54 protein-coding genes and 1 rRNA gene (1 of these 55 cut by a window edge) are annotated in these 55,516 nt (G+C 71.2%); 23 read left to right on the forward strand and 32 right to left on the reverse strand.

The features are described from left to right. Positions 1-82, forward strand: a 5S ribosomal RNA gene (rrf, locus tag ABZ490_RS37900); the annotation flags it as partial. A 68-nt stretch (positions 83-150) separates the two neighbouring features. Then, positions 151-711 carry a GNAT family N-acetyltransferase gene (locus ABZ490_RS37905; RefSeq protein ID WP_359001066.1) on the forward strand — a complete coding sequence of 187 codons (561 nt, stop codon included), beginning with the start codon at positions 151-153 and terminating at the stop codon, positions 709-711. Between the two features lie 7 nt (positions 712-718). On the opposite strand, the gene ABZ490_RS37910 is transcribed toward ABZ490_RS37905, so the two are convergent. From ABZ490_RS37910 to ABZ490_RS37945, 8 genes are all read right to left on the reverse strand, one after another. Beyond that, positions 719-2,197 carry a type VI secretion protein gene (locus ABZ490_RS37910; protein WP_359001068.1) on the reverse strand — a complete coding sequence of 493 codons (1,479 nt, stop codon included), beginning with the start codon at positions 2,195-2,197 and terminating at the stop codon, positions 719-721. A 15-nt stretch (positions 2,198-2,212) separates the two neighbouring features. After that, on the reverse strand, positions 2,213-3,640 hold the full coding sequence (locus ABZ490_RS37915; RefSeq protein ID WP_359001071.1) for an ATP-binding protein: 1,428 nt from the start codon (positions 3,638-3,640) through the stop codon (positions 2,213-2,215). A 9-nt stretch (positions 3,641-3,649) separates the two neighbouring features. Continuing rightward, positions 3,650-5,218: an SCO6880 family protein gene (locus ABZ490_RS37920; protein ID WP_359001074.1), complete on the reverse strand. Its 1,569-nt coding sequence runs from the start codon at positions 5,216-5,218 to the stop codon at positions 3,650-3,652. Beyond that, complete coding sequence (locus tag ABZ490_RS37925) at positions 5,215-6,567, reverse strand: hypothetical protein (protein WP_359001076.1); 1,353 nt, start codon at positions 6,565-6,567, stop codon at positions 5,215-5,217. Before ABZ490_RS37925 ends, ABZ490_RS37920 begins: the two co-directional genes overlap by 4 nt. Continuing rightward, positions 6,557-7,375: a hypothetical protein gene (locus ABZ490_RS37930; RefSeq protein WP_359001079.1), complete on the reverse strand. Its 819-nt coding sequence runs from the start codon at positions 7,373-7,375 to the stop codon at positions 6,557-6,559. Before ABZ490_RS37930 ends, ABZ490_RS37925 begins: the two co-directional genes overlap by 11 nt. Before the next feature lie 162 nt (positions 7,376-7,537). Continuing rightward, the gene (locus ABZ490_RS37935; protein ID WP_014673544.1) at positions 7,538-7,846 is read right to left on the reverse strand and encodes a hypothetical protein; all 309 of its coding nucleotides are present in this window, start codon (positions 7,844-7,846) and stop codon (positions 7,538-7,540) included. 395 nt (positions 7,847-8,241) lie between these two features. Continuing rightward, on the reverse strand, positions 8,242-9,582 hold the full coding sequence (locus ABZ490_RS37940; protein WP_359001082.1) for a S53 family peptidase: 1,341 nt from the start codon (positions 9,580-9,582) through the stop codon (positions 8,242-8,244). Positions 9,583-9,848: 266 nt separating this feature from the next. Then, the gene (locus tag ABZ490_RS37945; protein ID WP_359001085.1) at positions 9,849-10,472 is read right to left on the reverse strand and encodes a TetR/AcrR family transcriptional regulator; all 624 of its coding nucleotides are present in this window, start codon (positions 10,470-10,472) and stop codon (positions 9,849-9,851) included. 114 nt (positions 10,473-10,586) lie between these two features. On the opposite strand from ABZ490_RS37945, the gene ABZ490_RS37950 reads away from it, so the two are divergent. Next, the gene (locus ABZ490_RS37950) at positions 10,587-11,492 is read left to right on the forward strand and encodes an oxidoreductase (protein WP_359001088.1); all 906 of its coding nucleotides are present in this window, start codon (positions 10,587-10,589) and stop codon (positions 11,490-11,492) included. 45 nt (positions 11,493-11,537) lie between these two features. On the opposite strand, the gene ABZ490_RS37955 is transcribed toward ABZ490_RS37950, so the two are convergent. Next, the gene (locus ABZ490_RS37955) at positions 11,538-12,638 is read right to left on the reverse strand and encodes a hypothetical protein (RefSeq protein ID WP_359001091.1); all 1,101 of its coding nucleotides are present in this window, start codon (positions 12,636-12,638) and stop codon (positions 11,538-11,540) included. Between the two features lie 42 nt (positions 12,639-12,680). Continuing rightward, entirely contained in the window at positions 12,681-12,944 is a 264-nt protein-coding gene (locus tag ABZ490_RS37960) for a DUF397 domain-containing protein (protein WP_359001094.1), read from the reverse strand. A 119-nt stretch (positions 12,945-13,063) separates the two neighbouring features. Here ABZ490_RS37960 and ABZ490_RS37965 point away from each other — a divergent pair, with 119 nt between their 5' ends. The 3 genes from ABZ490_RS37965 to ABZ490_RS37975 all read left to right on the forward strand — a co-directional run bounded on the left by ABZ490_RS37965 (position 13,064) and on the right by ABZ490_RS37975 (position 15,806). Next, positions 13,064-13,810, forward strand: a complete 747-nt coding sequence (locus ABZ490_RS37965; RefSeq protein ID WP_359001097.1) for a trypsin-like peptidase domain-containing protein — start codon at positions 13,064-13,066, stop codon at positions 13,808-13,810. A 109-nt stretch (positions 13,811-13,919) separates the two neighbouring features. After that, the gene (locus ABZ490_RS37970; RefSeq protein WP_359001100.1) at positions 13,920-14,927 is read left to right on the forward strand and encodes an NlpC/P60 family protein; all 1,008 of its coding nucleotides are present in this window, start codon (positions 13,920-13,922) and stop codon (positions 14,925-14,927) included. Between the two features lie 168 nt (positions 14,928-15,095). Then, positions 15,096-15,806 carry a phosphatase PAP2 family protein gene (locus ABZ490_RS37975; protein ID WP_359001103.1) on the forward strand — a complete coding sequence of 237 codons (711 nt, stop codon included), beginning with the start codon at positions 15,096-15,098 and terminating at the stop codon, positions 15,804-15,806. A gap of 15 nt (positions 15,807-15,821) precedes the next feature. On the opposite strand, the gene ABZ490_RS37980 is transcribed toward ABZ490_RS37975, so the two are convergent. Together ABZ490_RS37980 and ABZ490_RS37985 are read right to left on the reverse strand one after the other, a co-directional pair. Continuing rightward, positions 15,822-17,381: an FAD-binding oxidoreductase gene (locus ABZ490_RS37980; RefSeq protein WP_359001105.1), complete on the reverse strand. Its 1,560-nt coding sequence runs from the start codon at positions 17,379-17,381 to the stop codon at positions 15,822-15,824. Positions 17,382-17,496: 115 nt separating this feature from the next. Continuing rightward, complete coding sequence (locus ABZ490_RS37985; RefSeq protein ID WP_340377897.1) at positions 17,497-17,667, reverse strand: hypothetical protein; 171 nt, start codon at positions 17,665-17,667, stop codon at positions 17,497-17,499. A 176-nt stretch (positions 17,668-17,843) separates the two neighbouring features. On the opposite strand from ABZ490_RS37985, the gene ABZ490_RS37990 reads away from it, so the two are divergent. After that, the gene (locus ABZ490_RS37990) at positions 17,844-18,731 is read left to right on the forward strand and encodes a hypothetical protein (RefSeq protein ID WP_359001109.1); all 888 of its coding nucleotides are present in this window, start codon (positions 17,844-17,846) and stop codon (positions 18,729-18,731) included. A 97-nt stretch (positions 18,732-18,828) separates the two neighbouring features. Beyond that, complete coding sequence (locus ABZ490_RS37995) at positions 18,829-19,020, forward strand: hypothetical protein (RefSeq protein WP_359001113.1); 192 nt, start codon at positions 18,829-18,831, stop codon at positions 19,018-19,020. On the opposite strand, the gene ABZ490_RS38000 is transcribed toward ABZ490_RS37995, so the two are convergent. Further along, positions 19,006-19,350, reverse strand: coding sequence for a metal-sensitive transcriptional regulator (locus ABZ490_RS38000; protein WP_359001116.1), 345 nt, complete (start codon positions 19,348-19,350; stop codon positions 19,006-19,008). The genes ABZ490_RS37995 and ABZ490_RS38000 overlap by 15 nt on opposite strands. 204 nt (positions 19,351-19,554) lie before the next feature. Between ABZ490_RS38000 and ABZ490_RS38005 the strand changes: the two genes are divergently transcribed. Together ABZ490_RS38005 and ABZ490_RS38010 are read left to right on the forward strand one after the other, a co-directional pair. Continuing rightward, the gene (locus ABZ490_RS38005) at positions 19,555-20,175 is read left to right on the forward strand and encodes a DUF47 family protein (RefSeq protein ID WP_055638981.1); all 621 of its coding nucleotides are present in this window, start codon (positions 19,555-19,557) and stop codon (positions 20,173-20,175) included. Positions 20,176-20,182: 7 nt separating this feature from the next. Further along, entirely contained in the window at positions 20,183-21,181 is a 999-nt protein-coding gene (locus ABZ490_RS38010; RefSeq protein WP_359001119.1) for an inorganic phosphate transporter, read from the forward strand. Positions 21,182-22,422: 1,241 nt separating this feature from the next. On the opposite strand, the gene pstB is transcribed toward ABZ490_RS38010, so the two are convergent. From pstB to ABZ490_RS38060, 10 genes are all read right to left on the reverse strand, one after another. Beyond that, positions 22,423-23,199 (reverse strand): phosphate ABC transporter ATP-binding protein PstB, encoded by a 777-nt coding sequence (gene pstB, locus ABZ490_RS38015; protein ID WP_359001123.1) that lies wholly within the window; start codon positions 23,197-23,199, stop codon positions 22,423-22,425. 46 nt (positions 23,200-23,245) lie between these two features. After that, on the reverse strand, positions 23,246-24,310 hold the full coding sequence (gene pstA / locus ABZ490_RS38020) for a phosphate ABC transporter permease PstA (RefSeq protein ID WP_359001126.1): 1,065 nt from the start codon (positions 24,308-24,310) through the stop codon (positions 23,246-23,248). After that, on the reverse strand, positions 24,307-25,338 hold the full coding sequence (gene pstC / locus ABZ490_RS38025) for a phosphate ABC transporter permease subunit PstC (protein WP_359001129.1): 1,032 nt from the start codon (positions 25,336-25,338) through the stop codon (positions 24,307-24,309). The genes pstA and pstC overlap by 4 nt, the downstream gene beginning before the upstream one ends. 137 nt (positions 25,339-25,475) lie before the next feature. Then, the gene (gene pstS, locus ABZ490_RS38030) at positions 25,476-26,609 is read right to left on the reverse strand and encodes a phosphate ABC transporter substrate-binding protein PstS (protein WP_359001132.1); all 1,134 of its coding nucleotides are present in this window, start codon (positions 26,607-26,609) and stop codon (positions 25,476-25,478) included. A 224-nt stretch (positions 26,610-26,833) separates the two neighbouring features. Beyond that, positions 26,834-27,271, reverse strand: a complete 438-nt coding sequence (locus tag ABZ490_RS38035; protein WP_359001135.1) for an NUDIX hydrolase — start codon at positions 27,269-27,271, stop codon at positions 26,834-26,836. Between the two features lie 150 nt (positions 27,272-27,421). After that, on the reverse strand, positions 27,422-28,597 hold the full coding sequence (locus ABZ490_RS38040; protein WP_359001138.1) for a CHAD domain-containing protein: 1,176 nt from the start codon (positions 28,595-28,597) through the stop codon (positions 27,422-27,424). Continuing rightward, the gene (locus tag ABZ490_RS38045) at positions 28,578-30,812 is read right to left on the reverse strand and encodes an RNA degradosome polyphosphate kinase (RefSeq protein WP_359001141.1); all 2,235 of its coding nucleotides are present in this window, start codon (positions 30,810-30,812) and stop codon (positions 28,578-28,580) included. The genes ABZ490_RS38040 and ABZ490_RS38045 overlap by 20 nt, the downstream gene beginning before the upstream one ends. Before the next feature lie 283 nt (positions 30,813-31,095). After that, entirely contained in the window at positions 31,096-32,097 is a 1,002-nt protein-coding gene (locus tag ABZ490_RS38050; RefSeq protein WP_359001144.1) for a hypothetical protein, read from the reverse strand. A gap of 73 nt (positions 32,098-32,170) precedes the next feature. Next, complete coding sequence (locus ABZ490_RS38055; protein WP_359001148.1) at positions 32,171-33,112, reverse strand: ABC transporter ATP-binding protein; 942 nt, start codon at positions 33,110-33,112, stop codon at positions 32,171-32,173. Next, positions 33,109-33,531, reverse strand: a complete 423-nt coding sequence (locus ABZ490_RS38060) for a GntR family transcriptional regulator (protein WP_359001151.1) — start codon at positions 33,529-33,531, stop codon at positions 33,109-33,111. The genes ABZ490_RS38055 and ABZ490_RS38060 overlap by 4 nt, the downstream gene beginning before the upstream one ends. 253 nt (positions 33,532-33,784) lie before the next feature. On the opposite strand from ABZ490_RS38060, the gene ABZ490_RS38065 reads away from it, so the two are divergent. From ABZ490_RS38065 to ABZ490_RS38085, 5 genes are all read left to right on the forward strand, one after another. Beyond that, the gene (locus ABZ490_RS38065; protein WP_059203033.1) at positions 33,785-34,327 is read left to right on the forward strand and encodes an RNA polymerase sigma factor; all 543 of its coding nucleotides are present in this window, start codon (positions 33,785-33,787) and stop codon (positions 34,325-34,327) included. A 103-nt stretch (positions 34,328-34,430) separates the two neighbouring features. After that, positions 34,431-35,273, forward strand: a complete 843-nt coding sequence (locus tag ABZ490_RS38070) for a zf-HC2 domain-containing protein (protein WP_359001156.1) — start codon at positions 34,431-34,433, stop codon at positions 35,271-35,273. A 97-nt stretch (positions 35,274-35,370) separates the two neighbouring features. Continuing rightward, a complete protein-coding gene (locus ABZ490_RS38075) occupies positions 35,371-36,252 on the forward strand; it encodes an ABC transporter ATP-binding protein (RefSeq protein WP_359001159.1) in 882 nt (293 codons plus the stop codon). Beyond that, complete coding sequence (locus ABZ490_RS38080) at positions 36,249-37,841, forward strand: ABC transporter permease (RefSeq protein ID WP_359001161.1); 1,593 nt, start codon at positions 36,249-36,251, stop codon at positions 37,839-37,841. Before ABZ490_RS38075 ends, ABZ490_RS38080 begins: the two co-directional genes overlap by 4 nt. Then, the gene (locus tag ABZ490_RS38085; protein WP_359001164.1) at positions 37,829-38,563 is read left to right on the forward strand and encodes an ABC transporter; all 735 of its coding nucleotides are present in this window, start codon (positions 37,829-37,831) and stop codon (positions 38,561-38,563) included. The genes ABZ490_RS38080 and ABZ490_RS38085 overlap by 13 nt, the downstream gene beginning before the upstream one ends. A gap of 20 nt (positions 38,564-38,583) precedes the next feature. On the opposite strand, the gene mshD is transcribed toward ABZ490_RS38085, so the two are convergent. After that, positions 38,584-39,510, reverse strand: a complete 927-nt coding sequence (mshD, locus tag ABZ490_RS38090) for a mycothiol synthase (RefSeq protein WP_359001167.1) — start codon at positions 39,508-39,510, stop codon at positions 38,584-38,586. 157 nt (positions 39,511-39,667) lie between these two features. Here mshD and ABZ490_RS38095 point away from each other — a divergent pair, with 157 nt between their 5' ends. From ABZ490_RS38095 to ABZ490_RS38110, 4 genes are all read left to right on the forward strand, one after another. Further along, on the forward strand, positions 39,668-41,470 hold the full coding sequence (locus ABZ490_RS38095; protein ID WP_359001170.1) for a bifunctional metallophosphatase/5'-nucleotidase: 1,803 nt from the start codon (positions 39,668-39,670) through the stop codon (positions 41,468-41,470). A 257-nt stretch (positions 41,471-41,727) separates the two neighbouring features. Further along, positions 41,728-41,862: a hypothetical protein gene (locus ABZ490_RS38100; RefSeq protein ID WP_359001173.1), complete on the forward strand. Its 135-nt coding sequence runs from the start codon at positions 41,728-41,730 to the stop codon at positions 41,860-41,862. Positions 41,863-41,941: 79 nt separating this feature from the next. Next, positions 41,942-42,082, forward strand: a complete 141-nt coding sequence (locus ABZ490_RS38105; RefSeq protein WP_359001176.1) for a hypothetical protein — start codon at positions 41,942-41,944, stop codon at positions 42,080-42,082. Between the two features lie 78 nt (positions 42,083-42,160). Then, positions 42,161-43,945 carry an ABC transporter ATP-binding protein gene (locus ABZ490_RS38110; protein WP_359001179.1) on the forward strand — a complete coding sequence of 595 codons (1,785 nt, stop codon included), beginning with the start codon at positions 42,161-42,163 and terminating at the stop codon, positions 43,943-43,945. Positions 43,946-43,984: 39 nt separating this feature from the next. Here the strand turns inward: ABZ490_RS38110 and ABZ490_RS38115 are convergent, their stop codons facing one another. The 8 genes from ABZ490_RS38115 to ABZ490_RS38150 all read right to left on the reverse strand — a co-directional run bounded on the left by ABZ490_RS38115 (position 43,985) and on the right by ABZ490_RS38150 (position 52,792). After that, positions 43,985-44,740: a response regulator transcription factor gene (locus ABZ490_RS38115; protein WP_359001182.1), complete on the reverse strand. Its 756-nt coding sequence runs from the start codon at positions 44,738-44,740 to the stop codon at positions 43,985-43,987. Positions 44,741-44,801: 61 nt separating this feature from the next. Further along, a complete protein-coding gene (locus ABZ490_RS38120) occupies positions 44,802-46,901 on the reverse strand; it encodes a pectinesterase family protein (protein ID WP_359001185.1) in 2,100 nt (699 codons plus the stop codon). A gap of 103 nt (positions 46,902-47,004) precedes the next feature. Next, entirely contained in the window at positions 47,005-48,465 is a 1,461-nt protein-coding gene (locus ABZ490_RS38125; protein ID WP_359001188.1) for a HAMP domain-containing sensor histidine kinase, read from the reverse strand. Further along, on the reverse strand, positions 48,462-49,199 hold the full coding sequence (locus ABZ490_RS38130) for a response regulator transcription factor (protein ID WP_359001191.1): 738 nt from the start codon (positions 49,197-49,199) through the stop codon (positions 48,462-48,464). The genes ABZ490_RS38125 and ABZ490_RS38130 overlap by 4 nt, the downstream gene beginning before the upstream one ends. Before the next feature lie 97 nt (positions 49,200-49,296). Then, positions 49,297-49,512, reverse strand: coding sequence for a hypothetical protein (locus ABZ490_RS38135; protein WP_359001194.1), 216 nt, complete (start codon positions 49,510-49,512; stop codon positions 49,297-49,299). A 32-nt stretch (positions 49,513-49,544) separates the two neighbouring features. Beyond that, the gene (locus ABZ490_RS38140; protein ID WP_359001197.1) at positions 49,545-50,720 is read right to left on the reverse strand and encodes a trypsin-like peptidase domain-containing protein; all 1,176 of its coding nucleotides are present in this window, start codon (positions 50,718-50,720) and stop codon (positions 49,545-49,547) included. 143 nt (positions 50,721-50,863) lie between these two features. Next, a complete protein-coding gene (locus tag ABZ490_RS38145; protein WP_359001200.1) occupies positions 50,864-51,886 on the reverse strand; it encodes a LacI family DNA-binding transcriptional regulator in 1,023 nt (340 codons plus the stop codon). Positions 51,887-52,012: 126 nt separating this feature from the next. Continuing rightward, positions 52,013-52,792 carry a response regulator transcription factor gene (locus ABZ490_RS38150; RefSeq protein ID WP_359001203.1) on the reverse strand — a complete coding sequence of 260 codons (780 nt, stop codon included), beginning with the start codon at positions 52,790-52,792 and terminating at the stop codon, positions 52,013-52,015. 194 nt (positions 52,793-52,986) lie between these two features. Between ABZ490_RS38150 and ABZ490_RS38155 the strand changes: the two genes are divergently transcribed. The 4 genes from ABZ490_RS38155 to ABZ490_RS38170 form a co-directional block, all read left to right on the forward strand. Then, positions 52,987-53,823, forward strand: coding sequence for an alpha/beta fold hydrolase (locus ABZ490_RS38155; RefSeq protein ID WP_359001206.1), 837 nt, complete (start codon positions 52,987-52,989; stop codon positions 53,821-53,823). A gap of 99 nt (positions 53,824-53,922) precedes the next feature. Next, positions 53,923-54,177, forward strand: a complete 255-nt coding sequence (locus ABZ490_RS38160) for a MoaD/ThiS family protein (RefSeq protein WP_359001209.1) — start codon at positions 53,923-53,925, stop codon at positions 54,175-54,177. Between the two features lie 2 nt (positions 54,178-54,179). Next, a complete protein-coding gene (locus ABZ490_RS38165; protein WP_359001212.1) occupies positions 54,180-55,370 on the forward strand; it encodes a hypothetical protein in 1,191 nt (396 codons plus the stop codon). A 98-nt stretch (positions 55,371-55,468) separates the two neighbouring features. Then, positions 55,469-55,516, forward strand: partial view of a DUF2993 domain-containing protein gene (locus ABZ490_RS38170; protein ID WP_359001215.1) — the beginning only. Its footprint extends 690 nt past the window's final position; only the first 48 of its 738 coding nucleotides appear in the window; its start codon is at positions 55,469-55,471; its stop codon lies off the right edge, out of view.

Below are 55,516 nucleotides of genomic sequence, written 5' to 3' on the forward strand. Positions count from 1 at the left end.
CATTCCGAACCCGGAAGCTAAGCCTCACAGCGCCGATGGTACTGCAGGGGGGACCCTGTGGGAGAGTAGGACACCGCCGAACAATCATTCCGGGAAACCCCCGCACCGTATGGTGCGGGGGTTTTCTGCGTTTTAGGTACGGTGATCCGCATGAATGATTTCGTGGTGCGGGGTATACGGGCCGACGAGTGGCGACAGGCCAAGGCGTTGCGGCTGGAGGCGCTCCAGGATTCCGCTGCGGCTATCGCCTTTCTCGAGACCTACGAGGATGCCACGGCACGGCCGGACTCCTTCTGGCAGGAGCGGGCCCTGGGGGCCGGTGGAGAGGCCGGCGGGGTGCGGCAGTTCGTCGCCGAGGCGGCCGGTGGGGAGTGGATCGGGACCGTCACCGTGCTGGTGGAGGAGGCCGGGAGCGTCGACTGGGCCGGGCTGCCCGTCGAGCGGCGGCAGGGGCATGTGGTGGGCGTGTACGTGCGGCCCGAGTGGCGCGGGGGCGGGGTGACCCTGGCGTTGTTCGAGGCCGGAGTGGAGTGGGCCTGGGGGGTCGGAGTGGAGCGGGTGCGGCTGCTGGTGCACCAGGAGAACCTGCGGGCGCAGCGGGCCTATCGGAAGGCGGGGTTCGCGCCCAGCGGGATGACGGCACCCGTAGGGGAGGGATTCGGGGACTTCTCGGGGGAGGTCGAGATCGAGTTCGTGCGCGAGCGCGGGTAGAAATCCCTCAGACCGGCAGTTCGTGGTGGGGCCAGCGGGCCCTGGCCTGTTCGCGGGAGCGCAGGAGAGCCAGGGTGGGCAGGCCGCGGTCCGCGCCGGTTGCCAGGAGGTCCGGGAGTTGGGGGAGAGGTGCCACAGCCGCGATGTCGTCCAGGATCAGGGTCAGTGGTGGGTCGAGGCGACCGGAGGATGACCGTTCGGCCATGCGCCGGCCGCGCTCGACCACGCTGGAGACGAGGGCCGTGAGGAGAGGCATGGCGCCTGGGTTTGTCCTGGGGTCCTCGAGGGATTCGCCGACCACGTAAAGCGTTCCCCCTTCGTCCACGAAGGAATCCAAGGCGAGGGCATCACTTCGGTTGGGAGTGCATGCCTCGCGGATGTTGATCGTGGAGAGGGCGGAGAGCGCGCGGGAGGTGAGCTCCTGGGCGATGTCACGGCGCTCGGGGTGGGCGGTGAGGGCGGCCTCCAGTTCGCCGGCGGAGCCGGGGGCGGCCTTCGGGTTGGTGCGGAGGGTGCGGACCGCGTCCTGGATGCCGGTGCCCTGGGACCAGCGGTGGACATGGCGGATGGTGCGGCCGTCGATGGCGGCGGCGTGGAGGTAGCTGCGGAGGAGGGTTTCGGCGGTGTCGGAGACTGCTTGGTCGAGGCGGGCCGTGGGGCGTACGGGGGCGAGGAGGGCGGTGGCTCGGTGGGCCGCTGTCGCCTTGTCCTCGCAGCCGGCCGTGGGGGACCAGTGGAGGCGGGCGGGGGTGTCGCACAGGTGTGTGGGGTCGTAGAGGTGGACCGGGCCGAGTTTGGCCCGGGCGTCCTTGGTCTCCTGCCAGAGGGTGGGGTTGGACGTGAGGACGAGGGCTGCGGCCTCGGCGTCTCGGAGGGCCTGGGTGGCGGCGGTCTTGCGGGTGTCCGGTGGGGCGTAGCGGACCGCGCCCTCGGCGCGGGTGTTTTCCCACCCGCCCGCTCGTTCACCCGGCAACAGAGAAGCCGACGTCGAGGACGTCCCCGGAACCGGAGTATCAGGGAGTGGCTGCGTGCGAGGTGGCTCCGCCGCCGGAAGGGGTTCTGTGCGCGGTACTGGCACCTCGTGCTGCTGGACGACGTCGGCGGCCCGCCTCCGGGCTCGCACGGCCCGCCATCTGGCCACCGTCCCTATGACGAACACCGTGAGGACGAAGAGGATCATCAGCTGGCCGATGAAGAGGCCCCAGAAGAGGCCGTAGCCGGAGAGGGCGGTGGGGGTGGCGTCGGGCCAGGCGCCGGGGATGTCGTGGGGCTGGGCGATGAGATGGCGCATGGCCAGGGGGGTGCGGGCGAAGGTGACGCCGTCGGGCCAGGAGCCGCGGGTGAAGAGGGCGGCCAGGCCCGTGGCCGTCCAGACCAGGAGGGTCATGCCGAGGAGGAAGGCCAGCAGGCCCACCAGGAGGCCGTCGGGGATGCCGCCAGCCTGGCCGCCTTCGCGGCCGGGGGCGCGATCGTCACCGGGTCTCATGGCAACCCCCTGCCGCTAGGCCACCGTCGACTCGGACGAGTCGTCCAAGTCGGCCAGATGCTGTTCCATGAAGACCGCCGCCCGCCGTTCCTGTTCGAGTTCGGCGGCGTGCAGGGCGTCCTCGGAGGCGAGGTGGTCCGTGGAGGACTCCGTCATCGCCCGGTCGGTGAAGACGAGCGGGCGTTCCGTCTCCGTGACCAGGTGTTTGACCACCTGGACATTGCCGTTGACGTCCCAGACCGCGATACCGGGGGTGAGGGTGGGGATGATCTCCACCGCCCAGCGGGGGAGGCCCAGGACCCGACCGGTGGCCCTCGCCTCGTCCGCCTTCTGGGCGTAGATCGTCCTCGTCGAGGCCATCTTGAGGATCGCCGCCGCTTCCTTCGCGGCCGCGCCGTCCACGACGTCGGAGAGATGGTGGACCACGGCGACGAAGGACAGGCCGAGGCGGCGGCCGAACTTGAGCAGGCGCTGGAAGAGCTGGGCCACGAAGGGGCTGTTGATGATGTGCCAGGCCTCCTCGACGAGGAAGATGCGCTTCTTCCGGTCGGGGCGGATCCAGGTGTGTTCCAGCCAGACGCCGACGATCGCCATCAGGATCGGCATGGCGATGGAGTTGCGGTCGATGTGGGAGAGGTCGAAGACGATCAGGGGGGCGTCCAGGTCGATGCCCACCGTCGTCGGGCCGTCGAACATGCCGCGCAGGTCGCCGTCGACCAGGCGGTCCAGGACCAGGGCGACGTCCAGGCCCCAGGCGCGGACGTCGTCTATGGCGACGTTCATCGCCTCCGCCGATTCCGGTTCGGGGTGGCGGAGTTGTTCGACGATGTCGGTGAGGACCGGCTGGCGTTCGATGATCGTCTCGTTGACGTAGGCGTGGGCGACCTTGAGGGCGAAGCCGGAGCGTTCGTCCAGGCCGTGGCCCATCGCCACCTCGATGATCGTGCGGAGCAGGGCCAGCTGGCCCGTCGTCGTGATCGAGGGGTCCAGGGGGTTGAGCCGGATGCCGTCGTTCAGGGCGGCCGTCGGGTCCAGGCGGATGGGGGTTATGCCGAGGGCCTGGGCGATGAGGTTCCATTCGCCGACGCCGTCCTCGCCCTGGGCGTCCAGGACGACGACCTGGCGGTCGCGGAAGCGGAGCTGGCGCAGGACGTAGGTCTTCTCCAGCGCCGACTTGCCGTTGCCGGACTCGCCGAGGACCAGCCAGTGCGGGGCGGGGAGCTGCTGGCCGTACAGCTGGAAGGGGTCGTAGATGTAGCCCTTCCCGGAGTAGACCTCGCGGCCGATGATGACGCCGGAGTCGCCGAGGCCGGGGGCGGCCGTGGGGAGGTAGACCGCCTGGGCCTGGCCGGTGGAGGTGCGGACGGGCAGGCGGGTCGTCTCGACCTTGCCGAAGAGGAAGGACGTGAAGGCGTCGGTGAGGACGGACAGCGGGTCCCGCATGTGAAGCCCCTACCTTCGGATGCCGGTGGCGAACGGGAGTGTGTTCACGAACGCGCGGTGGTGCTCGCGGTCGCACCACTCCAGCTTCAGGTACGACTTGCCTGCGGACGCCCTTATCGTGCGCTTGTCGCGGGCCAGGGCCTCGGGGGTTCGGGAGGAGACGGTGATGTAGCCGACCAGGTTGACGCCGGCGGCGCCGGAGGCCAGGTCCTCGCCCCGTTGGTCGAGGCGGGAGTGGGCGGCGACGTCCCGGGGGTCGACGGTGCGGTTCATCTTGGCGGCGCGGCTGGCCTCGGCCTCGTCGTTCGTCTTCTCGGTGAGCATGCGTTCGATGGCGATCTCGGTGGGTTCGAGGTCCATCGTGACGGCGACGGTGCGGATGACGTCGGGGGTGTGGACCAGGAGCGGGGCCAGGAAGTTGACGCCCACGGGGGTCATCGGCCACTCCTTCACCCAGGCGGTGGCGTGGCACCAGGGGGCGCGGGTGGTCGATTCGCGGGTCTTGGCCTGGAGGAACGTGGGTTCCATGGCGTCCAGTTCGGCCGGCCAGGCGTTGCGCCGGGTCATCGCCTGGATGTGGTCGATGGGGTGGTCCGGGTCGTACATGGAGTGGACCAGGGAGGAGAGCCGGCCCTGGCCCAGGGGCTGGCGGACGCGGATGTCCGCCTCCTGGAGGCGGGAGCAGATGTCGGTCAGCTCGCGGGCCATGACGACGGCGAGGCCGGCGTCGCGGTCGAGCTTGCGGCCGGACTGTGGGCGGGCGGCGCGGGCCATGGCGTGCGCCTCGGCGGCCAGCTCGCGGGTGTAGTGCATACAGGCGACGAGGTAGGCGCGGTGCTGCTCGCTGCTGGTGGAGACCATGGACTGGAGCTGGTCGTAGGACTGGGCCAGCCAGCCCGGTGCCTTGTCGTCGCCGCGCTGGGTGACGTCCTTGGCGTGGGCGTCGGGGTCGGCGGGGAGGGTGCGGGCGAGCATCTGGAGGCGGGTGACGAAGCCGTCGCCGTTGGCCACGTGCTTGAGGAGGGTGCCGAAGCGGTCGACGAGGGCTTCCTGGTCCTCGCTGTCGCGCAGGCCGACGCCGGGGCCCTCGATCTCGATGGCGGCGGTGACGGTGCGGCGGTCCGCGTGCAGGAGTACGGCGATCTCGTCGGGGCCGAAGGGGGCGGCGAGCCAGCTGATGCGGCCGATGCCCGGGGGCGGGCCGACCTCGACCTCCTGGCCGTCGATGCGGGTGCCGGCCTCCATGGCGCCGGAGCGGTAGGTCGTGCCCTGGCGGAGGGTGCGCTTGTAGCTGCGGTTGATCTCGAACCACTTGTAGAACGTGCGGTGCTTGTACGGCACGTAGACCGCGGCGAGCGCGATCATCGGGAAGCCGGCGAGCAGCACGATGCGCAGGGGGAGGAGGGGGACGAGGAGTCCGCACATCATGCCGAGGAACGCGCCGATGACGATGAGCGCGATCTCGCCGGTTTCGCGGTTGCGGCCGACGATGGCGTTCGGCCGGGCGCGGCCGATCAGATATGTGCGGCGGGGCGAGACCACGTGGGACACGTGGGCCAGATGGGAATCCGTCGTCAACGCCCTTCACCTCCCGTGCGGTTGTTGCGGGTGTTGCCGGTGTGCGGGGTGTTCATCGCGCTGCTGGAGCGGGGTGCGGGTGCGGCGGAGGGGACAGATCCGCCGCCTCCGTTCGAGGGGCGCGAGCTGTGTGCGGCGACGCCGCCCGAGGCGGGGTTCGAGGGGCGGGGGCCGGAGGCGGACTGGCCGCCTCCGCCGTTGTTGTCGGCGCGGGTGCTGTGGGTCTTGATGCCCTGGGCGACGAGGGTCGCGGGGGAGCTGATGACGGCGGCGGCCTTGCCTTCGGCACCCTGCATGATGCGGTTGTTGCGGGAGTTCGAGATCTCGTCGCCGAAGCCGGGGACGAAGCGGTAGATCATCGCGCTGGCGAAGATGGCGAGCAGGATGATGGCGAGGCCGGAGACGACGGCGGAGAAGGAGTCGGGGCCGTCGTCGGAGGAGAGGGCGCCGGCGAGGCCGAGGACGATCACGATGACCGGTTTGACCAGGATGACGGCGATCATGATGCCGGCCCAGCGGCGGACGTGGCCCCACAGGTTCTTGTCGACGAGGCCGGCGTAGACGACGGTGCCGAGGAGGGCGCCGACGTAGAGGAGGGCGGCCCGGATGACGAGCTCCAGCCAGAGGACGCCGGCGGCGAGGATGGAGACGAGGGAGACGACGATCAGCATGATCGGGCCGCCGCCGATGTTCTCGCCCTTGGCGAGGGCGGCGGAGAAGGTGCCGAAGAAGGTGTCGGTCTGGTCGCCGGTGGTCTTCGCGAGGACCTCGGTGATGCCGTCCGTGGCCGAGACGACGGTGTAGAGGATCAGGGGGGTGAAGGCGGAGGCGAGGACGGTGAGCCAGAGGAAGCCGACGGCTTCGCCGATGGCGGTGGTGAGGGGGACGCCCCGGACGGCTCGCTTGGCGACGGCGAGGAGCCACAGGACGAGGGTGAGGACGGTGGAGGCGGCGAAGACGACGGCGTACTGCTGGAGGAACCTGGTGTTGGTGAAGTCGACGTTCGCGGTCTCCTTCACGGCTTCGCTGAGCTTGTCGACGGTCCAGGAGGCGGCGTCGGCACAGCCCTTGGCGAGGGAGGAGAGGGGGTCGAGGGTGTCGGAGACGCCGGGGTTGGTGGCGGTGCTGCCGGTGGAGTTGTTGCCGCGTTCGCAGTACTTCTTGGCCTCGCCGGAGATGAGGCTGCAGTCGAGGGAGCCGCTGGGTGAGGGGGACGCCGAGCCCGAAGGGGTGGGCGAGGGGTCGGGTGTGGGGGCCGCGAAGGCGCGGCCGGCCAGCAGGACGGCGCTCGTCTGAACGGCCGTCACGACTCCGGCGAGCCTGAGCAGGCGGTGCGGGTTACCGGGCATAAGTGAACCCTCCGTACTCCTCGATGGCCTTGCTGATCTCGTCGGAGGCGGCGGCCTGGTCGTCGCCGGGGACCGGCGCGGGGCCGTCCTTCTGGCTGTCGGTGCTGATCTTCCAGTCGCCGTCGGTCCAGGTCAGGTCGAAGGTCCAGGTCTTCCAGGACGAGGTGACGGGGTCGGTCGAGTCCGTGCCGGACATGCCGATGAGGCCCAGGTACCAGACGGCGACCTGGGTGGTGGTGTCCGAGTAGTTCGCGACGGTCGTGCCGACGGGGACCACGCGGGAGACGAAGGTGTTGCCCTTGGGGGCGTTGCCGTCCGCGTCGAGGCCCATCTTGGCGAGGAAGTCCGTCGAGTAGGCCTGGTCCATGGCGCTCTGCAGTTTGGCTGCGGCGTCCTTGGTGTAGACGGTGTCGACGAGGGTGTGTCTGCTGTCCTTCCGGAACATGCCGGTCGAGCCCAGGGCCACGGCGTAGTTGGCGCCGGCGGACTGGGCACCCTGCTCGGTGTGCGCGAAGCCCGAGGGGATGCCGCCCGTCTTCGTGTCCACCGGCCTCGTCCCGCTGGCTGCCGTTGATGTTGTCTTCGGCTTGTTGGTGTCGGGGGTGGCTTCCGAGGTGGTGGAGTCGTTGCCGCCCCGGTTCGCGAAGGCGATGGCCGCGATGAGGAGGACGACGACGCCGACCACGGTGACCAGGCTGCGGGAGGAGGAGCGGGCGGGGCGGCGGGCGCCGCCGTAGGGGTCGGCCTCGGGCAGGCGGACGCGGGTGCCCGTGGGCTCGCCGTAGTCGTGTTCGTCGCCGGGAGTCATGCCGCGTTCGCCCCCTCGTTGCCGTACTGAAAAGCGTAGAAGTACGACGGTAGCCGTGCTGGTTCCCGCGCGGGCGCGGTGTGGTGACTCGACATCAGGGAAACGCAACCTCAGCCGGTGGGCACGACGGGTGGGTGGGGGAGGAGGGGCGCCGGCGGGCGGCTATACGGCCATGCCGTACACGATCGTGAACAGTGTGCCGAGGGAGCCGATGATGAAGACGCCCGTGAGTCCGGCGATGATGAGGCCCTTGCCCTGTTCCGCACTGAAGGTGTCCCGCAGGGCCGTGGCGCCGATGCGCTGTTTGGCCGCACCCCAGACGGCGATGCCGAGGCAGAGGAGGATGGCCACCGCCATCACGACCTCGATCATCACCTTCGCCTCGTTGCCCAGGCTGCCGAAGGGCCCCCAGTCCGGAGCGATTCCGCCGATGATGGTGTTGATGTCGCCCTTGTCGGCCGCGAACAGCATGTAAGTCACCGCCCCTGGTGGGTAGTTCCGCCTGCCCTCTGCGGAGTGCAGAGGTCAGGCCTCATTGTCGCCGACGATGCCGCCGTCGTATGTCGACTTGGCGTCATTGACGGGTGGGATTCGTATGAATGGTTGGTACGGTCACTCTGTGTATCACGGCAGGTCACGCCGGGCAATGAGGCCGGAACGGAACCTGGGTGTGGTTCTGTCGTTGACCCACTTCACGGCCCCGTGCCGTTTCTGACGGCTGGTCGGGTGAGTGCACGTTTCGATGGTCTCATGCCCGGCTGGAACGCACGGCGAACGGGCCGCGGCTGGATGCCGCGGCCCGTTCGCCCTTGCCGCTGTGGCCCCCACGGTCCACTGCGGTCGTTCTGCGGGGTGGTGAGGGGATGTCAGCCGGTGAAGGCGTCGATGCCCTCCGGGGTGCCCACGCCGGTGGGTCCGTCGTAGCCCGACTTGGCGGTGCACAGGTAGCTCGCGCTGGAGGAGCAGGTGCCGTTGCTGCCGCTGGTGACGTCGTTCAGGGACGAGGTGCCGAGGGAGGCGTAGGGGTACGAGGCCGGGTAGTCGCTGCTGCCGGGGGTGCCGGCGAGGGCGTAGACCGCGGCGATGATGGGCGCGGAGGCGCTGGTGCCGCCGAAGGTGTACCAGCCGGCGGTGACGCCGTAGGAGTCGTAGACCGAGACGCCGGTGGCGGGGTCGGCGACCGCGGAGACGTCGGAGATGGTGCGCTTGGAGCAGCCGGTGTCGGTCTGCCAGCTGGGCTTGGCGTCGTAGGAGGAGCAGCCGGAGCCGGTGCCCTCGGTGGAGCTGGTGTTCCAGACCTTCTCGGTCCAGCCGCGGGTGGTGGAGGACGAGGAGGAGAGGGCGGTGCCGCCCACCGACGTCACGTACTTGGACGCGGCCGGGTATTCGGCGCCGTAGCCCTCGTCGCCGGCGCTGACGGTGATGGCGACGCCCGCGTGGTTGAAGTACGAGGAGTCGTAGGAGGTGTCCGAGGAGGACTCGGAGCCGCCGTAGCTGTTGGAGACGTACTTCGCGCCGAGGGTGACGGCCCGGTTCACCGCGGTGCCGAGGTTGGCCATGGTGGCGGACTTGGCCTCGACGAGGAGGATGCTGCAGTTCGGGCAGACCGCGCTGGCCATGTCGAGGTCGAGGGACTCCTCCTCGGCCCAGCCGCTGTCGGCGGAGGGGAGCGAGGTGGTGGAGCCGGTCTGGCTGACCTTCTTGAAGCAGCCGTTGGCGGTGGTGCAGGCGGAGAGGCCGTAGTAGCTGCGGTACTTCGCGAGGTCGGCCTCGGCGTTCGGGTCGTCGTAGGCGTCGACGATCGCGATGGTCTCGCCGGAGCCGTTGTCGGCGGCGGCGTCCGTGAGGCCGTAGGCGTCCTGGAGGTCGGAGGGGCCGTAGCCGGTGGGGGTGGCGGCCGCGGCCTTGGGGGTGACCTGTGCGGTGTCGCCGGTCCGCCGGGCCTGTGCCTTCTGGAAGGCGGTGGTGCCGCCGGTGACGCGGAAGGAGTCGCAGGCGACTTCGCCGGTGTGCTTGGGGGTGGCGCAGGGGGTGGCCGCCCAGGTGACCTTCGCGGGCGTGGCGGTGGGGGCGGTGGGGGCCGCGTTCGCGTGGGCCGCGGTGCCGAGACCGGCGAGTACGAGGGCCGCGGTGCCGAGGAGGGAGGCGCCGGCGCGGCGCCATCTGCCGGGGGCGGCAGGGGGGTTGGGGGAAGTCGTCGTACGCAACGGACAGCTCCTGATGGTGGGTGACAGGGGCGGTGCGGGTGGGGGGTGATGCGTTGCCGCCGGTACGTGGTCCCCGGCGGCGGGCGGCGGCCCGCGACGACTGTGCGCTTGTTGAGTACGCGACAACAAGGAGGGTTGCGGAGTTCTGACTTCCGCCTTACTGAAGGGGGTTGGGGGATTGCCCGCCGATGGTGGGCGGATGGGCGGCGGGTGGCCGGTCCTTGACCCTGCTCACAGACGGGCCACAGGGGTGCGGGGCCGGGCGGTCAGTGGCGGATCAGGCCGTGCAGGGTGTGGTGGACCAGATCGGCGACGCCCGCGAGGACGGCCTCGGGGGTGAGCATCTCGTTCGCCGCGAACGAGGCGTACCCGTGCAGGGTGGAGCCCAGGAACAGGGTCAGCCGGGCCGGTTCGCCCTCGACGATCTCGCCGCGCCGCTGCCCGTCGGCGATCAGCCGCTCCAGCGCGCCGACCGTGCGGTCGATCGCGGCGGCCATCCGGTGTGCGACGTCCGGGGTGGCGGGGGCGTGCTTGCGGGCGTACATCAGCTCCAGCAGCGCGGCGTTGTCGAGGGCGAAGCCCAGGTAGGCGCGGGCGAGCGTGGTGAGCCGGGGTTCCAGGGGGAGCGCCGGGTCGTCGGCGGACTCCAGGGCCTCGGCCAGGCGGTCGAAGCCGGTGAGCGCGAGGGCGTCGAGCAGGGACTGCTTGTCCTTGAAGTGCCGGCCGGGCGCGGCATGGCTCACGCCGATCTCGCGGGCCAGTTCGCGCAGGGAGAGGGCGGTGGGGCCCTTGACGCGCAGGGTGCGTTCGGCGGTGGCGAGGAGGGCGGAGCGGAGGTCGCCGTGGTGGTAGGGGCGGCTCTCGGTGGGCGACGACGGCATGCTGACCATCGTATCCCGGTGTTGACGGTGTCAGCATTGTTGTCGCCGTCATCTTTGGTGGCACCGCGCATCGCTCTCATTGTTGTCATTGACAGCATTGTTGGCGGCGCCTACATTTGCGGTATGGCAGCTGAGAAGAAGGCATGGAGTTCCGCGGACCTCCCCGACCTCACCGGTCGCACGGTGATCGTCACGGGCGCCAACAGCGGCATCGGATTCACCGCGACCGAGGCGCTGGCGCGGGCGGGGGCGCATGTCGTCCTCGCGGTACGGGACCTTGAGCGCGGGCGGGCCGCCGCCGCGCGGGTGGGCGGCAGCACCGAGGTCCGGCGGCTCGACCTCGCCGATCTGTCGTCCGTGCGGGAGTTCGCGGCGGACTGGGCCGGGGCCCCGCTGCACACGCTGATCAACAACGCCGGCGTGATGATGGTGCCCCGCGAGGCGACCGTGGACGGCTTCGAGCGGCAGTTCGGCACGAACCACCTGGGCCACTTCGCCCTGACCAACCTGCTGCTGCCGGCCGTCACCGACCGGGTGGTCACCGTCTCCTCGGGCGCGCACCGGTGGGGCCGAGCGGTGATCGACCTCGACGACCCGAACCTCACGGCCGGCTACACCCCGCAGCGCGCCTATGCCCGGTCCAAGCTGGCGAACCTGTTGTTCACGCTGGAGCTCCAGCGCCGGCTCGCCGCGTCCGGCTCGTCCGTACGGGCCCTGGCCGCGCACCCCGGATACTCCGCGACCAACCTCCAGAGCCACGCGGCCAGTCCGCTCGCCCGGGTCTTCATGCGCGTGGGCAACGTCCTGTTCGCCCAGGACGACCGCGCGGGCGCGCTGCCCACCCTGTACGCCGCCACCCAGGACCTGCCCGGCGCGAGCTATGTCGGGCCGGACGGGATGGGCGAGATGCGCGGGGCGCCCACGCTGGTGGGACGCTCGGCGGCGGCGAGCGACGCGGAGGCGGCGCGCCGGCTGTGGACGCTGTCGGAGGAGCTGACCGGGGTGCGGTCGGGGATCGGGGTGGCGTGAGCGCCGAAGGCCGGGCCGGGCTGCGGGCGGGCCGGGAGGCTGGGCTCAGCGGGGGCCGAGGGTCCACACCGAGAGGGTGCGGTGGTCCTCGCCGTACGTGTACCAGTGGCCGGGGCCCAGGGCGGCCGGGGAGCTGGTGACCGGGCCCGGGTAGACGAGCGGCTCGGGCCGGGACGCGTCCCGGGTCACCAGCCAGTGCCGGCCCTCGCCCCACTCCTCGTCCTGCCACACGGTCCCGGCGACCACCGTCGTGTCGTCGACGAAACCGCCGGCCCAGTCCCAGGCGGGCCACACCTCGTCGTTCTCCGGATCGGAGCCCGGGTGCCGGGGCACGCACTCCTCCACGTTCCACTCCGCGACCTGCGTCCCGGTCGACGTGTCGTGCAGCGCGAGCCGGTCCTGGTCGTGCGAGACGGTCATGAAGTGCGCGCCGGACGGGCTCACGTCCAGCAGGGCCAGGTCCAGCCCCTCGAAGTACTCCACCGCCAGCCGCTCACCGTCCCAGCGGCCCCAGCGCATCGGCGCGCCGTCCTGGCCCTCGCCGATGCTCAGGCCCATCTGCCGCGGGTCCGGGTGCGGGAGGTGGTCGCTGCCCGCGGCGGCCGCCTGTGCGTCGACCCGGGCCAGCACGCGGCCGTCCCCGGGGGTGAGCAGCAGCCACTCGTCCACAGACTGTGCGTCCGGCTCGCCGCCCTCGGCCAGCGGGCCGCGGATGTGGGCCCACAGCAGCGAGCCGTCCACGGAGAAGCCGGCGGAACCGCCCTCGGGGTACGTGTGCCGTCCGTCGGTCGCGTACTCCTCGAACGAGCCGTGCGTCTCGGGGCAGCCCCAGCAGCCGTGCCGTATCTCCCACAGCGTGGCCCCGCCCGCGTCCACCGCGCGCAGGGCGTGCGTGCCCGCGAAGACGACGACGTCGGCGTCGGGGGAGACGGCGCAGGTGCCGAAGCGCACGGTCCACGGGGCCGGGAACCGTATCCGCTCCACCGGCCGGAACGCGTCGTCCAGCGGCTGTACGACCACCTCGCGGTCGTCGCGCTGCACGAGCGCCGTACGCCCGTCGCGCAGCCGGCACACCGTCGCGGGGGCGGCGTCGGGGTCGGGGAGCGGCGCGTCGAGCGTGGCGACGAGTCGGGCGGTCCTGGTCATGTCCCGAACCGTACGGCACCCCACCGACAACGCCCCGCCCGCTCATCCGCCGAGCTCGACACCCTCCACGAAGTGGTCGAACTCCCCTGCCTGGACGCCCAGGACGAACGCGTCCCACTTGCGGCGGTTGGTGGTGACCACGTTGTCCGGGGCGCTGGTCTCCCGGAGGTAGACGGGGGCCTCGCCGTCGTCGTTCCCGTCGCCCTCGCCGAAGGCGATCTCGATCCAGGGGCCGGGCCCGGTCGCCTCCGGCGGGGCGGCGCGGACCCAGGTGAGGCCGGCGGGGATGTCGGGGGATGCGGTCATGGGGGTCCTTCCCTCTGGTCGTGAGTCGCCGGTGGCCCGTCACCCGTACGGACCAGTGAAAGCTCCATTGTCTGACGCTTCTCTCACCTTTGTGGGACACAGTGGGTCCGGTGAAGCCGGTGAAGCGAAACGCTCTGCTCGGTGCGGTCGGGCTGCTCGCCGTGGCCGCCACCTCCGCCTCCGAGGCGGCGGCCGACGGGGGGCCGGGCCCCCTGGGGGTGACCACCGTCGCCGCGGCGACGGCCGATTCGGCGCGCGTGGGCGCGCTGTTCGACGCGGCGGACGCCGGCCATCCGGCCGGCGCCCACTTCTGTACGGCCTCCGTGGTCCACTCCCCCCACCGCGACCTCCTCGTCTCGGCCGCGCACTGCCTCGGCGGGCAGGGCGACCTCGTCTTCGTCCCGGGATACCGGGACGGCAGGGCGCCGTACGGTACCTGGAAGGTCGCCCGTGTCTTCCTGCCCGACGGGTGGGCGAAGGGCCAGGACGAGGACAGCGACGTCGCCTTCGCGACCCTGCGCGCCGACGGCGGCAAGGAGATCGAGGACGTCGTCGGGGCCAACCGGTTCGCGACCCGTACGGCCACCGGCGCCACCGCCGTGACCGTCACCGGCTACCCGGACTCCCGCGAGACCCCCGTCCGCTGCGTCAACCGCCCCACCGCCCACAGCTCCACCCAGCAGCGCATCGACTGCCCCGACTTCACGGGCGGCACCAGCGGCAGCCCCTGGGTCAACGGCGACGACCAGGTCGTGGGCATCCTCGGCGGCCACGAACAGGGCGGGGCGACGGCGGACATCTCCTACAGCGTGGTGCTGGGCGCGGAGGCCGCCGAACTGTACGAGGACGCGGCCTCCGATCCGTAAACCTCCCGGGGCCCGCAGAACCCGCAGAAACCACCCCGTACATGATCACCACGAAGGGCGGGGGCGCCTCTACACTGGCCGGGGCGGACTCCCGGGCGGCGAGGGGCGGTTGACGGTGCGTAAGGCATGGATCGTGGCGACCGCTGCAGTCGGTGCCGGTGCCGCCTTCATGATGGTGCTCGTCATCGGCGTGTACATCGTCGCCGGGAACATGGTGAACGGCGTGGGCGGCAGCACCAAGTCGCTCGCCAAGGGCGCCGTGCCGGCCGCCTACAGCGCGATCGTGCAGAAGTGGGGCAATCTCTGCTCCGCCATCAATCCCGCGCTGCTCGCCGCGCAGTTGTACCAGGAGAGCGGGTTCAACCCGCGCGCGCAAAGCGCCGCCGCCGCGCAGGGGATAGCGCAATTCATCCCGGGAACGTGGGCCACGCACGGCATCGACGGTGACGGGGACGGCGATCGCGACGTCTGGGACCCGAATGACGCGATTCCATCGGCCGCCTCGTACGACTGCCAGCTCGCCTCGTACGTGAAGGACGTCCCCGGGGACGTCACGAAGAACATGCTCGCCGCCTACAACGCGGGGGCGTACGCGGTCATCAAGTACGGCGGTGTGCCGCCGTACAGCGAGACCCGGAACTACGTGAAGACGATCACGACACTCGAGGAGTCGTTCGCCGCGCCCGTCTCCCGGGTCGATCCGTCCGAGCAGGCCGCCGGGGCCATCTACTTCGCTCAGAAGAAGCTCGGCACACCCTATCTGTGGGGTGGCAACGGGACGGCTGACCAGGGCGGACGGTTCGACTGTTCCGGGCTGACCAAGGCCGCCTACGAGAGTGTCGGGATCACCCTGCCCCGGGTCGCCAACGACCAGTACAACGCCGGGCCGCACCCCAAGCGCAGTGAACTGCTGCCGGGGGACCTGGTGTTCTTCTCGACCGATCTCGGGAACTCCCGGGCCATCCACCACGTCGGTATCTACGTGGGCGGCGGGTACATGATCGACGCGCCTTACACGGGGGCCGTGATCCGGTTTGATCCCATCGACACGGCTGAGTACTTTGGTGCCACCCGGGTCACCGAAGATGGCGCGAAAGCGCTCCCGACGAGCGTCTGAGACAGTCCGGGAAAATCCCCCTGAGCTGCGGCTTTGCATCTCTCTTCGATAACGTCTGAGTGATCATTCAGTGGAGAGTGGAACGTATCAACCGGGGCCGTGCGTTCCTGTTGAGGCGTGCGCATGAGAGATGCGCTGGGCAGAACATGACGAAGGGGCCGCAGCACCATGGCTGGACTCGCCGATTCCGGGTCGAACCCCGACGTCGACCTGCTCTACGACATCAACGGTCTCGCCAAGGACGCCCCCCACTGGTTCGACCGGATCGTCGAGTTCGTGGGGGAGTACGGGCTGCTCCTCGCCATGGTCCTGCTGATCCTGTGGTGCTGGGCCGACGGGCGGCGCACGGTGCGGTCGGCCGAGGAGGCCTCGGCCTCGGTGGCCGCGCTCGTGTGGGCGCCGCTGGCGGCCGCGGTCGCCGTGCTGGTGAACGTGCCCATACGGGGATTCGTGGAGAGGCCCCGGCCGTTCCTCGATCACCAGGGGCTCGAGGTCCTCGTCTCCGGGAAGACCGACTACTCGTTCGTGAGTGATCACGCGACGCTGACCATGGCCATGGCCGTCGGACTGTTCGTCGCCCACCGGAAGTTCGGGCTCTACGGGATAGCGATCGCGCTGCTCGAAGGGTTCTGCCGGGTCTACATGGGCGTGCACTACCCGACCGACGTGGTGGGCGGGTTCGCGCTCGGCACCGCCGTCGCGCTGCTGCTGTCGCCGCTCGCCTCACTGGCCCTCACCCCGCTGCTGAAGGCCGTCGAGCGCTCGCCCCGGGTGGGGTGGATCGTGCGGAGCAGGGCGGCGCGGGAGCGGGCCCGGGACGCGTTCATCCCGGGAGCCCGCTCCGGGGCGGCCGCCGAGGAGCGGGATCTCGCCGCCTGAGAGGCCGTACGGGGATCAGAGGGCCTGCGGGTAGGTGAAGAAGCCCGTCGGGTCGTACTGCTTCTTCAGCTGGGTCAGCCGCGGCAGCGCGTCGCCGTAGTAGGCCTTGCGCCAGTTGGTGAGGGTCGGGTCGGCGTAGTTCTGGTAGGCGGCGCCCGAGGCGTACGGCCCCATCGCCTTGTGGGCCGTGTTCAGCCAGGACTGGGCCGTCGAACCCGTCGTACCAGCCCGCCAGGACACGATGTACTGGGCCAGCATGCGTGAGCGGCGGTGCACGAAGGCCGTGGCCGTGGGGGAGACCCGGTTGATCGCGCCGCCGAGGGCGGTGAGGGCAATGCTGCCGGCGCCGCCCTGGACCGAGGTGATCTGCTTCAGCAGGGTCTGGACGCCCGCCGACGACAGGGAGCGGTCGAAGAAGTCGCTGCGGGCCGTGTACGTCTCCCGGCCGAGCTTGCCCTGCGGAGAGCGCCCGGGGGTGGAGCCGGGCAGGTGGCACTGGGCGTCGGCGCTGAACGAGGAGCAGCCCGCGTAGGCCTCCATGGCCTCCTCGTAGCCCTTGCGGCGCAGGGACACCGAGGACGCGGGGGCGCCCACCCGGTCGGCCAGACGGTCGACCGCGTTCTGGAGCTGGCCGTAGGTGCCGATGCAGAAGGCGGCGACGGCGACCCGGGGCGTGCCGCCCGCCGAGTTCTCCAGGTGCAGGGAGGACCAGATCTCGTCCGGCTGGGACGGGCCCCACTCCTGCCAGGCCTTCACCACCGCGGCCGCCTTCGACCAGGGCCAGGTGAGATAGCCGGTCACGGCCTGCGGGGCGGCGTGCGTCTTGAAGCGCAGTTCCGTGACGACGCCGAAGTTGCCGTTGCCCGCTCCGCGCAGGGCCCAGAAGAGGTCCTTGTTCTGCGTGGCGCTGGTGACCAGCTGCTTGCCGTCGGCCGTGATGATCGTGGCCTGGGTGAGGCTGTCGCAGGTCAGGCCGTAGGCGCGGGAGACCACGCCGTGGCCGCCGCCGAGGACCAGGCCGGAGACGCCGACGGTCGGGCAGGAGCCTGCCGGGATCGTGACGCCCTTCGCGGCGAGGGCGCGGTAGACGTCGATCAGCTTGGCGCCCGCGCCGACGACGGCCGAGCTGCCGCTCGCGCGGACCGTCCGCAGCTTCGAGACGTCGACGATGAGCCGTCCGTCGCCGGAGGACCAGCCGCCGTAGGAGTGGCCGCCGTTGCGGATCGCGACCTTGGTGCGGTGGGCGCGGGCGTAGGAGAGGACGGTGCGGATGTCGTCGGCGTGGGCGACGTACGCCACCGCCGCCGGCTTCAGGTTGTCGAAGCGGGTGTTGTAGAGCTGGCGGGCCGTCGTCCAGGAGGCGTCGCCGGGGCGGACCAGGGTGCCGTCCAGGTCGCGGGCGAGCGCCGCCCAGTTGGCGGGGCCGGCGCCGGCGGTGGTGGTGAGGGAGGTGAGGCCGGTGGCGCTCTCCCCGGCGGAGGCGCTCGCTCCGCCGCCCTTCGTGGTGCTGCACGCCGCCGTCGTGACCGCTGCGACCGCGGCCGTTCCGCCTGCGATGAACGTACGCCGTTCCATGTTCTGTGCCTTCCGTCCGCCCGTCGGCATCCTGCGGCCTGTCGGCTTCAGTGTGCGAGACGGGGCCCCGGGACCGCGGGTTCCCGCGGTCGTCGGCGGTGACGGAACGGTGACGTCAGCCGCGGGCGTGTCCCTCGGCGTCCGAGCGGGCCAGGCTTCTCGCTCTTCGGGCCGGACCGCGCCAGCCGCAGGTGCACCGGGCCAGGCAGAACCGGCCCTGCTCGACGGTCGTGGTGGTGTGTTCCCCGTCGGTACGGGGAGGGGCCGAGCCGTCCTGCTGCGTCACGCAGACAACGTTACCCAGGAAAGGTAAAAGGCACGTATGCGGGAGAGCCGGCCGGCCGGAAAGACCCGTTCGGCGGTCGCGCGGGGGGTGGGGCGCGTGACGGGGGCACGTGACCGTCGTTATGCGGGACGACAGGGGCACCCGTGACGGACGTACCGGCTGGGGGTAGGCAGACGATGGCGGAGCGGTGGTACAGGCGGCGCGGATGGGGCGGTGCGGTGGTCGCGGCCGCCGGGCTGGTGGCCGGAGGGTGTGTGGGGGCGACCGGGTGTTCGGGCGCGGGGGCCGTCGGCGGGGGCGCCGACGGGGCGGGGGGTGCGGTCGCCGGTGGGGTGGACGGGCGTGGCGGCGACGCGGTGCGGCTGGTGCGCGGGGCCGCGGACGCGCTGCGGGAGACGGGCAGTTCGAAGGCGCGTACGTCCATGGAGATGGCCACCGGCGGGACCCGGGTCACCATCCGGGGCGAGGGGGTCTACGACTACCGCCGGCAGCGGGGGCGGCTGAAGGTGATGCTGCCGCAGGATCCGGCGGGGACGAGCGAGCACCGGCCGATCACCGAACTGCTCGCGCCGGGCGCGCTGTTCATGAAGCACCGCGGGGCCGGGGTGCCGGACGACAAATGGGTGCGGGTGGAGACGGCGACGCTGTCCGACGGGAACCTGGTGACGGGCGGGGCCACGGATCCGTTCGCCGCGGCGGAGGTGCTGCGGGGGGCGCGCACCGCGACGTACGTGGGGCGGACCGAGGTCGCCGGGACGGCGGTGCGGCACTACCGGGGGACCGCGGATCTGGCGGTGGCGGCCGAGGGGGCGTCGGCGGGGAGCAAGGGGGCGCTCGCGGCGGCGGCGAAAGGGTTCGCCACGGCGCGGGTGCCGTTCGACGTGTTTCTGGACGACGCGGGGCGGATCCGCAAGGTCAGGCACCGGTTCAGCTTCGTCAACGGGCGGCAGGCGGAGGCCGTGGCGGTGGCCTCGACGACGCTGCTGTACGACTTCGGGGCCCCCGCCGACGTACGGCTGCCGGCGGCTCGGGACATCTTCGCGGGGCGGATCGCGGAGGACTGAGGCCGGCGGGCCCGCGCAAGGACTAGCCCGTCCGTGCCATGCGCGCCGTGTACACCGCTCCCTACTCTAGGAAGCCGGTGACGGCAGAGACGAGGTGATGCGCGTGGCTCCGGTCGGCGGTACGGCAGTTCAGGACCACGTGGCCCTCGCCGAGATAGAGCTGTGTGGGGAGCTGATCATCGCGGCTTCGGCGGCCGGGGAGGAACGGCTCAGCCTGGAGAGCATCGACGAGGTGCTGCGGGTGCGGGAGGAGCCGGACGGCGGCGGGGCCGCGTCAGGTCCGCAGTAGACGGCCGATCGCCTTGGTCGCTTCCTCGACCTTCGCGTCGACCTCGTCGCCGCCCTTGAGGGCCGCGTCGGCGACGCAGTGGCGCAGGTGTTCCTCCAGGAGCTGCAGGGCGAAGGACTGCAGGGCCTTGGTGGAGGCGGACACCTGGGTGAGTATGTCGATGCAGTAGGTGTCCTCGTCGACCATGCGCTGGAGGCCGCGGATCTGGCCCTCGATCCGGCGCAGGCGCTTGAGGTGCTCGTCCTTCTGCTTGTGGTAGCCGTGCGTGACGTGCGGCACGTCCTCGGCCGGTGCCGGGTCGGTGGGCTCGGTGGCCTGTGTCGTCGTCATCGCGTCCTCCCGTTACGGACATATACCCCTGCCGGGTATATCGTAACGAACTTTGCCGGGTACAGGCCCCTTGAAGCCCCCGTGCTGATCACGCTGTCCGATGGGTGACACTGGGGTACGGCCCGATAGCCATGTCCGGATGGTGCGCTTAGCATCACCCTGGTCACCGGCTTGACCGAAACCGATGCATCCTGAGGACCCCAAGTGCGCTTTCGTCTGACCCCCAGGGAGACGAGCTTCTATGACATGTTCGCCGCATCCGCGGACAACATCGTCACGGGCTCGAAACTCCTGATGGAACTGCTCGGGGCGGACACCGCCGGCCGGGCCGAGATCGCAGAGCGTATGCGGGCCGCGGAACACGCCGGTGACGACGCGACGCACGCCATCTTCCACCAGCTGAACTCCTCGTTCATCACGCCGTTCGACCGTGAGGACATCTACTCCCTCGCCTCCTCCCTCGACGACATCATGGACTTCATGGAGGAGGCCGTCGACCTGGTCGTCCTCTACAACGTCGAGGATCTGCCCAAGGGGGTCGAGCAGCAGATCGAGGTGCTGGCGCGGGCGGCCGAACTGACGGCGGAGGCCATGCCCAACCTGCGGACGATGGAGAACCTCACCGAGTACTGGATCGAGGTCAACCGGCTGGAGAACCAGGCGGACCAGATCCACCGGAAGCTGCTGGCCCATCTCTTCAACGGCAAGTACGACGCGATCGAGGTGCTGAAGCTCAAGCAGATCGTGGACGTGCTGGAGGAAGCCGCCGACGCGTTCGAGCATGTGGCGAACACGGTGGAGACCATCGCCGTCAAGGAGTCCTGAGCTTTTCATGGACACCTTTGCTCTGGTCGTGACCATCTGTGTCGCGCTCGGTTTCACGTATACGAACGGTTTCCACGACTCGGCGAACGCGATCGCGACGTCGGTGTCGACGCGGGCGCTCACTCCGCGCGCCGCGCTCGCGATGGCCGCGGTGATGAATCTCGCCGGGGCCTTTCTGGGGAGTGGGGTCGCCCACACCGTCAGCAGCGGGCTGATCGAGACGCCCGAGGGCTCGAAGGGAATGGGGATCCTCTTCGCCGCGCTGGTCGGGGCGATCGTCTGGAATCTGGTCACCTGGTACTTCGGGCTTCCCTCGTCCTCCTCGCACGCGCTGTTCGGCGGCATGGTGGGGGCGGCGCTGGCCGGGGGGACGAAGGTCATCTGGTCGGGCGTGCTCGACAAGGTCGTCATCCCGATGTTCCTCTCGCCGGTCGTGGGGCTGGTCGGCGGGTACCTGGTGATGTGCCTCATCCTGTGGATCTTCCGGCGGGCCAATCCGCACAAGGCCAAGCGGGGGTTCCGGATAGCCCAGACGGTGTCCGCCGCGGGGATGGCGCTCGGGCACGGTCTGCAGGACGCGCAGAAGACGATGGGCATCGTGGTGATGGCGCTGGTCATCGGGGATGTGCAGGGGGCCGATGATCCGATTCCGGTGTGGGTGAAGATCGCCTGTGCGGTGATGCTGTCGCTGGGGACGTACGCCGGTGGGTGGCGGATCATGCGGACGCTGGGGCGGAAGATCATCGAGTTGGACCCGCCGCAGGGGTTCGCGGCGGAGACCACGGGGGCGACGATCATGTTCACGACGGCGTTCCTGTTCAAGGCGCCGATCTCCACGACGCATGTGATCACGTCGGCGATCATGGGGGTGGGGGCCACCAAGCGGGTCAACGCGGTGCGGTGGGGTGTCGCGAAGAACATCGTGCTGGGGTGGTTCATCACGATGCCGGCGGCTGCGCTGGTCGCTGCGGGGGCGTTCTGGGTGGTGAATCTGGCGTTTCTGTAGGGGGGCGGGGTTGTGCCGCCGCGCCACCCACCCACCTGACCCACCCGCCCACCCGTCTCGGTTCGTCGAGGGGTGGGCGTTGTGTTTTTCGGGGGCGTGGGCCAGGGACCAGGAGGGTGTCGTCCGGGGTCCGGGGTGTGCATCGGCGGGACCCGCCTCTGCGGACGCCGACGGCCCCTGACCGGGCTGCGCCCCAGCGGGGTTTGGTCCCCACGGCGGGCTGCACCCCGCATCGTTTCCGCAAGCCGAGGGGCCGGCCCTGCTCCCGGTTGGTTTCGCCTCGGTGAGGCGTGCTCTCTGCACCTCGGTTGGGCATCATCCGAGGCTTCGCTTCTGCGTCGTGCGCACACCGACGTGCCCCGCCCTCCACCGAGGGAAAACACACCCGGGCCCGCTCCCCCGAAACAGGGAGAACACACCTGGGCCTGCCCCCCCGGAGAGAGGCTCCTGCGCCCGCCCCTGGAGGGAAATGCACCTGGGCCTGCCCCCTGGGATACGCGCCCGAGCCCGTCCTCCCCCGGAGGGATACGCGACTGAGCCCGCCCTCCTCCGGAGGGAAACGCACCTGGGCCTGCCCCCTGGGATACGAGCCCGAGCCCGTCCTCCGCCGGAGGGATACGCGACTGAGTCCGCCCCTCCCCTGGAGGGAAATGCACCTGGGCCTGCCCCCTGGGATACGCGCCCGAGCCCGTCCTCCCCCGGAGGGATACGCGACTGAGTCCGCCCCTCCCCTGGAGGGAAACGCACCTGGGCCTGCCCCCTGGGAAACGCACCCGAGTCCGTCCTCCACCGAGAGAAACGCACCCGAGCCCTCCCCCGGAGGAATACGCGCCCGAGCCCGCCCTCCCCCGGAGGCAAACGCACCTGCGCCCTCCCCCGGAGGGAAACGCGCCCGAGCCCGCCCACCCCCGGAGGGAAACCCACCCGAGCTCTCTCCCCCCGAAAAGGGAACCCGCCCCCGACCCCCGGAGGGACAACGCACCTGGGCCCGCCCCCCGAGGCAGTCGGAAGGCGGGCCCAGGTGGCCTCGCGGTGGCACCGCCATGCAGCACCGCGAGGGGTTTGTGGCGGTCTCGATCGGCCGGAGCCGCCCGAGGTGTGGGCCGCTGTGTCGGTCAGCCGGAGCTGGCCGGGATGTGGGCCGCTGTGGTCTCGGTCGGCCGGAGCCGGCCGAGAGATTGTGGGCCGCGGTGGGCTCGGTCGGCCGGGGCCGGTCGAGATGGGGTCCGCGGTGGGCTCGGTCAGCCGAAGCGGCCCGAGATGTAGTCCTCGGTGGCCTGGACGGACGGGTTGGAGAAGATGCGCTCCGTGTCGTCGATCTCGATCAGCTTGCCGGGCTGGCCGACGGCGGCGAGGTTGAAGAAGGCCGTGCGGTCGGAGACACGCGCCGCCTGCTGCATGTTGTGCGTCACGATGACGATCGTGAAGCGTTCCTTCAGTTCGCCGATCAGGTCCTCGATGGCGAGGGTGGAGATGGGGTCCAGGGCCGAGCAGGGCTCGTCCATGAGGAGGACCTTCGGTTCGACCGCGATGGCGCGGGCGATGCACAGCCGCTGCTGCTGACCGCCGGAGAGGCCGGAACCCGGCTTGTTGAGGCGGTCCTTCACCTCGTTCCAGAGGTTCGCGCCCTTGAGGGACTTCTCGACGATGTCCGAGAGCTGCGACTTCTTGTAGCTGCCGTTGAGGCGCAGGCCCGCGGCCACGTTGTCGAAGATGGACATGGTGGGGAACGGGTTCGGGCGCTGGAAGACCATGCCGATCTCACGGCGGACGGCCACGGGGTCGACGCCCGCGCCGTACAGGTCCTCGTCGTCCAGCAGGACCTTGCCCTCGACCCGGCCGCCCGACGTCACCTCGTGCATACGGTTCAGCGTGCGCAGGAACGTCGACTTGCCGCAGCCGGACGGGCCGATGAAGGCCGTCACCGTGCGCGGCTCGACCGTCATCGAGATGTCCTCGATCGCCTTGTGGGTGCCGTAGTAGGCGGTGAGCCCGCTTACATCGATTCGCTTGGACATGGTTACTACTTCACTTCCGTCTCGGTCGCCGAGCTGAGGGGCCGCGTCAGCGACCGGTCTTGGGGGCCTTCCAGCGGGCGATCGCCCGGGCCACCATGTTGAGGATCATCACGAAGGCGATCAGCGTGAGCGAGGCCGCCCAGGCACGGTCGTACGCCGCCGTGGAACCGGCGCTCTGCGAGTACTGCTGGTAGATGTACAGCGGCAGAGACGCCTGCGCGCCCTCGAAGGGGTTGTTGTTGATGAACGGGTTGCCGAAGACGAGGAGCAGGACGGGGGCCGTCTCACCCGCGATACGGGCGATCGCCAGCATGACGCCGGTGATGATGCCGCCGATCGAGGTCGGGACGACCACCTTCAGAATGGTGCGCCACTTCGGCACGCCGAGCGCCAGGCTTGCCTCACGCAGTTCGTTCGGGACGAGCTTGAGCATCTCCTCGGTCGAGCGCACGACCACCGGCATCATCAGGATCGCCAGCGCGAGGGAGCCCGCGAAGCCGAAGGGCTGCATGTCGAACATCAGCATGAGGCTGAGGATGAACAGGCCCGCGACGATGGACGGGATGCCCGTCATGACGTCGACGAAGAAGGTCACTGCCTTCGCCAGGCCGCCGCGGCCGTACTCGACGAGGTAGATCGCCGTGAGGATGCCGATCGGGGCGCCGATCAGGGTGGCGAGGCCGACCTGCTCCAGGGTGCCGATGATGGCGTGGTAGATGCCGCCGCCCGGCTCGGAGTCGGCGACGACTCCCATGGAGTGGGTCAGGAAGTAGATGTCCAGGACCTTCACACCGCGGACGACGGTGGTCCAGAGGAGGGAGACCAGGGGGACCACGGCCAGGAAGAACGCCACCCAGACCAGGGCGGTCGCGATGCGGTCCTTCGCCTGGCGGCGGCCCTCGACCTTGGCGGCGATGCCGTAGGTGCCGGCGACGAACAGGAGTCCGGCGATCAGGCCCCACTGGACCTTGCTGTCCAGGCCGGCGGCCAGGCCGATCCCGACGGCGACGACGATCGAACCGCCGGCGATCGCGTACGGGGACCAGCTGGGCAGGCTCGCGCCGCGCAGCGTGCTGGGACGCTTGTCGGCGACTGCGGTTGCGTGGCTCATGCGTTGGCCCCCGAGTACTCCTTGCGGCGGGCGATGATCATGCGAGCCGCGCCGTTGACCAGCAGGGTGATGACGAAGAGGACGAGACCGGAGGCGATCAGCGCGTCACGGCCGTACTCCGTCGCCTCGTTGAACTTGCTGGCGATGTTCTGGGCGAAGGTGCCGCCGCCGGGGTTCAGCAGGCTGGCGTGGATGTCGAAGTCGGGGGAGAGGACCGTGGCGACGGCCATCGTCTCGCCGAGCGCGCGGCCGAGGCCGAGCATGGAGGCCGAGATGACACCGGAGCGGCCGAAGGGGATCACCGCCATGCGGATGACCTCCCAGCGGGTGGCGCCGAGCGCCAGGGCCGCCTCCTCGTGCGTCTGCGGGACCTGGCGGAAGACCTCGCGGCTGACGTTGGTGATGATCGGCAGGATCATGATCGCCAGGAGGATGCCGACCGTCAGCATGGAGCGCGGCGCGCCCTCGTCCCAGGAGAAGATCCCGGTCCAGCCGAAGTAGTCGTTGAGCCAGCCGAACAGCCCGGCCATGTGCGGCACGAGGACGAGGGCGCCCCAGAGGCCGTAGACGATGGAGGGGACGGCGGCGAGCAGGTCCACCACGTACGCGATGGGGCCGCTCAGGCGGCGCGGGGCGTAGTGCGTGATGAACAGGGCGATCGCCACGGCGATCGGGACCGCGATCGCCATCGCGATGATCGACGACACGACGGTGCCGAAGGCGAGGACCGCGATGCCGAACTTCGGCGGAACGAGACCGGTGTTCCACTCGAAGGTGGTGAGGAAGTTGGCGTCGTCCTTGCTGATGGCGAGGTAGGCGCGGTAGGTCAGGAAGACCGCGATCGCCGCCATGATCACCAGCAGCAGGATGCCCGACCCGCGGGAGAGACCGAGGAAGATCCGGTCGCCGGGTCGGGTGGCGCCGCGGGCCGCGCGCTTCTGGGGGCCGTTGGCGGAGGTCGTGGGGGGAACGTTGTCGTGGGGCGGGGGTGCGCCGTCGGCGCCTGTCTTCTGCGTTGATATGTCCATCGGGGTCTCCGGTCTGCGGAGCCGCTGCGGGAGTGGGCGGCTCGGACGGGGCCGGCCCTCGGGCGGCCCCTGGCGGCGGTGCACCGGACGGGTGCGGTCCGGTCCGGGTCTCCCCGGTGCCGGACCGCACCTTCAGATCAGCTCAGGCCGTCGATCGTGGTACGGACCTTGGAGATGATCGCGTCGGGGATCGGCGCGTAGTCGATGCCCGAGAGGATGCCCTGGCCCTCGGTGGAGGCCAGGTAGGTCAGGAACGCCTTCGTGGCGGGCAGCGTGGCGGCCTTGTTGCCCTTGTCGCAGACGATCTCGTACGTCACCAGGGTGATCGGGTAGGCGCCGTCGGCCTTGGTGGTGTAGTCGAGCTTCAGCGACAGGTCGCTGCCGGTGCCGACGACCTGAGCGGCGGCGACGGCCTTGGTCGCGCCCTCGGAGGAGGCCTTGACCGGGGCGGAGGCGCCGGTGTTGATGGAGACGACACCCAGGCCGTCCTTGGCGTACGACAGCTCCATGTAGCCGATCGCGCCGTTGGTCTGCTTCACGCCCTGGGCGACACCGGAGGAACCGGCGGCGGACTGACCGCCCTTGGCCTGCCAGGCCTTGCCACCGGAGTACTTCCAGTCGCTCGGGGCGGCGGCGATCAGGTACTTGGTGAAGTTGTCCGTCGTACCCGACTCGTCGGAGCGGTGGTACGGCTGGATCTTCAGGTCGGGAAGCTTGGCGCTCGGGTTCAGCTTCTTGATCGCGGCGTCGTTCCAGTTGGTGATCTTGCCGTCGAAGATCTTGGCGATCGTCGAGGCGTCGAGCACCAGGTCGTCCACGCCGGAGACGTTGTACGCGACGGCGATCGGGCCCGCGACCATCGGGAGGTCGATGCCCTGGCCGCCGGAGCAGACCGACTTGGAGGCGGTGACCTCTTCGGGCTTCAGCGCCGAGTCCGAACCGGCGAAGGCGACCTGGCCCTGGGTGAAGGCGGTGACGCCCGCGCCCGAGCCGGAGCCCTTGTAGTTGACCTGGACACCCGAGCAGGCCTGCGTGAAGTTCTTCACCCAGGCGTCGATCGCGTTCTTCTGCGCGGAGGAGCCGTCGGCCAGGAGCTGGCCCTTGGCGTCGTCACACTTGATCGAGCCGGCGGCGGCGGTCGCGGAGGAGCTGCTGCTGCTGTTGCCGCTCGAGCCCGTGTCGTCGGAGCCGCACGCCGTGAGGGCCAGGGCGCCGGAGACCGCGAGAGCACCGAGGGTGAGGGCCCGCCGGTTCATGCGCTGAAGCTTCACTTGAGGGAGATCCTTCCAGTAGCCGCCGTCCTGAATTCGGCGGCGTGCGAAAGCCATGGGTGGCATGGGCGAGGTCGTCCGACCGCGCACCGCACCGGGTAAGGCCGAAATTAGGCAGATCAGGTGAAGGCGCCTACGGGCACGAGTGAACGGCGGGTGAACCCATGGGGAAGGCCCGGTTAGGTCACGGAACGCTTACGTTGAGGACACAGGGGGGTCCCGGGTCAGGCGAGGCGCATGGTGTTCAGGAGGGCGTCCACGAGATCGCGGTCCCGGGGCTGGGTGAGGCGGCTGCGGGCCGCCGACGGGGACAGCCACAGGAGGCGGTCTACCTCGTCGTTCGGGCTGAAAGCGCCGGAGACGGCCTGAGCCGCCCAGTAGCGGACCTGCTTGGGCCGGCCGTTCGCGTAGTAGCTCACGGACGGCAGCACCGCGCCGGGCGCCGCCCGGTACCCGGTCTCCTCCGCGACCTCGCGCAGGGCACCGGTCAACGGGTCCTCCCCCCGCTTGAGCTTGCCCTTCGGGTGTGACCAGTCGTCGTACTTCGGTCGGTGGACGAGGCACACCTCCAGTTCACCGCCACTCGGTGAGTGCCGCCACAGGACACAGCCCGCGGCCTGTACGGGGGTGGTCTGCAAGGGGGTCCGGTTCGGGGAACTCACTTCGTCCTCACCGCCTGGCTCTTCCGACTTCCGACATCCGACATCCTGTCCTGATGTCTTCCCGGCCGCCTGTCCTGGTGTCGACGTGGTGTTGTCCTGCGGCTTACGGCAGGGTGTCCGCCCGGTGCGCCCCGCCGCGCGGGCGGCGTCTCAGGTCCGGCCGGCGGTCTGCTTCTGCCAGCAGTGCTGGAACGCGTACCGCGCCGCCTCCACCTCGTGCCGCTGGTCCGCGTGCAGCACGCCGAGCGCGTACGCGGTGGCCGGCGCGATCCGGGGCGTCCGGGCCGCCTGGGCCGCGGCGGCCGCCGCCTCCGAGGCGTCCCGGTGCCGGTCGAGGGCCTGGCCCGCGGTCAGCAGCCGCATGTCCAGGGGCGCTCCGGGGCCGTCCAGGACCTCGCGCGCGTAGCGGTGCAGCCGCAGCAGCAGCCGGACCTGGTGCCAGGGGGCGTCCTGCGGATGCGGGGCCGGATCGGGGGAGAGGCCGTGGATCAGGGCCTCCGCGTTGTAGGGGCTGCCCGCGGTGAGGAGGGGGAGGGTGGCGACGGCGTCCGCGAGGCGCTCCTCGGCCGCCGCGGCCAGGGGGTGCAGGTCGGTGCCGGGGGCGGCCGGGGTGAGCCGGACCTCGCTGGCGAGGAGCGCGACCTGGTCGGCGACCGCGTGGAAGCGGGAGGAGCCGAGGGCCTGGAGGGCGGTGCTGTGGGCTCGGGTACGGGCGAGGGTGAGCTGGCGGTCCAGCAGGGCGCCGGCCTTCGCGGCGCCGACCGTGAGGTTGCCGCGGTCGGGGGTCGCCGCGGTGCGGGTGCCGCCCTGGACGGCTGCCGCCCGCTGGGCGACGGGTGCCGCGGCGCCACGGCCGCCCGCCGCCGCGCGGGTTCCGCCGGTCCCCGGTGTCTGGGCGGGGACCGGCGTGGAGCCCGACAGGCGGTGCAGGGCGAGCAGCAGGCGCTCCAGGCGGGCCTCGTACGCGTGTTCAAGGGCCAGCGTGCCCGAGAGCCAGGCCAGCTCCGGGCGGATCTGCTCCGACCACTCGGGGTCGAGGAGCGGGCGGAAGGTGTGCAGGCTGCCGCTGATGCGGCGGGCCGTGCGGCGCAGGGCGCGCGCCGCGTCGACGGCGTCCTCCGTGCCGCCCGGCGCACCGGCGGGGCCGGCGGCCGAGGCCCCGCCCGCCGCCGTAACGCCGCCCGTCTCCCGGTGCAGCCGCAGCGCGCGGAGGAAGTCCGTGGCCTGGGCCCGCAGATAGCCCGCCAGGGCGTCCCCGGTCACGGGCCCGGCGACGACACCGGGCCCGGCCGCGGGGTCCGTCAGGTCATGGTGTTGCTGTGCCACGCCGGCGCCTCCGGGCGTCTATGAGCATCTCCTGGACGTTGCGCAGGGGCTGGCCGTCCGGGTCGGTCGCGTGCCGGATCCACTCGCCGTCCGGGCCGAGATGCCAGGAGGAGGTGGCGTCGGACATGCCGGTCTCCAGCAGCCGGTTCAGGGCGGCCCGGTGGGCCGGGTCCACGACCCTGACCATGGCCTCGATACGGCGGTCGAGATTGCGGTGCATCATGTCGGCGCTGCCGAACCACACCTCGGGCTCGCCGCCGTTGCCGAAGGAGAAGACCCGGGAGTGCTCCAGGAAGCGGCCGAGTATCGAGCGGACCTTGACGTTCTCCGACAGGCCGGGCACGCCCGGGCGGATCGCGCAGATGCCGCGCACCCAGACGTCGACGGGCACGCCCGCCTGGGAGGCCCGGTAGAGGGAGTCGATCAGGGCCTCGTCGACGATCGAGTTGACCTTGATGCGGACGTACGCCGGACGCCCCGCGCGGTGGTGCTGGATCTCCTTCTCCACCCGGGAGATCAGGCCGTCCCGCAGCGACTTGGGGGCGACGAGGAGACGGCGGTAGGTCTCGCGGCGCGAGTAGCCGGAGAGCCGGTTGAACAGGTCGGAGAGGTCCGCGCCGACCTGCGGGTCCGCGGTGAGCAGCCCGAGGTCCTCGTAGAGCCGGGCCGTCTTCGGGTGGTAGTTGCCGGTGCCGACGTGGCTGTAGCGCCGGAGCGTCTCGCCCTCCTGACGGACCACCAGGGACAGCTTGCAGTGCGTCTTCAGACCGACGAGGCCGTAGACGACATGGCAGCCGGCCTCCTCCAGCTTGCGCGCCCACTTGATGTTGGCGTGCTCGTCGAAGCGGGCCTTGATCTCGACCAGCACGAGGACCTGCTTGCCGGACTCGGCCGCGTCGATCAGCGCGTCGACTATCGGCGAGTCGCCGGAGGTCCGGTACAGGGTCTGCTTGATCGCGAGGACGTCCGGGTCGGCGGCCGCCTGCTCCAGGAAGGCCTGGACGGAGGTGGAGAAGCTGTCGTACGGGTGGTGCAGCAGTACGTCGCGGCTGCGCAGCGCGCCGAAGATGTCCGGCGGGGAGGCGGACTCCACCTCGGCGAGGTCGCGGTGCGTGCCGGCGATGAACTTCTTGTACTTCAGCTCGGGCCGGTCGAGGCCGTGGATGCGGAAGAGACCGGTGAGGTCGAGCGGGCCGGGCAGCGGGTAGACCTCCGCCTCGGAGATCTTCAGCTCGCGCACGAGCAGGTCGAGCACCTTGCGGTCGATGGACTCCTCGACCTCCAGGCGCACCGGCGGGCCGAAGCGGCGCCGCATGAGCTCCTTCTCCAGGGCCTGGAGCAGGTTCTCGGCGTCGTCCTCCTCGACCTCGAGGTCCTCGTTGCGGGTGAGCCGGAAGGCGTGGTGCTCCAGCACCTCCATGCCGGGGAACAGCTCCTCCAGGTGGGCGCCGATGACGTCCTCGATGGGGACGTACCGGCCCGGGGAGGCCTCCAGGAAGCGGGAGAGCAGCGGCGGCACCTTGACGCGCGCGAAGTGGTCGTGACCGCTCACCGGGTTGCGGACGACGACCGCGAGGTTCAGTGAGAGGCCCGAGATGTACGGGAAGGGGTGTGCGGGGTCGACGGCCAGCGGGGTGAGGACCGGGAAGATCTGGTGCCGGAAGAGGGTGAACAGGCGGGCCTGTTCCTTCTCGGTCAGCTCGTTCCAGCGGACGAGGTGGATGCCCTCCTCCGCGAGCGCGGGGGCGATGTCCTCGTGGTAGGTCGCGGCGTGCCGGGCCATGAGCTCGCGCGAGCGGGCCCAGATCATCTCCAGCACCTCGCGGGGCTGGAGCCCGGAGGCGGAACGGGTGGCGACGCCGGTCGCGATGCGGCGCTTCAATCCGGCCACCCGGACCATGAAGAACTCGTCCAGGTTGCTCGCGAAGATGGCGAGGAAGTTCGCTCGTTCGAGCAGCGGGGTGTTCGGGTCCTCGGCGAGTTCGAGCACCCGCTCGTTGAACGCGAGCCAGCTGCGCTCCCGGTCGAGGAAGCGGCCCTGCGGGAGCTTCACCCCGTCGGCCTGCGATTCCTCGTACGCGTCGAGGTCCGCGTCGATGTCGGGTTCCAGATCGGAGACCGCGGCCGCGACGGTGTGCGGGCGGTGCGCGGCTATGGAGCCCACGGAGGGCTGCGCGTGCTGGACATCGGCCTGAGGGACGTGTGACTGGCTCATGTACCCATTCTTCCGCGCCAGCAGCGATACGGGCGCGTCAGAACGTGCAGGCGGGAGCATGACGGGCTGCCCGTCGGGGTCGTTCCCCTCGGGGGGCGGCGAGGCCTCGGGCACGGCGGGCTTCATTCGCCGAGCCTCGCAAGGTCGTCTTAACCGGTGGTTACGGAGACATGGCGTGCGGGATATCGGGGGGCGGCTCGCGGGCGTCGGTGCCGGGGTGCGTACGGCCGTCTCCCCCGCGGAGGGACGTACGCACCCCTGGCCTGGCCCGGCCGCCGCCGGTTCAGGCCGTGCGGCGGCGGACCAGCCGGTGGACGGCGACGGTGGCGAGGGCGGTGACGGCGAGGATGATCCCGGTCTCCAGGAGCTCGATCGGCCAGTAGTGGGATTCGGGGTGGTAGGAGGCGTAGTAGCCGGTGAGACCGAGGTCGTCGACGCAGTGCCGCATCTCGGCGGCGCTGCCGTCGCACTCCCAGGACGCGAAGTTCGCGACCTGCCGGCCGTGGATCAGCGCGCCGTTCTCCACCTGCCACGCGGCGTCCGGGATGTAGGGGAAGCCCTTCGTTGTCGAGGTGCTGGTCACCGGGGGCCACAGGCGGGCGCGGTACAGCGACAGGACGAGGGAGAGCGCCCAGGTCGTGGCGGTGGCGACGGCGAGGGCGGGCAGCGGGCGGCGCAGCAGCATCCCGGCGAGCGCGCCGACGGCGAGGGCGCAGAGGACGTAGGCGAGGGCCGCGGGACCGCGGGCGGTGAACGCGTTGCCCATCCAGTCGTAGGCGAGGAGGTCCTGGTTGCCGTACCAGGCCCAGCGGTAGAGGAGGACCAGGGCGGTGGTTCCCGTGGTCAGGACCAGCGCGGGGACGGCGAGCTTGGCGGTGAGCCAGCGGACGGGGCTGATGCCCTGGGTCCACGCGAGGTGTGCCGTGCCGTTCTCCATCTCGCGGCCGATCAGCGAGCCGCCGGCGAAGGCGGCCACCACGAGGAAGGAGTAGCTGAGGACCAAGCCGATCAGGTCCATGCCACTCGAGAAGAACGATGTCGTCATGTCGCAGAAGTCCTGGCCCGCGCGGTCGCAGGCCTCCACCGTGGCGCGCTCGTCGTCGGCGGTGACCGCGCCGAGCCACACCAGGCAGCCGCCCAGGCCCACGACGACGAGCGTCCAGACGACGAGCGCGGTGCGGTGCAGTCGCAGCACGGTACGGACGGTGCCCCAGGAGGCGCCCGGGGGCACGGCCTCGGCGGCGGGCTGCGGGGCGCCGGTTCGCGGGTGGGCGACGGCGGTCATACGGCTGCCTCCTGAGCGGGGAGAGGGGAGTGGACGGGCAGGAAGGGGGCGGTGGGGTGACCGGGCGGGGTGCTCATGCCAGGGCCTCCTCGGGAGCGGCGGGGGTGAGGGAGGCGGCCTCGGGGTTGCGCAGATAGGCGAGGACGAGTTCCTCCAGGGAAGGCGCCGAGGTGCGCCAGTCGTCGGCGAGGCGGCCGGCGGGGCGGATCAGCGCGGTGACCTGGCGGCCGGTGACCCGGGACTCCACGACCGTGTGCGCGGAGAGGCCGGGCAGCCCGGCGACCGCCTCTGCCGCTCCCGCCGCATCCGCCGTCCCCTCGGTGGTCTGCGCCGTCGCGCTCACGCGCGTGTGGGCGGCCAGCAGGTCGTCGATCTCCCCGGCCAGCCGGACCCGGCCGCCGCCGACGAGCAGCAGATGGTCGCAGGAGTCCTCCAGCTCGGCGACCACGTGCGACGACATCACGATCGTCGTCCCGTGCTGTGCCGCCTGGGACATGAGGGTGCCCATCAGCTCGTGCCGGGCGAGCGGGTCCAGGTCGGCCATCGGCTCGTCCAGGAGCAGCAGCTCGGGCCGCTTGGCGAGGGCGAGCGCGAGGGCGACCCGGGTGCGCTGGCCGCCGGAGAGCGCGCGGATCTTCCGTCGGGGGTCGAGCTCTCCCGCGGCGACGATCCGCTCGGCGGCCGCGGCCTCCCAGCGGCCCGGGTTCAGGTGGGCGCCCATGCGCAGCGTCTCGGCGATCGTGAGCTGGGGGTGCAGCGGCTTGTCCTGGGCGACGTAGCCGACACGCGCGCGTGCGGACGCGGGGTCGGTGCCGAGGACGGTGACGGTGCCCTCGGTGGGGGCCAGCAGCCCGGCGGCGAGGGCGAGGAGCGTGGACTTCCCGGCCCCGTTCGGTCCGACGACGGCGCAGACCCGCCCGGCGGGGAGCCGGAACGCGCAGTTCCGCAGCGCCCAGCCCCCGCGCCGGCCGAATCGCTTGCCGAGCGCGGTGGCCGCCATGGCGAGATCGGTCATGAGGGGTCTCCCTGGGGGTGTGCGGGCTCCGAGTGAGCGGGCGGCGGGGCGAAGTGTTCCTCGAGTACGGCGGTGAAGAGCGCGGCCACGTCCTCGCGGTCCAGGCCGGTGTCCCGGGCCCGTACGGCCCAGGCGTCCAGCTCGCTGCGCAGGGGCGAGTCGGCCGGGGCGGTGCTCAGACCGCGCCGCACGAAGGTGCCGAGCCCGCGCCGCGCCTCCACCAGCCCCTCGCGCTCCAGCTCGCGGTACGCCTTCAGCACGGTGTTCGGGTTGATGGCGGTCGCCTCGACGACCTCGCGGGCGGTGGGCAGCTTGTCCCCGGGCCGCAACACGCCCAGCCGCAGGGCCTGTTTGGTCTGCTGGACGATCTGGACGTAGGTGGCCACGCCGCTGTGCCGGTCGATGCGGTACTCGACCACGCGGATCAACCCCCTTGCCTACTTTCACTAATTGAGTAGTGAAAGGGTGATGGAGGGAGTGGAAGGAAGTCAAGATCGAGAAGGCCGCCGGCCGGATCGGGACGCTCCCGCCGGAGTCCCAACTGCCCCGATCCGGACCGGGGATCGGGACGAAAGGCCAGGTGGAGGCGGTGGGATCCGGGGCGGTACGGCGCGATAAAAATTCGTGGGCCGGATCGTGAACCGAACGGCGGGGCCGGACCGATGAGGGGTTGTGAGCGAAACGAGAAGCGACGGGGAGCTGCTGCGGGCCATCGCGGCAGACGCGGACCGTCACGCCTTCGAGGAGCTGTACCGGCGGTTCGCGCCGTGGCTGACCGCGCGGATGCGCGGCCGCTGCGCCGACGCCGGGATAGTCGACGACGTCGTGCAGGAGACGTTCCTCGCGGTGTGGCGGGGCAGCGCCCGCTATCGCGAGGAGGGCGACGTGGCGGGCTGGCTGTGGCGCATCGCCGCGCGCCGGCTGGTCGACGCCCTGCGCGGCGACGGCGCGCGCGGCCGCCTGCGGCAGGCCCTGTCGCGCCTGCGCCACCGGGACGAGGTCTCGGCGGAGGAACGCGTGCTCGCGGGGGTGGAGCACGGGGACCTCGCCGGGGCCCTCACCCGCCTCTCGCCGGAGCTGCGGGCCGTCCTCCAGGCGACCGTCATCGACGGGCTCACCACCAGGGAGGCCGCGGTCCTGCTCGGCATCCCGCCCGGCACGGTCAAGACGCGGGCCCTGCGCGCCCGCAAGCAATTGCGGGAGGCGCTGGCATGACGCGGATCGCGGGCTCGCACGACGACTCGTACGACCGCTCGGACGACGGTGCCGGCCGGCACCAGCCGAGGGAGGCACAGGCATGACCGAGGGAGGCACAGGCATGACATGGCATGTGGCGGAGGACGATCTGCGGGCCTACGCCCTCGGCGAGTTGGCGCCACCCCTGCTCTGGTCCACCGACACGCACCTCACCCGGTGCGCGGAGTGCCGGGCCCGGCTCGCGGCCGCCACGGACCCCGTGGCGCTGGACACCGCCTGGGAGCGGCTGGACGCCGAACTGGACGCGCCCCGGCCGAGCCTGACGGAGCGGCTCCTGGTGCGGATCGGCGTGGCCGACCACACCGCGCGGCTGCTGACGGCGACGCCGGTACTGCGCCGCTCCTGGCTGCTGTCGGTGCTGTTCCTGCTGGTCATGACGGTGCTGGCGGTGCGCGTCGCGGACCTGCCCACGCTGTTCCTCGCACTCGCCCCGCTGCTCCCGCTGGCCGGTGTCGCGCTGTCCTACGGCCCCGGCCTCGACCCGACCTACGAGATGGCCGTCGTCGCCCCGCTGCACGGCTTCCGGCTGCTGATGATCCGCACGGTCGCGGTCCTCACCGCGGGCCTCGCGCTCAACGGACTGGCGACCCTCGCCCTGCCGGGGTACGGACTGATGGCCCTGGCCTGGCTGCTGCCCGCCCTCGCCCTCACCACCACGGGCCTCGCCCTCTCCGCCCGGCTGGGCCCGGTCCTCGCGCCCGCCCTGGTCGGCGGCGCCTGGCTGACCCTGCTGGCCGTGCTGCAGAGCCAGCCGCACACCGCCGGCACCCTCGCGCCCTTCACCGCGGCCGGCCAGTCCGCCGCCGCGGGGTTGACGGTCGTCGCCGCCCTGCTGCTCTACCAGGCCCGGGACCGCTTCGACGCCCGCCCGCTGCACGGCTTCGCGAACGGGGGCCCGGCATGAGCCCGGCCCGCCCCGTCGCCCCGTCCTCTTCCCCCTCTTCCCCCTCTTCCCCCTCTTCCCCCTCTTCCAGCTCTTCCAGGACTTTCAGGAGCCCCGCGTGACCATCGACCCCCTCAGCGAGCCCAGCACACTGCTGGCCGACGGGCTGGCCCTGCGGTTCGGCGGCACCCGTGCCCTCGACGGCGTCTCCCTCCGGCTGACGCGCGGTGTCACCGGGCTGCTCGGGCCCAACGGCGCCGGCAAGACCACCCTGCTGCGGGTGCTGGCCACGGCCGTGCCGGCCGACGAGGGCCGGTTCACCGCCCTCGGCCATGACCCCCGCACCTCCGCCGGCCGCCTCGCCCTGCGCCGCGAGCTCGGCTATCTGCCCCAGACCCCCGGCTTCCACCCGGACTTCACGGCCTTCGAGTTCGTCGACTACGTGGCGATCCTCAAGGAACTGACCGAGCGGGCGGCCCGGCACCGCGAGGTGCGTCGCGTCCTGGACGCCGTCGACCTCTCCGATGTGCGCGGCAAGCGGCTCAAGCGGCTCTCCGGCGGGATGCGCCAGCGGGTCGCCCTGGCCGCCGCGCTGGTCGGCGACCCCGGCCTCCTCGTCCTGGACGAGCCGACCGTCGGCCTGGACCCCGAGCAGCGCATGCGCTTCCGGGATCTGATCGCCCAGGCCGGCGAGAGCCGCACGGTCCTGCTGTCCACCCACCAGACCGAGGACGTGGCGATGCTCTGCCACCGCGTCGTCGTCCTCGCCGGTGGCCGGGTCCGCTTCGAGGGCACCCCCGCCGAGCTGACCGCCCGCGCGGCGGGCCGGGTCTGGAGCAGCGCGGAGCGCGCCCCGGGCGCGCTGGCGGGCTGGCGCACCGGGACCGGCACCTTCCGCAACATCGGCGAACCGCCCGCCGGCGCCGATCTGCTCGAACCCACCCTGGAGGACGGCTATCTGCTGGCCCTGGACGGCGAGAGCGCGGAGGTGACGGCATGAGCCCCACCCCCGCTGCCCCGGTCACCCCGGCCGGCCCCCCGGCCGCGCCGCTCGACGAGGCGCCCCCCACCGGCTCCGGGCAGCCCGGCGAGCGCCCCCGCTTCCGCGCGATCCTCGCCCTGGCCCGCTTCGAGACGCGCGAGCTGCTGACGCAGGTCCAGATCCTCTTCTTCTTCGCCCTCTGCCTGGTCCTCGTCATCGTGCAGATGGTGCGGCAGGAGGGCATGGACGACTACCCGATCCTCAACATGGTGGACCGGCAGACCCAGGCGGTGTCCCCGCTGTTCGCGCTCGCCGTGCTCGTCTGCGCGAACGCGGCCGCGCTGCGCTCCCGGAAGCACGGCACGGTGCACCAGCTCGACGTCCTGGCCATGGACCCGTGGCGGCGCACCCTCGCGCACATCCTGTCCGTGGTGCCCTTCGCGGCGCTGACCGCGCTTCTCGCCCTCGCGCAGTACACCCGGGAGGCGCTCAAGCCGGGCGCGATCGGCCACGGTTCGCTCGGCGAACTCGCGGTGGGGCCGCTGACGGTCCTGCTGGCCGGGGTCGTGGGGGTGCTGCTGGCCCGTCTGCTGCCCCTGTCCTTCGCGCCCCTCCTGTTCGTCATCGTCTTCTATCTGGCCCTGGTGGTCGCCGCCGACCTCGCCGGCCAGGGCAAGGGCTGGGCCTGGCAGTGGCTCAGCCCGGTGACGCTGGACTCCCTGCCCAGCGGCGACCCGGTCCCCTCCGACCTGCTGGGCCGCCCCGCCGCCTGGCACGCGCTCTACCTGCTCGGTCTGTGCGCCATGGTGGCCTGCACGGCCCTGCTCCTGGCCGGCGGCCGCACCCGCGCCGTCAAGGCGGCCACGGCTCTCGCCCTGGCGACCACCGTGGCCGGGGTGATCGGGCAGGTGCCCCGGGACACGGCCGCTCTGGAGACGGCCCGCAAGGTGGCGTCCGAGAACCCGCTGAAGGTGCAGTCCTGCACCAAGTACGACGGCTCGACGTACTGCTCCTTCCCCGAGTGGAACGGCGTACGGGACGACTGGGCCGGTGTGGTCCGGCGGGTGCGGTCCCTGGCGGGCGGCCCGGCCGCGACGGAACACCTGACGATCCGCCAGCGCATCGACGCCACCAGCGGGGTGGAGCAGGACACCTCCCTCACCGCCCTGTCCACGCCCGGCGAGGTCACGGTCGGCACGCACTGGGGCGGCAACCGCGTCCCCGAGTTCGCGGTCGGCGTCGCCTCCGTCCTCGTGGGGGCCAGGGAGGAGGTGACGAGCGGGCAACTCTGCGGTGACGCCCGCGCGGTGACGATCATGTGGCTGGCCCTGGGCGCCGACCCCACCCCGCTCGACACCTTCCGTGATGTCCGGCTGGACGACAGCGACCAGGGGTCCGCGGTGATCCTCGCCCCCACCAGCGGGTTCTCCCTGGGGGCGGATCAGACGAAGGTCGTCCGGGAGCTCCTGGACCGGCCGCGGGCCGAGATCACCGAACGGGTCAAGACCCACTGGACGGAGCTGACGTCCGCGTCGACGACGACGGCCCAGGCCGCGAAGCTGCTGGGCGTCCCGGTACCGAAGGAGCCGAGCACATGCGAGGAGTAGAGGAGCCCGGGGGAGTGAACGACAACGGAGCGGAGGCCCGGGGGATGGAGGCCGCCACGGCGACGGCGGACGGGAGGAGAGACGCGGCGGCCCTGCTGCGCCCGCTGCTGGTGCCGGTCTGGCGCACCCTGCCCCGGCGGGCCCTGACGATCGCCGGCGCGGTGGGGCTGCTGTTCGCGGCGAGCACCCGCCTGCCCGACCACGCCCCGGGCACCGAGCAGGGCCTGTTCGTCCTGCGTCTCACGGCGCTCTCCGGCGCCCTGGGCCTGGCCTTCCTCCTGGACGACCCGGCCCGCAACACCAGCGCGACCACCCCGGTCGCCCGCCCGCTGCGGACGGTCCTGCGTCTGGCGATGGTGCTTCCGCTGACCGCCCTGTGGTGGACGGCGGCCCTCCTCCTGGTCCCGTCACCGACCCGCCCCCCGCTCCTCCCGGTCACCCTCCAGGCGGCGGCGACGACCGCGGCCGCCCTGGCCCTCGCCACGCTCGCCGTCCGGTTCTCGGACTCCCCCGAGGTGGGCAGGAGAACGGCGACCTACCTGCTCACGGCATCGGCGGTGGCCCTCCTGACCCCCAACCGCTGGGGCCTGCTGGCCACACCGTCCGACCCCTGGTGGGAGCCGACGCAACTGCGCTGGGCGGCGGTCCTGGGAGTGACGCTGACGATATGCGCCCTGTGGACCCGGGAACCCCTCGGCCCGGGAAGGACGCTCAGGCGGTGATCACCGGTCCCGCGGGGAGCTCACGTCTCCGTCCGGTACATCAGGTCCGTCTCGTGGGTGGTGAAGCCCAGGCCCTCGTACACCGCCACCGCCGCCTTGTTGTCGGCGTCGACGTAGAGCATCGCCGTGGGGAGTCCCTGATTCGCGAGGTGGCGCAGGCCGATCGTGGTGAGGGACTTGCCGAGACCGCCGCCCTGGGCGCCGGGGGCCACGCCGAGGACGTACACCTCGCCGAGCTGCTCCTCGGCGTGGACCTTGGTCCAGTGGAAGCCGATGAGTTCCTCGCCGCGGAAGGCGAGGAAGAAGCCGGCGGGGTCGAACCAGGGCTGGGCCTTGCGGTCGTCGAGGTCGCGCTGCACCAGGGATCCCTGCTCGGGGTGGTGGGCGAAGGACGCGGAGTTGACGGCGAGCCAGGCCGCGTCGTCCCGGCCCGGCTCGAAGGTGCGCACGGTGACTCCCTCGGGCAGCACCGGGTCGGGCAGCGAGAGGTCGGTCAACGGCCGCCGCAGCTGGCGCAGTTCGCGGAACAGGGTCAGCCCGAGGACCTGGGCGAGATGGCGGGCGGCGGAGTGGCCGCCGTGGGCCCACACCCGCAGCCGCTTGCCGGAGGCGGCGAGCAGGGCCGCGCCGAGGGCGCGGCCATGACCGTGGCCGCGGTGGGAGGGGTGGACGACCAGTTCGGCGGCCGGCGCCTCGATCGGGTCGGTGTCCTCCAGCTGGGCGTAGCCGACGAGTTCACCGCCGACGGTGAGGACCAGATGGGAGACGCCTTCGCGGGGACCGCCACGCAGTTGCAGCCGGCCCTGCTCGGACACCGCCTGCTGCCCGTCCGTGCGGAGGGCCTCCGCGAGCAGGTCGAGGACGGCATCGGTCTGTTCGGGGGAGAGCGCGATGAGGGTCTCGATGGATCGGGAGCCGTGGGGCCGTGCGATGTCGTCGCTGGTCATGCGTACGAGGGTAAGGGGAGGGCGCCGCAAAGTGGGGGCAAAGGGGAGGGCAAAGGGAAACCAGGATGTAACCCGGAACCCCCTGTCGCGCTACGCGCGTTGACCTTAGGCTGCGCCGGACGGGGCCACCTACCTCAGCCGATTCACAGGGGGGCGCATGCCAGCCACTTCCCAGCCGGACCCGGGCCGCAGACGTCGTACGTACCGACTGCTCGCGGCCGCCGCCACGCTCGCCACCACGGGTGCGCTGGCCGCGGCTCTTCCGGCGGACGCCCATGACGCGCACCACGGCAAGCCGCTGCCGAGCCGTTACCAGGACGTGCAGCTGCTGTCGTTCAACGATCTGCACGGCAACCTGGAACCGCCGTCGGGCTCGTCCGGCCGGGTGACGGAGCTTCAGGCGGACGGCACGACGAAGACCATCGACGCGGGTGGTGTCGAGTACCTCGCCACGCATCTGCGCGAGGCCCGCAAGAACAACGCGTACTCCATCACCGCGGCCGGCGGCGACATGGTCGGCGCCTCCCCCCTGATCTCGGGCCTGTTCCACGACGAGCCCACCATCGAGGCGCTCAACAAGCTGGACCTGGACGTCACCTCCGTCGGCAACCACGAGTTCGACGAGGGCGCGAAGGAACTGGCCCGGCTGCAGTACGGCGGCTGCCACCCGACGGCCGGCTGCTACACGGACAAGAAGTTCAAGGGCGCCGACTTCCCGTACCTGGCGGCCAACGTGCTGAGCGAGAAGACGGGCAAGCCGGTCCTCGCGCCGTACTGGGTGTGGAAGAAGAAGGACGTCAAGATCGGCTTCATCGGGGTGACGCTGGAGGACACCCCGGGCGTGGTCTCCGCCGAGGGCGTCAAGGGCCTGAAGTTCAAGGACGAGGTCGAGACGATCAACAAGTACGCCAAGGTGCTCCAGCGCCAGGGCGTGAAGTCGATCGTCGCGCTGATCCACGAGGGCGGACAGCCGGCGTCGGGCGCGTACAACTACAACTGCGACGCCTCGGGCGCCGGCGCCGGCATCTCCGGCCCGATCGTGGACATCGCGAAGAACATCTCCCCGTCGGTGGACGCGCTGGTGACGGGCCACACCCACGCCGCGTACGTCTGCACGATCCCGGACCCGGCGGGCAACCCGCGCATGGTCACCTCGGCCGCGTCCTTCGGCCGCCTGTACACGGACACCACGCTGACGTACGACCGCTTCACCGGTGACATCGCGCGGACGTCCGTGAAGTCGGCGAACCACGTGGTCACCCGGACCGTCGCCAAGGCGCCGGACATGACCGAGCTGATCAGCAAGTGGAACACCCTCGCCGCCCCGATCGGCAACCGCGCCATCGGCTACATCTCGGCCGACGTGCCCAACACGGGCACCGAGTCCCCGATGGGTGACCTGATCGCGGACGCGCAGCTGGCGTACGGCAAGGGTCTCGACCCCGAGACCGACCTCGCGCTGATGAACCCGGGCGGCGTGCGGGCCGGCCTCACCTACGCGGCCAAGGGCAGCGAGGGCGACGGCGTGGTGACGTACGCCGAGGGCTTCACGGTCCAGCCGTTCTCCAACACCGTGAACCTCCAGGACTTCACCGGCGCCCAGCTGATCCAGGTCCTCAAGGAGCAGGTCAGCGGGTCGAACGCGAGCGCGCCGAAGATCCTCCAGCCGTCCGCGAACCTGACGTACACGCTGGACCTGACGAAGAGCGGCGCCGACCGGGTCGTCACCGACTCCATCCGGCTGAACGGCGCGGCCGTCGACCCGTCGGCCACCTACCGCATCGCCACCAACAGCTTCCTCGCGGGCGGCGGCGACGGCTTCACCACCCTCGGCCAGGGCACGGGCGACCTCGTCGGCACGGACGACCTCACGGCCCTCGAGCAGTACCTGACCGCCAACTCCTCGGCGACCAGCCCGATCGCCCCGCCGGTGGCGAACCGGATCACGATCGTGCAGTAGCAGTAGCCCACGGCTCGTCCCACGGCTCATCGCTCAACGAGGCCGTCGCGTCATCGACGCGGCGGCCTCTTCGTGTTCTAAGACCTGTGTGAGTCCCGGATTGGTTCCCGTATCCGCCTGAAAACTTGTCTCAGCCGTAATTCATTGAGGTCTCAGCGGAATTGGCTTTTTCTGCTCCGGGCGTCCCGTAGTGTTTTCCATGTCGAAAGCGAACGACGCAAAAGCGAAGATCGCGAACACCTCGAATGGAGAACGTCATGAGCTTCCACAAGATCGCCCCGGTCAAGAAGGCCCGCAAGACCGCTGCCGCCCCTGCTCCGAAGCCCGTCGCCAAGAAGAAGGAGGCGCCGAAGCCGGCTCAGCAGCGCCGCCCCGTCTCCCATAAGAACTGAGTTGCAACAGAAACTGTTGCAAACCTGCGACAAATAAAAACCACGTAATCAGCACCTGTTAAAGCGAGAGGTAATTCCCATGAGCTTCCACAAGATCGCCCCGATCGCCAAGGCCTCCAAGACCGCCAAGGACGCGAAGAAGGACTGCAAGGGCGCCGCGAAGAAGAAGACCGCCGCCCAGCCCGCGCCGAAGCGCCGCCCGGTCTCGCGCCAGGGCTGACGGAACGCCACGAGGCGGGGCCACCTCCGGGTGGCCCCGCCTCGGCCATGCCACGGCCCTGTACGGAAGGAACCGACCATGAGGGAAGCCCGTGAGGCCTTCCGCCGCTTCTGGCCGCTGACCCGCGGCGACCGCGGCTGGATGCTGGTGATCGTGGCCTGCGTGGTGGTCTCCGCGCTCGCCGAGACCGCCGCCATCCTGCTGTTCGCCCAGCTCACCGACAACGCCCTGAAGGAGGGCTCGCTCTCCGCGTTCTGGGGGCCCGCCGGCGCCTGGCTCGGCGTCGCCGTGCTCGGCGCGCTCGTCGGCTACCTGGGCAACTCGCTCGCCACCTGGACCGCCGAGCGGTTCGTGCTGCGCCTGCGCGCGCGGACGTTCGCCCACGTCCAGGGCCTGCCCCCGCACTTCTTCCAGCGGCACCGCCAGGGCGACCTGGTGGAACGCCTGACCGGAGACGTGGAGGCGATCGAACAACTGGTGGTGTCGGGCGTGGTGGGCACGGTCTCCGCGGCCTTCTCCGCCGTCTTCTACTCGGCCGCCGCGCTGTATCTGCGCTGGGACCTGGCCCTCGCCACCTTCCTCCTCGCCCCCCTCTTCCTGCTGGCCGCCCGCCGCTTCTCCGGCCGCATCAAGCAGGCCTCGCGCGACGAACGGGTCGCGGACGGCGCGATCACCTCGGTGGTGGAGGAGTCCCTCGGCAACGTCGTGCTGACCCAGGCGTACAACCGCCGCGCCGACGAGGAACGCCGCCTGGACCGCGAGGCACGCGCCTGGATGCGGGCGAGCGTGCGCGGAGCGCGGCTGAGCGAGATGTACGAGCAGTTCGTCGAGGTCGTCGAGACCCTCTGCGTCCTGGCGGTGATCGGCCTGGGCGTCTGGGAGATCTCCGCCGGCCGGATGACCCTCGGCACCCTCCTCGCCTTCGCCGCCTTCGTCGGCTACCTCTACCCCCCGGTGCGCAGCCTCGGCCAGCTCGGTCTGACGGTCACCGCGGCCACGGCCGGCGCGGACCGCATCGCCGAGATCCTGGACGCCCGCCCGGCCGTCGAGGACCCGGCCACCCCCGTCCCCACCTGGCCCGTGCACGGCCACATCGGCTTCCACGGCGTCGGCTTCACCTACCCCGACACCCCCCGCCCCTCCCTCACGGACCTGACCCTCACCGCGTCCCCCGGCGAACTGATCCTGGTCACGGGCGCGAGCGGAGCCGGCAAGTCCACCCTCGCCAAGCTCCTCACCCGCTTCTACGACCCCGACGCGGGCGTGATCACCCTGGACGGCGTCCCCCTCACCGACGTACCGCTGGAGTTCCTGCGCGAGAACGTGGCCCTGCTGCCGCAGCAGACCCTCGTCCTCAACGGCACGATCCACGAGAACATCGCCTGCGGCCGGCCGGGCGCGAGCGACCGGGAGATCGAGGACGCGGCCCGGGCGGCGGCGGCCCACGGTTTCATCAGCGCCCTCCCCGAGGGCTACGCCACCCCCATCGCCCCCGGCACCGCCGCCCTCTCCGGCGGCCAGCTCCAGCGGATCGCCATCGCCCGCGCCATGCTCCGCGCGGCCCCGGTCCTCGTCCTCGACGAACCCACCGCCGGCCTCGACTCGGTGGCCGCCCGCCAGATCGTCCAGCCCCTGCGCCGGCTGATGTCCGGCCGTACGACGATCATGATCACCCATGACCTCAGCCTCGCCGCCGAGGCCGACCGCATCCTCCTGATCGACGAGGGCCGGCTCCTGGCCACGGGCACCCACGACACCCTGATGAGGACCTGCCCGGCCTACGCCCGCCTCACCGAACCCTGGTCCACCGCCCCCGCGGCACGGCAGCAGTGGGCGGAGGACACCCTGGTCCTGCGGCTGTGACAACCGGAGCCGGAACCCGGAACCGTGCCCCGGGGCGGCTCAGCCCTCCCGGAGCATGTACCCCAGCCCCCGCACCGTCTGGATCAGGCGGGGGCGGCCGTGGTTCTCCAGCTTCCGGCGGAGGTACATGACATAGACGTCGAGGGTGTTGGAGGTGGGCTCGAAGTCGAAGCCCCAGACGTCGTGGAGGATCTGCGGGCGGCTGAGGACCTTGGCGGGGTGGCGCAGGAGGTACTCCAGGAGCGTGTACTCGGTGCGGGTGAGGTCGACGAGGTGGCCGGCCCGGGTGACCGTACGGGTGGAGTGGGTCATGACGACGTCGAGGAACGTGAGGGTGTCGGGGGCCGAGGGCGCCGGGGGCGGGGGTGTGCGGCGGGTGGCGCGGCGCAGCAGGGCGCGGACCCGGGCCAGGAGTTCCTCGACGGCGAAGGGTTTCATCAGGTAGTCGTCGGCGCCGTTGTCCAGGGCGACGATACGGTCGCCGACCGCGTCCCGGCCGGTGATCATGAGGATCGGGACCGTGGAGCCGGAGGCGCGGATGCGGCGGGTGGCGGCCAGGCCGTCGAGGCCCGGCATGGTGACGTCCATCAGGACCAGGTCGGGTGTGCTGCCGGGGGCCGCGATCAGGTCGAGGGCGAGCCGTCCGTCGCCGGCGAGGACGGTCTCGTAGCCCTCGAACCTGAGCAGTCTGCCGATGCCTTCCCTGATGTCCGCGTCGTCGTCGGCGAGCAGGATCCTGCCCGCCGCGTGCGTCGTGGTGCCCGTTTCCGTTCCCCTCACCGTTTGATTCACCATTCCTTCACGGTGGGGCGGAGGGCTGTGGCTGAGCTGGCAGAGGGGTGTGGCTGGGCTGGGATCAGGAGGCCGACGGCGTCCAGTCGCCGAGCCAGTCCGCGACCTCCTGGCCGGCGGCCTGGGCGTCGGTCAGCTGCGGGCGGTTGCTGCTCGCGGCCCCCGCTCCGGCGCCGGTGTTCTTGTACTCGGCGAAGCGGTCGTCCTTCCAGGAGAAGCCGCCCATGTCGGACCAGGGGGTCGACTTGACCGCCGCGCTGAGCGAGCTGTCGCGGACCGTGGTCTGCGGGTCGACGGTGGTGTCGCCGCCCGGGTGCCAGTTGCGGCCGAGGAAGAAGGTGGCCGAGCTGACGTCCCCGTTGATCGTCGAGCGGTTGATCAGGATGCCCTTGCGGCCCGCGGGGGTGCTGGGGGCGGTGACATAGCCGGCGCTCGTGCCGTTCCAGCGCTTCTTCAGCGTGATGACGGACTTGTCGACGACGGCCGTGGCCCGGCCGAAGATGAAGTCGACGTTGCCGGTGATGTAGGAGTTGCTGATGTAGACGCGGCCGAGCTTGTCCTTGGCGGCGGTCTCCATCTCCAGGGTGTCCTGGTCGCCGTTGACGATGACCCCGTCGAGCACGATCCGGTCGGCCTGTGTCAGCAGCGCCACCGCCTGGTTGGCGATGTCCTGGTGCCTGGACTCGTCGAAGTCGTTGGTGACGGTGAGATTGCGGACCTGGGAGTCGTCCGAGAGGACGGACACGGTCGCGCTGCCCGGGGTGCCGTACGTCCCCGACCCGTCGGGCTTGGTCATGCCCGCCGCGTTGCCGTAGACGATCGTCGTGTCCTTGCGGCTGGAGCCGCTGCCCTGGAGGGTGACGTGCGGCTTGTTCGCGGGGACCTTCACGACCTCGCGGTACGTCCCCGGCTTCACGGAGATGACGACCCGGGCGGTGTTGTTCGCGGGTACGGCGTCCACGGCGGCCTGGACCGTCTTGTACTGCCCCGTGCCGTCGGCGGCGACGATGATCGTCGTCGTGGCCGCCCTGGTGGTGCCCGTGCCGGTGGACGTGGTCGTGCCGAGGTTGCCGCGTGGGCCGGTACCGGCCTTGAGCAGCGAGGGCACGTCGGCCGTCTTGTCCAGGGTGTACGCGTAGTACTTCTTCGGGTCCCAGGCCGTGCCCGAGCCGCCGCTCTCGTTCTTGCCGGTCGTCCCGGAGAACTGGTTGCCGCGCTGGACGAGGGTGGCGGTGGTGTCGCGGACGACGGGGTTGGTGAGGCCCTGGAAGTAGGAGTTCTCCAGGACCATGTTGGTCCTGCCGCGCGCGTAGTTACCGTACGCCGACTTGATCTCCGTGCCCGCCACGTCCTCCAGGAAGTTGTTGTAGAGGTGCGCGTGGGCGACGTTGTCCGTGGAGGGGTTGCGCTGCTCGGTCTCGCGGATCCAGTTGTGGTGGATGGTGATGTCCGCGGTGACGTTGTCGGTCCAGCCGATGCCGAAGGCCTTGTTCTCCTGGCTGAGCTTGTTCCAGGAGACGGTCAGATAGGTGGTGTCCTTGCGGCTGTCGATCAGGCCGTCGGCCATGTGCCGGATGTCGTTGTGGTCGATCCACACATGGTGGGCGCCGTCCATCTGGATGCCGTCGTAGTCGTGCTCCTTGTCGTTCCAGACGCCCTGGTACGCGTCCCGGATCGTCAGATTCCGGATGATCACGTTGTGGACGCCCTGGCCGAGGAAGAAGCCGCCGCCGACGATCTGCCCGGAGGTCCCGGACCCGATGATCGTCTTGTTCGACCGGACCTTGATCTCCTTGCCGACCGGGTCCATGTTGATGGTCGCGGCGACGACGATGACGTACGGCTCGGTGGCCGTCGCGTACTTCTCCAGATCGGCGAGCGTCTTCACGGTGACCGTCTTGCCGTCCCGGCCGCCGTACGTCCCGTTCTGGCCCAGCGCGTTGACCGAGGCGAAACCGTCGGCGGAGGCGGTGGCCCAGGCGGGCGCGGCGGTGGCCGCCGACGCCTTCGTCTGCGCGTCGGCACCGAAGAGCCCCAGGTCCGTGCCGTACGCGAGGGTGCCGGCGGCGGTCAGGGCCAGCGGGACCCCCACGGCGAGCGCGGTCCGGCGCCTGCGGTGCCGGGGGCGGGAGCCGGTGCTGGGCGCGCGGCGGGCTTCACTCATCTGCGGGTTCCGTTCCAGGAGGGGATCACCCGTGGGGGGTGTGCGTCGCGGGAGGGTCGCCGCCTGGAACGGAAAGGTTGCCGTAGGGAGGAAATCGATGACGTTACGGCGTCTCCGGCGCCTCGGGGGGAGGCGTCGGCGCGCCCGGCAGCCGTACGGTGGCCACCGTGCCGCCGCCGTGGGCGCGGGCCAGGGTGACGTCACCGCCGGCCTGCTCGACCGTGCGGGCCACGATGGACAGGCCCAGGCCGGAGCCGGGGAGGGCGCGGGCGCTGGGGGAGCGCCAGAAGCGGTCGAAGACGTGCGGGAGTTCGTCTTCGGGGATACCGGGGCCGTGGTCGCGGACGGTCAGGACGCCGTGCGTCAGCCGGACGTCGATCGTGCCGCCCTCGGGGCTGAACTTCACCGCGTTGTCCAGGATGTTGACGACCGCGCGCTCCAGCGCGGCGGGCTCCGCCCGGGTGAACCAGGCCTCCACGTGGGCGTTGATGGTCAGCTCGGGGCCGCGCAGCCGGGCCCGGCGCAGGGCCGCCTCGACCGTGTCCTCCAGGTCGACCACCTGGACGCGTTCGCCGCGCTGGCCCTCCGAGCGGGACAGCTCCTGGAGGTCGCCGATGAGCGAGGCCAACTCCGTCATCTGCGCCTTCACACTCGCGAGCAGCGCCTTGCGGTCGGCGGCGGGGATGGGGCGGCCGGTCTCCTCACTGCGGGTGAGGAGCTCGATGTTCGTGCGGAGGGAGGTGAGCGGCGTACGCAGCTCGTGCCCGGCGTCCGCGATCAGCTGCTGCTGGAGCTCACGGGAGTTGGCGAGGGAGGCGGTCATCGAGTTGAACGACCGGGAGAGCCGGGCGATCTCGTCGTCGGCGTCGTCTTCGACCGGGATGCGTACGCTCAGGTCCTCGGTGCGGGCGACGTGCTCGACGGCTTCCGTGAGTTTGTCGACCGGGCGCAGACCCGCGCGGGCGACCGCGAGGCCCGCGGCTCCGGCTCCGAGCACTCCGATACCGGAGACGAGCAGGAGGATCAGGGCGAGGTCGTTGAGGGTCTTCTCGGTGTTCTTCAGGGGGAGGGCGATGAGAATGGCGGCCTTGGAAGTGGTGTTCGTGGTCGGGTCCGTGATCGTGAATCCCGGCACCGACAGGACGCGCACGCTGTTGCCGTCCTCATCGGTGCTGTTGTGGAAGACACCGCGACCTGCCTCGCCGTTCTTGATGGTGTCCTTGTCGACCTCGGTGACCTTGACAGCGCCGAGGGAGTAGGGGAAGACGCAGGTCTTGCCGTTCTCCGCCACCACCTGGAAATAGGTGTTCCGAGGGCCGTTGGTGTTCTGCGCGGAGGTCTCTTTGGTGCAGTTGTTGACTGCGGTGTTGGCCTGATCCTCGAGCCGCGGCATCTGCAGCGACTTCTGCAGGTCGTTGTTCACCTGCTCGTACAGCTTCCCCTGCACGATGAACCAGCACGTCACCGACACCGCCGCCACCGCGAACGCCACCGCGGCAGCGACCAGCATCGACAGGCGCGCCCGGATCGGGAGGGTCCGGAAACGCCGTACCAGCTTGTTCACTCCGCGCCGCCCTGTCGGAGGACGTACCCGACCCCGCGCACCGTGTGCACGAGCCGCGGTTCGCCCGCCGCCTCGGTCTTGCGGCGCAGGTACATCACGTACACGTCCAGGGAGTTGGACGACGGCTCGAAGTCGAAGCCCCACACCGCCTTCAGGATCTGCTCGCGCGTGAGGACCTGACGCGGGTGGGCCATGAACATCTCCAGGAGGGTGAACTCCGTGCGGGTCAGTTCGACGGGCCGCCCGGCCCGGGTGACCTCGCGGGTCGCGAGGTCCATGCGCAGGTCGGCGAAGGTGAGCGCCTCGTCCTCCTCCACGGCGGCCGTGCCGGCCGCCGCCGCGTAGGAGCTGCGCCGCAGCAGCGCGCGGACCCGGGCGAACAGCTCGTCCAGTTCGAACGGCTTGACCAGGTAGTCGTCGGCGCCCGCGTCGAGCCCGGTGACCCGGTCGCCGACCGTGTCGCGGGCCGTGAGCATGAGGATGGGGGTCGTGTCGCCCGCGCCGCGGATGCGGCGCGCGGCCGTCAGGCCGTCCATGCGGGGCATCTGGATGTCGAGGACCACCAGGTCGGGCCGGTAGGCCGTGGCCTTCTCCAGGGCGTCGGCGCCGTCGACGGCGACCTCCGTGTCGTAGCCCTCGAAGGCGAGGCTGCGCTGGAGTGCTTCACGCACCGCCGGCTCGTCGTCGACGATCAGGATGCGCTGGATGTCACGGTCGCCTTCGGCGGGGCTCATGGGCGTGGATCCTCGGGTGCGGTGGGACGGACGGGGGACGAGGCCTTCAGCCTCGCATGCTTCCCGGTCCGTGCGTGAAGAGTGGTGCTGCGGGAGATCAGCCGCGCATCGCCGTGAGGCGGTTCAGCGGGACCTTGCGGCGGTGCGGGCGGGTGGCGGGGGTGCGCAGGCCCATCAGCTGCGGCGCCGCCACCTCCGGGGCCCGCACGACCATCTGCTGCACCGGCTCGTGCAGCTCGTACGCCACGTCGAGGGCCAGGGCGAGGTCGGCCGCGCCGACGCCGGTCACCGTGTGCGAAACCTGCTTGATCATGACGTACTCCCTGAGTGACGAGGAAAGGTCGTTCAGCTGTCGGAACCGCCGGCCCGCAGGGTCGCGAGGTCGGACTTGACGGTGTTGATCGGGATGGCGAAGCCGAGGCCGACGCTGCCGGCGTCCGTGGAGGAGGACGAGGACGCGGAGTACATCGCGGAGTTGATGCCGATGATGTTGCCGCTCGCGTCGATGAGCGCGCCGCCGGAGTTGCCGGGGTTGAGGGAGGCGTCCGTCTGGAGCGCCTTGTAGGTGGTGGTCGAGGTGCCGGTGTCGCCGTTGAACTGCTGGCCGCCGAACTCGAACGGCCACCCGCCGCTGCCCTGCTGTTGCTGCTGCTGGCCCTGGCTCTCGTCGGTGGAGACGGTCACGTCTCGGTTGAGCGCGGAGACGATGCCGCTGGTCACCGTGCCGGTCAGGCCCTCGGGGGAGCCGATCGCCACGACCTCGTCGCCGACCTGGACGCCGTCGGAGTTGCCGAGGGTCGCCGCCTTCAGACCGGAGGCGTTCTCCAGCTTGATCAGCGCGAGGTCCTTCTTGCTGTCGGTGCCGACGACCTTCGCGGTGTAGCTCTTGCCGTCGCTGGTCGTCACCTTGATCGAGGAGGCGCCCGAGATGACGTGGTTGTTGGTGACGATCTCACCGTCGCTGGTGATGATCACACCGGAGCCGGTGGAGGAGCCGTTGCTGAGGGTGGCGTTGACCTCGACGACGCTCGGGCTGACCGCGGCGGCGATCGAGGCGACGTCACCGGTCTTGCTGGACGGCACCACGCTGGTCGTGGTGGAGGAGGAGACGACCTGGTCCTTGCCGGTCAGCTCCTGTATGCCGTACGCCGTGCCGCCTCCGATGGCCGCGGCGACGATCGCCACGGCGGCGAGCAGGGCCAGGGGGCCGCGGGTGCGCTTCTTCCTGGGCTCCGGGGCGCCCGGCTCGGCGGCCACGGGGGTGAGGAGAGCGGTTCCGCCGCCGTTGCCGTCCCCGCCGGCCGGTGCGGCCTGCGTCTGCACCGGCGTCTGCCACACCGCGGTGGGCTCGACCACCGGCTGCTGCTGGTGCACGGCCTGCTGCGGTGCCTGCTGCACCGGCTGGTACGCCGGCGGGGGCGGCCACTCCGGGTTGACGGGGGAGGAAGCGTGCTGCTGGGCGCCCTGGTAAGGGGTGTCGAAGTTCTCGTACTCGCCGCTGCGGCGGAAGCTCTCGGTCATGGAAAGAAGCTTGTCCCGCAACCATGAGAGCTCCCTGAGTGCTCCCTGAGAACGCCGCCAGAACCTCGTATGCCCGATATAAAGCCGGAACAGGCGTCCGGCGCGGGTCTCTCAGAGACCTCTCATACGGTCACGCCGTACGGTCAGGGGCAGCCGCAGGAGCGGCGGGTCACCAGGCGGGACGGGAACTGCTTGAGGCGTTCCCGGCGGGAGCCCGCGACCCGTACCCCGTCGTCCAGGACCAGGTCCACCGCCGCGCGGGCCATCGCCGAGCGGTCCGATGCGATCGTTGTCATGGGCGGATCAGCGAGGGCGGCTTCCTTGATGTCGTCGAAGCCGATGACGGCCAGCTCGCCCGGTACGTCGATGCGCAGCTCGCGGGCCGCGCGCAGCAGGCCGATCGCCTGGTCGTCGGTGGAGCAGAAGATCGCGGGCGGCCGGTCGGGGCCGGAGAGCAGGTCGAGGGCGACGCGATAGGCGTCGTAGCGGTTGTACGGCGCCTCGAAGAGCCGGTCCTCGGTGCTGAGCCCGGCGTCGGCCATGGCCTGCCGCCAGCCCTCGACGTGGTCGGAGACCGGGTCGCCGACGGAGGGTGTCTCGGCGGTGCCGCCCATGCAGGCGACGTACGCGCAGCCGTGCTCCAGGAGGTGGCGGACGGCGATCCGGGCGCCGCCCAGGTCGTCGGTGACGACGGCGACGTCGTCGATGGCCTCGGGCCGCTCGTGCAGCAGCACCACCCGGGCGTCCCAGGCCTCGATCTCGGCGGCGGCCAGGTCGTTGAGCGCGTGGCTGACGAGGATCAGGCCGGAGACCCGCATCCCGAGGAACGCCCGCAGATAGTGGACCTCGCGCTCGGCGACGTAGTCGGTGTTGCCGACCAGGACCATCTTCCCGCGCTCGGAGGCGGCCTGCTCGACCGCGTGCGCCATCTCGCCGAAGAAGGGCTGGCGGGCGTCCGGGATGATCAGACCTATGAGGTCCGTGCGCCGGGACGCCATCGCCTGGGCGACCCGGTCGGGCCGGTACCCCAGCTCCTTGATCGCGGCGAGGACACGCTCGCGCGTGGCCGGGGCGACCGGCCGGGGTCCGTTGTTGATGACGTAGCTGACGACGGCGGTGGAGGTCCCCGCCAGTCGTGCGACGTCGTCCCGAGTCACCTTGGCCACGCGCGGAGTCTACGCGGATGGACCCGCTCTGGGCAGGGCGTACGTCACGTCCCTGTGCGGAAGCAATGCCTCCGCTGAGCGGATCCCGGCCGGTACCGGTGGGTAACCGGGGGGTACCGGCGAGTACTAGGCGTCCGCCGCGACCTCTTCGGCGCCCACGGTGACCGCGTTGTCCGGATCGTCCGCGTTTACCCGCCCGGCCTTGGCCTTCGCGTCGTCACTCCCGCGCTCCGCCTTCTCGGGCGTAACGAATCGATAACCCACGTTCCGGACGGTGCCGATCAGCGACTCGTGCTCCGGGCCGAGCTTGGCGCGCAGCCGTCGTACGTGCACATCGACCGTGCGCGTGCCGCCGAAGTAGTCGTAGCCCCACACCTCCTGGAGGAGCTGTGCGCGGGTGAACACCCGGCCGGGGTGCTGGGCCAGGTATTTCAGCAGCTCGAACTCCTTGAAGGTGAGGTCGAGGACCCGGCCCTTCAGCTTCGCGCTGTACGTCGCCTCGTCCACGGACAGATCGCCGTTGCGGATCTCCATGGGGGAGTCGTCGTTGACGATCTGCTGGCGGCCCATGGCGAGCCGCAGCCGCGCCTCCACCTCCGCCGGGCCGGCGGTGTCGAGGAGGACGTCGTCGATGCCCCAGTCGGCGGTGACGGCGGCCAGGCCGCCCTCGGTGACGACGAGGATCAGCGGACAGCCGGGCCCGGTCGAGCGCAGCAGCTGACACAGGCTGCGCACCTGCGGGAGGTCGCGCCGGCCGTCGATCAGGATGACGTCGGCGCCCGGGGTGTCGACGAGTGCGGGTCCTTCCGCCGGAGCGACGCGCACGTTGTGCAGCAGCAGGCCGAGGGCGGGCAGCACCTCGGTCGACGGCTGGAGGGCATTGGTCAGGAGCAGCAGAGAACTCATATGTCTGGTTCCTCCTCGGTCCCTGCGAGGACGTTTGCGGCACTACGGCACTGCGGCACTGCACTGCACGTTCCCGAAGGCCCCGTACACCCACGGTCACCTGGAGTTTCCCGCTTCGTATACAACGCTTCCGAAAGCACAAAAGGACCCGGGGGCTACGCTGCCCGAGTCCTCTGCCCAGCAGAATAGCCCACATGAGCAACAGCCGGGCAGGTCATGTGGGCCGTTCCGCCGTTCGTCCGAACTGTGAGACGGGCACCCGTACACCTTTGCGGACGTTTCGGCGCACCGTCGACGGGATTCCGATCGATTCCGTATACAACCCGGGTGCGGTCGTATACAACAGTCCGCCGTCATTCACCGTTCACCCGGTGTTCGTGATCGCGCACGGCTTCACCGGCGACGCCGACCGCCCCCAGGTGCGCCGGGTCGCGGAGGCCTTCGCGCGGTACGGGGCCGTCGTCACCTTCTCCTTCCGGGGCCACGGACGCTCCGGCGGGCGTTCGACGGTCGGCGACAAGGAGGTCCTCGACCTGGAGGCCGCCGTCGAGTGGGCCCGCTCGCTCGGGCACACGCGCGTGGTGACCGTCGGCTTCTCGATGGGCGGCTCGGTCGTGCTCCGGCACGCGGCCCTGCACCGGGGCGTGGACGCCGTCGTCTCGGTCAGCGCGCCCGCCCGCTGGTACTACCGGGGCACCGTCGCGATGCGCCGGGTGCACTGGCTGATCACCCGCCCCGAGGGCCGGTTGCTCGGCCGCTGGGGCTTCCGCACCCGGATCCACCACCGCGACTGGGACCCCATACCGCTCTCCCCGACCGAGGCGGTCCCGAAGATCGCACCCGCCCCGCTGCTCATCGTCCACGGCGACCGAGACGGCTACTTCCCCCTCGACCACCCCCGGATGCTCGCCGCGGCGGCGGGCGAGTACGGCGAACTCTGGCTGGAACCGGGCATGGGCCACGCCGAGCACGCGGCCGACGACGCCCTGCTGACCCGGATCGCGGACTGGGCGGCGGCCCGGGCGGGCTAGCCTGAACCCTGTCGGCGAACCGGCGACGGACGAACCGGCGACAGACGAACCGACGACAGACGAACCGACGACAGACGAACCGATCCGAGAAGGAACGCGATGCCCAAGGTCACGGTGCGCTACTGGGCGGCCGCGAAGGCCGCGGCCGGGGTCGACGAGGAGCCGTACGACGCGGACACCCTCGCCGAGGCCCTCGACGCCGCGCGTGCGCGACACCCCGGCGAACTCACGCGTGTGCTGCGGCGATGCTCGTTCCTGATCGACGGTGACCCCGTGGGCACCCGCGCACATGAGACGGTACGGCTGGCCGACGGCGGCACGGTCGAGGTGCTCCCGCCGTTCGCAGGAGGGTGAGGATGACCGACCAGCAGCCGTATCAGCAGTACCCGGGGTACGACCAGCAGAACTGGCCCGCGCAGCAGCAGCAGGGCCACGACGACCCGCAGGCGCACCTCCAGTACACCCAGCAGTGGCAGGGGCAGACCTGGGAGACCAGCGTCCAGCCGCCGGTCACCGCGGACCCGGCCCCCATGCCGGCCCAGGGCTACCAGGGCTACCAGGGCGGCGGATACCCGGCGCCCGCCGCCGACGGGGCGGCCGCCGGCCAGGCGCACGCGGGCCTCGCGGGACAGCCGGGCCACCAGGCGGACGGGTCCGGCCACCAGCATTACGGGTCCGACCACCAGGCGTACGGGTCCGACCACCAGGCTTACGGGAACCAGGACGCCGCGCTCGCCCAGCCCGAGGCGGGCGCGGCCTACGGCCCCGCCACCCTCGCCGGCAACTCCCGGGTCACCGACGCCCAGCGGGCCCGGCTCGAAGGGCGTTCGCCGATCATCGAGCCCGGGATGCAGCCCGCCGCGCTCACCGCGCTGCTGGGGCTGCTGCTGTCCGGCGCGGCGGCCGTGGGGTCGTACGCCCTGCTCGTGCCGCTCGTCGTGCTCCAGGCCGTGACCGCGGCCGGCTGGTTCCGGCTGAACGGCATGTGGCCGGCCCGCCAGGGCATCGCGCTCGCCTTCCTCGGCGCGCTGGTCTCGGACGTGGCGCTGCTCGTCGCCGGCCGGGAGAACGCGCCCGCCGCGATCCTCGGCACCCTGGGCGTGTGGGTGCTGCTCTGCCTGGTCCTCCAGCTGCGTTCGCACGCCGATCCCGACGAGCGGATGTACGGCCTGATGGCGACCGTCGTCTCCGCCGCGCTGGCGATCATCGCGACCGGGCACCTCGGCGCGGACCCCGAGGCGGTGACCGTGGGCGCCGCGGCCGTCGCCGTCGCCGTCCTGGCCCGCGCGCTGCCGCTGCCGACCCCGGCCTCCGTCGTCGTGGCGCTGCTCGCCGCCGCGGGCGCGGGCATCGCGGTCGGCGGGACGACCGGGCTGGGCGCGCAGGGCGCGCTGCTCGGCGCGGGCGCCGCGGCGTGCGCCCTGATCGGCCACCGGGTCGCGAGCTACGACTACCCCTCCCGCTTCGTCCACTTCACCGCGGGCGTGGCCCTGCCCCTCGCGGCCGCCGCACCGGCGGTCTATGTGCTGGGCCGGGTGCTGGGGTAGCCGGGACGGCGTGTCACAGCTGATCGACAATTCCGGGGTGTCCCTTGCCCCCAGGGTTACGGTGGGCCGCACAGCGACCTGAACCGGGGGACACCTTCATGCGCGCGCTTCGCATACTGCTGGTCATCGTCGTGGTCCTGGGGGGC

Origin of the sequence: Streptomyces sp. NPDC005811, from assembly GCF_040630405.1 — a bacterium.
Classification (GTDB): Bacteria; Actinomycetota; Actinomycetes; order Streptomycetales; family Streptomycetaceae; genus Streptomyces.

Bases quoted from the DNA above. Each gene is read 5' to 3' on its own strand.
- ABZ490_RS37905 (WP_359001066.1), top strand. From the start codon at position 151: ATGAATGATTTCGTGGTGCGGGGTATACGGGCCGACGAGTGGCGACAG.
- ABZ490_RS37910 (WP_359001068.1), bottom strand. From the start codon at position 2,197: ATGAGACCCGGTGACGATCGCGCCCCCGGCCGCGAAGGCGGCCAGGCT.
- ABZ490_RS37915 (WP_359001071.1), bottom strand. From the start codon at position 3,640: ATGCGGGACCCGCTGTCCGTCCTCACCGACGCCTTCACGTCCTTCCTC.
- ABZ490_RS37925 (WP_359001076.1), bottom strand. From the start codon at position 6,567: ATGCCCGGTAACCCGCACCGCCTGCTCAGGCTCGCCGGAGTCGTGACG.
- ABZ490_RS37930 (WP_359001079.1), bottom strand. From the start codon at position 7,375: ATGACTCCCGGCGACGAACACGACTACGGCGAGCCCACGGGCACCCGC.
- ABZ490_RS37935 (WP_014673544.1), bottom strand. From the start codon at position 7,846: ATGCTGTTCGCGGCCGACAAGGGCGACATCAACACCATCATCGGCGGA.
- ABZ490_RS37945 (WP_359001085.1), bottom strand. From the start codon at position 10,472: ATGGTCAGCATGCCGTCGTCGCCCACCGAGAGCCGCCCCTACCACCAC.
- ABZ490_RS37950 (WP_359001088.1), top strand. From the start codon at position 10,587: ATGGCAGCTGAGAAGAAGGCATGGAGTTCCGCGGACCTCCCCGACCTC.
- ABZ490_RS37955 (WP_359001091.1), bottom strand. From the start codon at position 12,638: ATGACCAGGACCGCCCGACTCGTCGCCACGCTCGACGCGCCGCTCCCC.
- ABZ490_RS37960 (WP_359001094.1), bottom strand. From the start codon at position 12,944: ATGACCGCATCCCCCGACATCCCCGCCGGCCTCACCTGGGTCCGCGCC.
- ABZ490_RS37975 (WP_359001103.1), top strand. From the start codon at position 15,096: ATGGCTGGACTCGCCGATTCCGGGTCGAACCCCGACGTCGACCTGCTC.
- ABZ490_RS37980 (WP_359001105.1), bottom strand. From the start codon at position 17,381: ATGGAACGGCGTACGTTCATCGCAGGCGGAACGGCCGCGGTCGCAGCG.
- ABZ490_RS37990 (WP_359001109.1), top strand. From the start codon at position 17,844: ATGGCGGAGCGGTGGTACAGGCGGCGCGGATGGGGCGGTGCGGTGGTC.
- ABZ490_RS37995 (WP_359001113.1), top strand. From the start codon at position 18,829: ATGCGCGTGGCTCCGGTCGGCGGTACGGCAGTTCAGGACCACGTGGCC.
- ABZ490_RS38000 (WP_359001116.1), bottom strand. From the start codon at position 19,350: ATGACGACGACACAGGCCACCGAGCCCACCGACCCGGCACCGGCCGAG.
- ABZ490_RS38010 (WP_359001119.1), top strand. From the start codon at position 20,183: ATGGACACCTTTGCTCTGGTCGTGACCATCTGTGTCGCGCTCGGTTTC.
- pstB (WP_359001123.1), bottom strand. From the start codon at position 23,199: ATGTCCAAGCGAATCGATGTAAGCGGGCTCACCGCCTACTACGGCACC.
- pstA (WP_359001126.1), bottom strand. From the start codon at position 24,310: ATGAGCCACGCAACCGCAGTCGCCGACAAGCGTCCCAGCACGCTGCGC.
- pstC (WP_359001129.1), bottom strand. From the start codon at position 25,338: ATGGACATATCAACGCAGAAGACAGGCGCCGACGGCGCACCCCCGCCC.
- ABZ490_RS38045 (WP_359001141.1), bottom strand. From the start codon at position 30,812: ATGAGCCAGTCACACGTCCCTCAGGCCGATGTCCAGCACGCGCAGCCC.
- ABZ490_RS38050 (WP_359001144.1), bottom strand. From the start codon at position 32,097: ATGACCGCCGTCGCCCACCCGCGAACCGGCGCCCCGCAGCCCGCCGCC.
- ABZ490_RS38055 (WP_359001148.1), bottom strand. From the start codon at position 33,112: ATGACCGATCTCGCCATGGCGGCCACCGCGCTCGGCAAGCGATTCGGC.
- ABZ490_RS38070 (WP_359001156.1), top strand. From the start codon at position 34,431: ATGACATGGCATGTGGCGGAGGACGATCTGCGGGCCTACGCCCTCGGC.
- ABZ490_RS38080 (WP_359001161.1), top strand. From the start codon at position 36,249: ATGAGCCCCACCCCCGCTGCCCCGGTCACCCCGGCCGGCCCCCCGGCC.
- ABZ490_RS38085 (WP_359001164.1), top strand. From the start codon at position 37,829: ATGCGAGGAGTAGAGGAGCCCGGGGGAGTGAACGACAACGGAGCGGAG.
- mshD (WP_359001167.1), bottom strand. From the start codon at position 39,510: ATGACCAGCGACGACATCGCACGGCCCCACGGCTCCCGATCCATCGAG.
- ABZ490_RS38095 (WP_359001170.1), top strand. From the start codon at position 39,668: ATGCCAGCCACTTCCCAGCCGGACCCGGGCCGCAGACGTCGTACGTAC.
- ABZ490_RS38100 (WP_359001173.1), top strand. From the start codon at position 41,728: ATGAGCTTCCACAAGATCGCCCCGGTCAAGAAGGCCCGCAAGACCGCT.
- ABZ490_RS38105 (WP_359001176.1), top strand. From the start codon at position 41,942: ATGAGCTTCCACAAGATCGCCCCGATCGCCAAGGCCTCCAAGACCGCC.
- ABZ490_RS38110 (WP_359001179.1), top strand. From the start codon at position 42,161: ATGAGGGAAGCCCGTGAGGCCTTCCGCCGCTTCTGGCCGCTGACCCGC.
- ABZ490_RS38115 (WP_359001182.1), bottom strand. From the start codon at position 44,740: ATGGTGAATCAAACGGTGAGGGGAACGGAAACGGGCACCACGACGCAC.
- ABZ490_RS38120 (WP_359001185.1), bottom strand. From the start codon at position 46,901: ATGAGTGAAGCCCGCCGCGCGCCCAGCACCGGCTCCCGCCCCCGGCAC.
- ABZ490_RS38130 (WP_359001191.1), bottom strand. From the start codon at position 49,199: ATGAGCCCCGCCGAAGGCGACCGTGACATCCAGCGCATCCTGATCGTC.
- ABZ490_RS38135 (WP_359001194.1), bottom strand. From the start codon at position 49,512: ATGATCAAGCAGGTTTCGCACACGGTGACCGGCGTCGGCGCGGCCGAC.
- ABZ490_RS38140 (WP_359001197.1), bottom strand. From the start codon at position 50,720: ATGACCGAGAGCTTCCGCCGCAGCGGCGAGTACGAGAACTTCGACACC.
- ABZ490_RS38150 (WP_359001203.1), bottom strand. From the start codon at position 52,792: ATGAGTTCTCTGCTGCTCCTGACCAATGCCCTCCAGCCGTCGACCGAG.
- ABZ490_RS38155 (WP_359001206.1), top strand. From the start codon at position 52,987: ATGAGCAACAGCCGGGCAGGTCATGTGGGCCGTTCCGCCGTTCGTCCG.
- ABZ490_RS38160 (WP_359001209.1), top strand. From the start codon at position 53,923: ATGCCCAAGGTCACGGTGCGCTACTGGGCGGCCGCGAAGGCCGCGGCC.
- ABZ490_RS38165 (WP_359001212.1), top strand. From the start codon at position 54,180: ATGACCGACCAGCAGCCGTATCAGCAGTACCCGGGGTACGACCAGCAG.